The sequence below is a fragment of the Vibrio sinaloensis genome (assembly GCF_000808535.1).
GTDB lineage: Bacteria > Pseudomonadota > Gammaproteobacteria > Enterobacterales > Vibrionaceae > Vibrio > Vibrio sinaloensis_D.
In genome coordinates this window covers 288358-329588 of the sequence record NZ_JWLV01000045.1, presented here as the reverse complement: position 1 = coordinate 329588, position 41231 = coordinate 288358, and the positions used below count along the sequence as shown (strand labels likewise).

31 protein-coding genes (1 of these 31 running past the window's edge) are annotated in these 41231 nt (G+C 47.2%); 15 read left to right on the top strand and 16 right to left on the bottom strand.

The window, feature by feature from the left end; all coding sequences use genetic code 11:
- Positions 1-99 precede the first annotated feature (99 nt).
- Positions 100-765, bottom strand: coding sequence for a Crp/Fnr family transcriptional regulator (locus RJ47_RS17965; protein WP_039485854.1), 666 nt, complete (start codon positions 763-765; stop codon positions 100-102).
- Positions 766-970: 205 nt separating this feature from the next.
- On the opposite strand from RJ47_RS17965, the gene add reads away from it, so the two are divergent.
- Complete coding sequence (gene add, locus RJ47_RS17960) at positions 971-1963, top strand: adenosine deaminase (protein WP_038134810.1); 993 nt, start codon at positions 971-973, stop codon at positions 1961-1963.
- Positions 1964-2023: 60 nt separating this feature from the next.
- On the opposite strand, the gene RJ47_RS17955 is transcribed toward add, so the two are convergent.
- From RJ47_RS17955 to RJ47_RS17920, 8 genes are all read right to left on the bottom strand, one after another.
- Positions 2024-4189, bottom strand: a complete 2166-nt coding sequence (locus RJ47_RS17955; RefSeq protein WP_039485852.1) for a TonB-dependent receptor — start codon at positions 4187-4189, stop codon at positions 2024-2026.
- A 134-nt stretch (positions 4190-4323) separates the two neighbouring features.
- Positions 4324-5634: a lysine N(6)-hydroxylase/L-ornithine N(5)-oxygenase family protein gene (locus RJ47_RS17950; protein WP_039485851.1), complete on the bottom strand. Its 1311-nt coding sequence runs from the start codon at positions 5632-5634 to the stop codon at positions 4324-4326.
- 50 nt (positions 5635-5684) lie between these two features.
- Entirely contained in the window at positions 5685-7463 is a 1779-nt protein-coding gene (locus RJ47_RS17945; RefSeq protein ID WP_039485849.1) for an IucA/IucC family protein, read from the bottom strand.
- Complete coding sequence (locus RJ47_RS17940) at positions 7463-8380, bottom strand: GNAT family N-acetyltransferase (RefSeq protein WP_039485847.1); 918 nt, start codon at positions 8378-8380, stop codon at positions 7463-7465. Before RJ47_RS17940 ends, RJ47_RS17945 begins: the two co-directional genes overlap by 1 nt.
- Complete coding sequence (locus RJ47_RS17935; RefSeq protein ID WP_039485845.1) at positions 8373-10178, bottom strand: IucA/IucC family protein; 1806 nt, start codon at positions 10176-10178, stop codon at positions 8373-8375. The genes RJ47_RS17940 and RJ47_RS17935 overlap by 8 nt, the downstream gene beginning before the upstream one ends.
- Positions 10179-10344: 166 nt before the next feature.
- Positions 10345-12336: a Fe(3+)-hydroxamate ABC transporter permease FhuB gene (gene fhuB / locus RJ47_RS17930; RefSeq protein ID WP_039485842.1), complete on the bottom strand. Its 1992-nt coding sequence runs from the start codon at positions 12334-12336 to the stop codon at positions 10345-10347.
- Positions 12336-13229: an ABC transporter substrate-binding protein gene (locus RJ47_RS17925; protein WP_039485839.1), complete on the bottom strand. Its 894-nt coding sequence runs from the start codon at positions 13227-13229 to the stop codon at positions 12336-12338. Before RJ47_RS17925 ends, fhuB begins: the two co-directional genes overlap by 1 nt.
- A gap of 40 nt (positions 13230-13269) precedes the next feature.
- On the bottom strand, positions 13270-14037 hold the full coding sequence (locus RJ47_RS17920; RefSeq protein ID WP_039485836.1) for an ABC transporter ATP-binding protein: 768 nt from the start codon (positions 14035-14037) through the stop codon (positions 13270-13272).
- Between the two features lie 151 nt (positions 14038-14188).
- Here RJ47_RS17920 and RJ47_RS17915 point away from each other — a divergent pair, with 151 nt between their 5' ends.
- A complete protein-coding gene (locus tag RJ47_RS17915) occupies positions 14189-15391 on the top strand; it encodes an MFS transporter (protein WP_039485833.1) in 1203 nt (400 codons plus the stop codon).
- Here the strand turns inward: RJ47_RS17915 and RJ47_RS17910 are convergent.
- Positions 15381-16124 carry a siderophore ferric iron reductase gene (locus RJ47_RS17910; protein WP_039485832.1) on the bottom strand — a complete coding sequence of 248 codons (744 nt, stop codon included), beginning with the start codon at positions 16122-16124 and terminating at the stop codon, positions 15381-15383. The genes RJ47_RS17915 and RJ47_RS17910 overlap by 11 nt on opposite strands.
- A 485-nt stretch (positions 16125-16609) precedes the next feature.
- On the opposite strand from RJ47_RS17910, the gene betI reads away from it, so the two are divergent.
- The 6 genes from betI (at position 16610) to choV (ending at position 23468) form a co-directional block, all read left to right on the top strand.
- Positions 16610-17206 (top strand): transcriptional regulator BetI, encoded by a 597-nt coding sequence (gene betI / locus RJ47_RS17905; protein WP_038212544.1) that lies wholly within the window; start codon positions 16610-16612, stop codon positions 17204-17206.
- A gap of 20 nt (positions 17207-17226) precedes the next feature.
- A complete protein-coding gene (betB, locus tag RJ47_RS17900; protein ID WP_038187397.1) occupies positions 17227-18687 on the top strand; it encodes a betaine-aldehyde dehydrogenase in 1461 nt (486 codons plus the stop codon).
- 20 nt (positions 18688-18707) lie between these two features.
- The gene (gene betA, locus RJ47_RS17895; RefSeq protein WP_039485828.1) at positions 18708-20399 is read left to right on the top strand and encodes a choline dehydrogenase; all 1692 of its coding nucleotides are present in this window, start codon (positions 18708-18710) and stop codon (positions 20397-20399) included.
- A 32-nt stretch (positions 20400-20431) separates the two neighbouring features.
- A complete protein-coding gene (locus RJ47_RS17890; protein ID WP_039485825.1) occupies positions 20432-21370 on the top strand; it encodes a choline ABC transporter substrate-binding protein in 939 nt (312 codons plus the stop codon).
- Positions 21371-21435: 65 nt separating this feature from the next.
- Positions 21436-22278: a choline ABC transporter permease subunit gene (choW, locus tag RJ47_RS17885; protein ID WP_038134847.1), complete on the top strand. Its 843-nt coding sequence runs from the start codon at positions 21436-21438 to the stop codon at positions 22276-22278.
- 2 nt (positions 22279-22280) lie between these two features.
- Positions 22281-23468, top strand: a complete 1188-nt coding sequence (gene choV / locus RJ47_RS17880) for a choline ABC transporter ATP-binding protein (protein WP_039485822.1) — start codon at positions 22281-22283, stop codon at positions 23466-23468.
- Between the two features lie 64 nt (positions 23469-23532).
- Here choV and RJ47_RS17875 read toward each other — a convergent pair whose 3' ends face one another.
- Complete coding sequence (locus tag RJ47_RS17875; protein WP_005469650.1) at positions 23533-24453, bottom strand: DUF368 domain-containing protein; 921 nt, start codon at positions 24451-24453, stop codon at positions 23533-23535.
- Positions 24454-25127: 674 nt separating this feature from the next.
- Here RJ47_RS17875 and gltS point away from each other — a divergent pair.
- Complete coding sequence (gene gltS, locus RJ47_RS17870) at positions 25128-26354, top strand: sodium/glutamate symporter (RefSeq protein WP_039485819.1); 1227 nt, start codon at positions 25128-25130, stop codon at positions 26352-26354.
- Between the two features lie 66 nt (positions 26355-26420).
- Here gltS and RJ47_RS17865 read toward each other — a convergent pair whose 3' ends face one another.
- Complete coding sequence (locus tag RJ47_RS17865; protein ID WP_005469575.1) at positions 26421-27161, bottom strand: flagellar brake protein; 741 nt, start codon at positions 27159-27161, stop codon at positions 26421-26423.
- A gap of 157 nt (positions 27162-27318) precedes the next feature.
- Between RJ47_RS17865 and RJ47_RS17860 the strand changes: the two genes are divergently transcribed.
- From RJ47_RS17860 to RJ47_RS17840, 5 genes are all read left to right on the top strand, one after another.
- Positions 27319-27597, top strand: a complete 279-nt coding sequence (locus RJ47_RS17860; protein WP_038212558.1) for a GNAT family N-acetyltransferase — start codon at positions 27319-27321, stop codon at positions 27595-27597.
- Complete coding sequence (locus tag RJ47_RS17855) at positions 27576-28571, top strand: ecdysteroid 22-kinase family protein (RefSeq protein WP_231565970.1); 996 nt, start codon at positions 27576-27578, stop codon at positions 28569-28571. Before RJ47_RS17860 ends, RJ47_RS17855 begins: the two co-directional genes overlap by 22 nt.
- A 489-nt stretch (positions 28572-29060) precedes the next feature.
- Entirely contained in the window at positions 29061-32771 is a 3711-nt protein-coding gene (locus tag RJ47_RS17850; RefSeq protein WP_039485814.1) for a VWA domain-containing protein, read from the top strand.
- 61 nt (positions 32772-32832) lie between these two features.
- Positions 32833-33348, top strand: coding sequence for a hypothetical protein (locus tag RJ47_RS17845; RefSeq protein WP_005469777.1), 516 nt, complete (start codon positions 32833-32835; stop codon positions 33346-33348).
- 103 nt (positions 33349-33451) lie between these two features.
- Positions 33452-34111 carry a hypothetical protein gene (locus tag RJ47_RS17840; protein WP_039485811.1) on the top strand — a complete coding sequence of 220 codons (660 nt, stop codon included), beginning with the start codon at positions 33452-33454 and terminating at the stop codon, positions 34109-34111.
- Positions 34112-34159: 48 nt separating this feature from the next.
- On the opposite strand, the gene RJ47_RS17835 is transcribed toward RJ47_RS17840, so the two are convergent.
- From RJ47_RS17835 to RJ47_RS17825, 3 genes are all read right to left on the bottom strand, one after another.
- Positions 34160-34651 (bottom strand): GNAT family N-acetyltransferase, encoded by a 492-nt coding sequence (locus tag RJ47_RS17835; RefSeq protein ID WP_038187380.1) that lies wholly within the window; start codon positions 34649-34651, stop codon positions 34160-34162.
- Positions 34652-34870: 219 nt separating this feature from the next.
- Entirely contained in the window at positions 34871-35851 is a 981-nt protein-coding gene (locus RJ47_RS17830; protein WP_039485808.1) for a rhodanese-related sulfurtransferase, read from the bottom strand.
- A gap of 203 nt (positions 35852-36054) precedes the next feature.
- Positions 36055-36282: a hypothetical protein gene (locus RJ47_RS17825; RefSeq protein WP_156143343.1), complete on the bottom strand. Its 228-nt coding sequence runs from the start codon at positions 36280-36282 to the stop codon at positions 36055-36057.
- A 266-nt stretch (positions 36283-36548) separates the two neighbouring features.
- Here RJ47_RS17825 and RJ47_RS17820 point away from each other — a divergent pair, with 266 nt between their 5' ends.
- Positions 36549-39794: a S41 family peptidase gene (locus RJ47_RS17820; RefSeq protein WP_039485804.1), complete on the top strand. Its 3246-nt coding sequence runs from the start codon at positions 36549-36551 to the stop codon at positions 39792-39794.
- A 131-nt stretch (positions 39795-39925) separates the two neighbouring features.
- Here RJ47_RS17820 and RJ47_RS17815 read toward each other — a convergent pair whose 3' ends face one another.
- On the bottom strand, positions 39926-41231 hold the 3' portion of the coding sequence (locus tag RJ47_RS17815; RefSeq protein ID WP_231565974.1) for a hypothetical protein. The gene runs 233 nt beyond the window's last position; 1306 of the gene's 1539 nt are visible here — the last part of the coding sequence; its start codon lies off the right edge, out of view — the gene reads right to left on this strand; the stop codon is at positions 39926-39928.

Here is a 41231-nt window from a genome sequence, read left to right as displayed (position 1 = left end):
TTCTTGCCAAGCCGCTCTCGCATTTTGTAGTGGCGGTTGGATTAGCAATAAAATAAATAGCGGCGCTTTCTCAATTGGGAAAGCGCTTTTGTTTTTGGGCTATTGGTAATACTTTTCCAACGATTGAGTCAGAGCGTCTAGGCTCACTGGCACGACGCCCGATTTATCGCTCTCCTTTTCGACCAAACCTTCATCAATCAGCTCGCGAATGATGCGTGTGTATGCCCGTTCGGTACAGCCAAATCGTTGCGCTTCTTGATACATATAGCTGTGACCTTGAGACTTCTCGTTACAGGTATGACGATCGACCATATCTTTGATGATGTTGTATTTCAGCGGATATAAGGATCGTTCAATCGCAATGCTCATGGTGTTGAGGTAGATGTTCGACATTCTATGGTTCATCCAAAATGCGATATGCCCATCTTGAAGTAGCAGCTCAGCAAACTTGTCCATGGGAATGGCGATCAATGCAACGTCCGATGTGGCGACCACACTAAATGGGCTGGGGCCGTCTGAAAAGAATTCCATTTCACCAAAAAAATTGTCTGCGAGATGGTAGTCACCCAAGCTGAGCGTCTTACCGTTCTCTGCGGTGTGCAGCACCGAAAACTGCGCGTTGTCCGCCCAGTAGACCTCGCTTACTTGCGTATGTTGCTTGATGATGAAGTCGCCTTTGGAGACTTGAATGGTGCGATACTCTTGGTTTTTGACCCATTGACGGATTTTGCTCAACCCTTCGGCCAATATTTTGCTTTTATCCATAGTGATTTATCTACAATGCCCAAGTGAAATTTTTTGCTCTACCGGACAATTGTCGTGTTGCTAACCTTGGTCGATCATATACCATGAGTTTTATCGTTATCAAAAACAAAAGATAAAGCGTGATTAACCTGACGGTGACTATAGTTATAGTGTGACCACGATAGGCGTTTTATCGAATAAAAAGTAAAAGTTAGGACGTAAACAGATGAATTACTTTGATCTTCCAAAAATCGATCTTCACTGCCACCTAGATGGTAGCCTTCGCCCGCAAACCGTTATTGATTTGGCGGCGGAGCAAAAAATTGAGTTACCTAGCCAAGATCCTGCAGTGATCAAAGAGATGATGGTTGCGCCTGAAACTTGCCCTAATCTACAAGAGTATCTAGACCGTTTTGCTTTGCCAATTCAAGTGATGCAGACCAAAGAAAGTCTTGAACGTATTTCGTTTGAACTGTTTGAAGACGCAGCGAAAGAAAACGTTAAGTACCTAGAGGTGCGTTTTGGACCTCAGTTACATACTCAGCAAGGATTAACTTACGCGGAAATCATCGACAGTGTGGTTAAGGGCATGAAGCGTGCAGAAGCGTTGTACGACATTCATGGTAACTACATTCTGTCATTGGTCAAATTGCTGCCAATCGATTCGGTTAACGACATCATTGATGCGGGTGTGCCATTTGTAGGTAAAGGTGTTGTCGCTTTTGACTTAGCAGGTGCAGAGCTGGATAACTTCGCTCATGATTACGTTGAGTACACTCAGTATGCGCGCGAGCAGGGTTATCGCATTACCATTCACGCTGGTGAGCAAGGTTGCGGTCAAAACGTGTACGACGCGATTGAGTTGCTAGGCGCAGAGCGCATTGGCCACGGTGTTGCAATTAAAGATCACGCAGAGGCTTATCAGCGCGTTAAAGAAGATGTGGTTGGCCTAGAAGCGTGCCCAAGCAGCAACGTTCAAACCAAAGCGATTCCTGAACTGAAAGCGCACCCGTTAAACGATTTCCACAAAGATGGTCTAGCTGTGACGATCAACACGGATAACCGCACGGTATCGAACACAACCATGACGGACGAAGTGACCAAGGTGATGGAGCAGTTTGAGCTAACTGCTGAAGACTACAAGCAGATTTACACGGCGAGTGTTGAACAAGCATTTGCTTCAGACGATGTGAAGAAACACTTGATGCAGTTTGTTTAATCGTAGCTGAGCGTTATACAAAAGGAAAACCGCCCAATCAGTTGGGCGGTTTTTTATTGCTTAGAACTTAACTTGGTAGTTCAGAGTGAATGTACGGCCGCGGCTGCGGTAATCGTACGCTTCTGCTGCGTAGTGGCGCGCGTATAGAATTTGAGCGCGTTGACCCCAAATCGTCGTGTAGTCAGCATTTAGAAGGTTTTGGATACCGAAACCTAAGCTACCCACAGGCAGTTGGTAGCTACCAACAAGGTCGAATGTTGTGTAGCCTTCCAGTTTGTTGTCCGCGTCATCTTCGTAGTCAAACATGGTTTGGCTTTGCAGTTTCGCTGCTAGGTTGTCGTCGTACCAACCCAACCAAGCGCTGGCTTTTGATGTACTTGCATTGCCTGCGCTCATCTTGTCCCAGCCGCTCTCTGCTTCAACTTCAGAAATCACATAGTGACCTGAAGCGCCCAGTTGCAGGTTGCTCGTTATCCAGTAAGAGGCCATACCTTCCGCACCGTAGACGCGTTGCTTGTCGTCCAACTTCTCGATAAGTAGCGTGGTGCGGTTGTATTTGATGCTGCGGTCAGATTGTGAGTAGTAAGCTGCCGTCTGAATATTAAAGTTGTTTTGGTTGGTGCGGAAACCAAGTTCGACACTGTTGGTTTTCACCCCTTCCATTTTCGAAGAGTCAACGTTGATGCTGTTTTGCAAAGACCAGTGACCGTTAGCATCTGGCGCCGACGAGTAGCTACCTTGGCCGTAGTACTTCGCTGGATCGGCTAAGTCAAAACCTTGCGAGAAGTTTGCCCAGATCTGCGTTGCATCGCTTAAGCTGTAGATGGTCCCTAGGTTTGCAAGACCAATGTTGTAGCTTGTTTCACCGCCCGGAACCGCATCTGCTGATGCGCCATTCCCTGCCGCGATTTTCTTTTGCACACTGTAGGCAACGAAGTCGTCGATTTTGTTGTTCATGTACTGGTAACGGAAGCCACCTTGAAGTTGCCAGTCGTCAGTGATTGCCCAATCCGCTTGGATAAAGCCTGCGACGGAGCCGACTTCCACGCCAGGGTAACGACCCGTTGTCGCGTACGTCTCGTTGATTAGGTTACCAGAGTTGCCAGCAATGGTCGGATCGAACAAGGCTTGGTTGCTGTCCAGTTTGTCGCGATAAGCATCGACACCATAGATAAGGTTTACGGCACCAAACTGTTTGGAAAGTGCTGTTTTCAACGTAAGCACATCGGTAATTTGTTGCGATGCACCTTGGTAGTATGGGGTGTAGGTTTGGTCTTCTTTACGGTAAGAGGCCTCGGCGATTAACTGATGACCTAAGAAGGCTTCATTGTTGTAGACTGCGCTCAGCATAATGCGCTCTGTACCGTGTTGGCGGTCAGATTTAAAACCATCACGCACATCGACAAAGTTTCGGCCCTCAATGTACAGACCGTACGGAGAGTCTTGTTCACTGTCATAGTATTGGCCAAATAAGCTGAGGCTTTGCGTATCTGTTAGGTTGATGTTGGCGCTCGCCATCACGTCAAAAGTCTCGTTAAATTGAAGTGAACCTTGCGAGATGTCAGGGGTGATGATGTCACCATCGGCATCATAGAAACCTTGGGTCTTTGAGTACACGATCGAGGTACGAGCTTGCACTTTTTCGTTGCCGCCAGCAATGGACTGAGCAAATCGGTAGTCGAGATCTTTGCTTGAGTTAAATCCGGTTGCACCGCCAACCAGCGTTTCAAGCTCAAGGCCATCTTCTGACCCTTTTTTGGTCACAATATTGATGACGCCGCCTGAAGCACCTGCGCCGTAAATCGATGTCGCACCTGATAGCACTTCGATGCGTTCAATGTTGAACGGGTCGATGGAATCTAGGTGGCGACTGATTGGACGTGAAGATTGCAGCGAGACACCATCAATCATCACTAGCATTTTGCGTCCACGAAGGTTTTGACCATAGTTTGTACGTGCGCCGCTGCTAACATCCAGTGACGGGATGGCGGTCGCGAGGATTTCCCCTAAGGTTTTACCACCACGATATTCCTGCTCAACCTGTTCAGATTCGATGTACCAGACGGTGCCTGGAATATCGCTGATCGCTTTCGGTAGGCGACTCGATACCACGACCATTTCATCAAACGTGGTGGTGTCTTGCGCTTGTACCGCAACGGCGGCTGTTGTTGAAGCTATCGCCAATGCGATGGTTGATAGAGGAAAACTTCCTTTGTTCAGTTTCATTTTTATCTCTGTTTTTAGATGAAGAAAGCCAAACCACGTGTCGGGTTTTATGGCTTCCAATGTTGCTACAAAAAGCGGGTAATCAGCTTTGTGTGACCAAGTTGAGTACCTGCAAATAACGAAAACTTTCTGACTTACGCCACCACTTTGCTGATGGCGCTATCGGGGGAGAGCCATTCAATCATGCCTTGCCCCGAGTCGGTGTCGTAAAGAGTTTGCCCAGCGAGCTGGTTGATGATTTGCGCACTTCGCCACGCCATTAAACTGAGCTGTGGCTCGGCAATGCCGTGACTGTGCATGCCGGCATTTACGGCAAAAATCTTGTTGTTTTCAGAACCAGCCCATTTGAGCTCAAAGTTGGCGGTGAGCTGATAGCGGTTGTTCTCATCGAGATCGAGCAGCGGCAAAATCCCGTTCAGACAAGTAGGTGTTGGTGCCTCAAATCCGGTGGCGAGAATAACGATGTCCGCTTGGTGGTATTCAGTTTGTTGGCTTAGCGCATTGCCCGCGCACAGCTCGTAGCCGGTATTGATTTCACGCATATTGGTTAAGGTGCGATGCGGCAGCAATCTCACCCACTTTTCTTCTTTGAGAACATCAAAGCGGTGGTAGAGCTCTTGATAAATCATCAGTAGGGCTTTTTGTGTTATGCCATCTGAGGTGAGCTTTTGCTGAGTAATCTCGTTGCGTTTAACGTCCGGCGATAGGTTGATGAATGCATTCACATAATCCGGTGCGAAGAATTCATTAGTAAACGCGGCTTCGTCGAGCGGTTGGAAATTGGAACGACGCGAGAGCCAATCCAACGAGCGAGGTTTGCCCCATTTGCTTTGCAAGACATTAAGGAAAATGTCCGCGCCACTTTGACCTCCACCAATGATCATGACGCGTTTGTTGGTGAAATCTCGATCTCGTAGCCCAATCTCGGCTGCGTGAAATACCTTGTCGCTAATGAACTTTTTGCTGCAGTCAGGGAATGACGGCACCTTGCCTGTTCCGATACATAAGTTGTTGGCGTGGTAAGCGCCTTGATTGGTATGAAGGGTGAACTGCTCGCCGTCGTAATCAACGTGCTCTACTTTAGTTGAGAACTGAACGTTACCCATTTGGTGTGCTGCCCAAGCAAGGTAGTCTGAGAACTCATGTCGGCTGATGCAGTTCAGCTCCGCCGAGAGGAAACGGTAGAACTTTTTGTTCCTAACCAGATACGATAGGAAGGAGTAACGATTCTCCGGATCGACGGCACTGACCAAATCTTTCAAAAACATGGTCTGCATGTTGGTGTTGTCCAATAGCAAACCAGGGTGCCAAGAAAAGCGTTCACGACCTTCAAAAAATGTGGCATTGATTTGAGGCTGCGTGTCTAAAAGTGCGGCGACACTGAGGTTAAAGGGGCCGACCCCAATACCTGCAAGATCGAGTTTGACGTTGTTAGTGTTGTCCATTTGAATCATCCTTTACTATGGGCTTAAACGGGCGTTAAACGTTTTTATAGTTATTGTTTGGTCTCTGTTTTCGCTTGAGCGAGATAGAGTGGGTTGTCCAACATGTCATCCATGTCTGGAAGCATTCTTGAAGCACTTGAGTCTGTGCTGTGTCTGAACTTAGCGAGGTTAAGTCCAATTCGTAAAATCTGAGGTTTAAACAGATCGAACTTGGCAAATCGGTGTTGGTATTCTGGGTTTTCCGCCATGTAGCGTTTGATTCGATCACCCAACAATCGATAAAACTTCTGTTCGCTGAAGCCGAGCTTTGTAAGTAATGGAGAGATAAATCTCAGCGTAGTGACGAAGTGGCCCGTTTGTAGGTCGTGAATGATCAACGACTCAGGTAAGCGCACGGTCACCTGTTTTACTGGGTCAGGAAGCGACGCTTGCTCTGGATAATCTTGGTCGACCAATCTCATGTCACCCTGAAAATCTTTAAGTAGGATGCGTTTTGGCTGGTGGTTCTCCATCACTAGGGTGACATTTTGCCCGTGAGCAATCAGTGACACGCCGTATTTGCATAACAAGTGGTAGTAGGGGATAACCACACTATCGAACAGCTGCGTTAGCCATGCCTCGGTTGAGAGGCCAGATAGGGCAATATACTCGGCAATTAATGGTTGTCCTTGATTGTCAGATTCCATTAGCGCGGCCATTAAAACGGCATGCTCGTTTGGCGCCAATTTGCTTGCTGCAGACTCGCGCCAGATGACCCCAAGCAACTCGTGATAGCGGTAGGGCGCATCAGTAAGCTGTTGGTAGTCGTGCTGATGAGCGAAAGCCGCTGCCGGTTCTTGCAAGACTTGCGCACCTTTTTCAACCAACACAGGATCGCTTTTAAATACAGAATCGATCCAATCGGATGCCATCGGGCCTGCCAAAATGTACTTCCCAGGAATGCCTCGATAGCAAGAAGTATTCATGACCGTAAGCGGCAGTTTAATATCGAAACTATTGGGGCGGGTGAGGTTGCTCAAAGTGCGCAGCGATAATTGCGGTAAGAACGCATCACCAAATGAGCCGATAAACAGCATTTGTTTCAGTGCGAGCTCTCGAGTGAAGAGCATGGCGACTTTGTTCTCCCACTGCCATGGGTGGACGGGAACGTAGTGATAATCCGCGATATCGACGTTAAACGCCGCGACAATTCGATCCATTTCATTGAGCTCATCACGCGAGATGGACGCCGATAAAAGCTCTTGCCAATTGACGTGTTCATTGGTCGCCAATTGAACAATATCGCGATGTACTGCAACCCAATCGAGCTGAATGGCTTTTTCTGCTTCCGGCGCATAGTCTCGAAGAGCGTGTAAACCCCAACCTCTGCGTCCTTTGTTGAAGGCAAACTTTGGGTGGCCATCGAAGTAGCTCTGCTGTTGCTCGCCGCCAAGCAGAGCCAGATCTCTTGCCGTCATCGTCTCTTTGCGCAGCCAGATTTTGCAGTCGCCCAACAGGGTGGCATTGAGATCTTCAAGGTGCTCGGCAAATGCATCATCGGACATATTGAGCAAAGGTTGAAGATCCCGCATCAATTGCGCCGCGGTTAAATCACAGGGCGGCTCGGAGCGTGCAGTACGGACGATCGTGCTTGGGTCAATACGGACTTGTCCCCAGATGTTCGTCTCCCCGCAGAAGCTATAGCTCACGCCTTTCGCCAAATGGAGGTCAAGACGATCGCCATTAGGCTGAAACTGGAAGGCTTGTTCATACGCGAACTCAGAGAGGATTTTGCCTACCAACGCTTTGTTCGCCGTCGCCCAGTATTTTTGTAGCGCGATTTGTTCCATTACCATTGCTCCTTAAAGAATGCTTCGCGTTGAAGCATCAAGAGTGCGGAGCGTTTATGAGGGAAATCGAACTCAAAACATTTTGTGTACCCCAAAGGAAGAATGCGATTGAAGAGGCGTTCATTGTCGGAGCGGGGTTCAAGGACAATACGCTGGGTACGGCTGTCGTCGATAAACAAATAGTGACTAATTGCGCGCATCCAAGCGTTAAAGAAGCGAGGGCCACGAAATGCTTGTTCTCCGACAAGTAGGTGGATGCCACGGTCAAAATCTTGCACGTCGTAGTAAGGGCTCAATCTATCTTCACAAACCCAATAGGCTTCAACGTAGCCAAAGGGTTGGCCATTGAACTCACCAATCAAAGGCAGTATGTGCGGGTCATTGAGTCGCTCTTGTGCAAATTCGGTCAGTTTTTCTTCACTCCATGCTTGTTCCCAAAAGTGTGCGACACGAGGGTCGTTCATCCAACGTGTGAACATTGGCATGTCTTGAGTGATGTCGAGTAGACGAAAACTGACGTCGAGTTCCGCATCAAGGTCGGTGCGTTTGTACACCACTCCATGGGGTTTATTTGGTCGTAAAGGGTGAGAGCGATAGCGGCTGTCAGACTGAACCCTTTGCAGTGGGAAATTGGCAGAGGGTGTATGTTTATGCCAGTGATAGCCTGATTGGTAGAAGGCTTCACGAGTGAGTGTTTGACCAAACAGAGGCAGCTGCTGTGCAAGGTAGGACCAAGTCATAGGGTCTGAGGCACTCATTGCAACAGAGGCAAGCGATTTCTCTTGGGTAAACAGTCGATCGATTTCATCTATCAATCCAACTTGAGTCGCTTGGTTTTCAACGTCAGTGGATTGCAGCGTTAGCTTTATTGTCGGCTCAGGTTGAGATTCAAAGATAAAGGTAGTGAAATCATGCATGAGAAGACTCCTTAACTTGTACCAATGGGTTGTCGAGATCGAAGTAGATCACCGCAGGGTCAGGAATTGAGTTCTCGTTGAAATTTTGTAGATAGCAGAAGAAATTCCCTTTGCAGCACAAAACGTCGCTTTCAAGTACGTAATTCAAGCAGGCTGCATCCTCAACGCCCGAATCAAGCAGCGCTTGCAGTTGAGCTCTTAAGATGCGCACCAAATCTGCTTCTTCCACGTTGATTGCTGAGGCAATGGCAGATATGACATTGAAGGTGGAGTTAATGATCAGGTAGTACGCAAAGTAGCGTCTGACTTTTTCTTGATTCCAGTAGTTCTCAAGGCTTTCTTTGTCGTTGGATAGAGCGTCGCTGTAGCGTGTAAAGGCAAGATCTGTATACCCAGTGCCTTGGCAATCGCGGTAATACATGCCAATAGGGAAACCATCTTTGAGCTGCATGACGATGTTTTGCTGGTGGGCGAGGAACACCACACCGTGATTGGCCTGCAAATCAAACAAAGAGACGACAGCATGTTGGCAATAAGCATCAAACCACTGCTGCGCGGCAAGAGGCTCAGGAATGCGTTTAGTCGCAGCGTAGTCTTTAATGCGCCGGGCAACCAGCGAACATGTGGCATAAGGGTTTTGTTGGGTAAGCGTTGCAAGGACAACGGCCTCTTCTTGTGGTTTCGTTGCAAGAGGGTTATCTCTAAATGCCACAAGACTTTCGTTAATAATCGCACCCGCTTTGTCGATTAAGCCGATAAACGCGGGCTCTTGCATTAACTGAAAGCCGCGCTCAGAACCAAGCTGGTTGTTTAGTTCGGTTGAGTGGAACAGGTCATTTAATCGCGTCCCACGAATCACTTCTTTGAGTGAGAGATTACGAACAGAATTGGTCAGTTTTACGCTCAACGAAAACTTCAACATATAAGGCAGCGTTGGCGCGTACAGTGAACGCGTTGAAGAGGTCGGATACCAAGGAGCGCCAAGTTGGCCAAGTGGTGTTATTTCACCTTGTTCGATGAAATCTTGAATGTCTTCTCGCTCGCGCATCACCTGCCATTGCCATGGATGCACAGGCAGTAGCTGATTTCCTCGGGCTCTCGCGTTTTGGTGTGCCTCAACTAAATGCGGATGGTGGGCGACCAATTGCGCCATTCTCTCATCGAAACTTACATCGGCGGAGCTGCCAAACTGGAGGCGGTGAGAACGGACTTCCAACCAGTGTAGCGGAAAGTGAGAGCCCATTTCAGGGGAGTAACGTTTGGCATCTTGCAGAGAAAACTGCTCTCGGCTCTTGGGCGCAGGATGGAATGAGTGACCAATCAGCAGGCCTTGTTCGGCAGTCTTAAAATCTAATCGGTCTTCGAATAGCTGGCGTTGGTATGGCGAGTGTTCGATTGCTTGATAGGTATTTCGCACGCTTTCGAGCACACGTTGAACAAAAATTTGTTGCTGCTCTTGGCTGACCATGCCCACTAAGCCCTGGTCACTGACAATAAGCTGGAGCATTTCACTAAATTCAATGTCACGTGAGCCATTTGAATCAACAAGTTGTGCCGGAAGTTGGTATTCATGACTGCCCAGCGAAGAGAAATACTGCAAACCGATTTGAATGGTTCGCAGGTTACTTAGCTTGATGTTAAGTCGTGACTGGGTCTCGGTATGGACAACTTGAACGGCCTCACACTCACGAGCAAGCGCATTGAGGAAGCAGGCCATAGGAGGCGCATTTCCATTTGTCTTCTTGGGTATGTCATCGATTATCGATGAGGTGCTGAGCAGATCGTTTGTACGATTCATTATAGTTCTCGATAGTTATTAACAAAACTGACATGCGAATGCTAATTATTATCATTACTATGATCAACTAGTTTTTTATGTTTCGTGAATATTTTTAACAATTGGGAGGAATGTCAGGCACTTCGAGACGATCGGCGAGTGAAGTGCCTGATTGAGCAAGTGGGAGTTAGCGCCTCATAAGATAGAGGAAATATCCCCCACCAATAATCGAAGCGAGCAAGCCTGCGGGAAATTGCCATGGGAACCAAAGCGTTCGTCCTGCCCAATCTGCGGTGACCATAACGAGCGCACCAATCAGGGCTGCGGTTAACATTTGAGGTGCCGCGCGGTATTGGTGAAGTGAACGGGCCATATGGGGAGCCAGCAAACCGATAAAACTCAATGGACCGATAACAATGGTACAAAGCGTGGTATAGGCGGCGACAAGGAGCAAAAGCAGTAGCCTGACTTTGGTGCAGTTGACACCAATTGCACTGGCGCTAACCTCACCCAGACCCATGATTTCAATCCACCGACTGACAACAAGGGAAGCAGCACCGAGTACCGTAACGCCCACCAAAAGGAGTACGATGTCTTGGCTTGAAACCAAGTACGTTGAGCCAGAAAGCCAAGTGAGTAACGCTCGCACGTCATCGTGACCAGAGCTCATCGCAATTCTCAAAAAGGCGTCTAAGCCTGCACTCAAGGCAATGCCAGTGAGCAAGGTTTGGGTAGGCGCGAACTGGTGCTTTCGACCCATCAACCAAACCACACCAATCACACTTAACGCGCCGATGGTGCCGATGAACATTTGCTGCTCTCGACTAACGGCACCGCCTATTAAGGTACCAAGAACCAATGCCAGCGCAGCGCCAGAGCTAATACCTAGCACTTCTGGGCTTGCCATCGGGTTATTGGAAATACGTTGAATAATGGTGCCAGCAAACGCTAGCCCAATACCCGCGAGAAGGGCGACAAAAACGCGAGGCGCACGCAGTTCAAACAGTGGCCAACTCAAGCTGGTTGACCAGCCGTACTGATTCCTGCCGATAAAAATGGCGCCTGCGACAAAAAGAGACAGCAGTAACGTTAACACCGTCGCGATACGAATGGTTGGGACATGTTGGTAATGCTGAACCGTTTCTGTGCGCGCTTTTAGATCGCTTTGTAGCGAAGTTCTGCGCAGCAGCCACAATAAGAAAGGTGCGCCAATGAGTGCCGTCATTGCTCCGGTCGGAAGCATTTCGCCACCAACGCCAGAAAACGGCTGAATAAGTAGATCGACGGCTAGCAGCATTGCCGCGCCGATCAATCCACTGGTGAGAATTTGCGCGAGTAGCTTTCTAGCGCCAAGCATACGAGCGACAGCGGGGGCGACTATGCCGACAAAGCCGATAAGACCCACTTCACTGACGACGGCGGCCGTAATAAAGATCGCCAATGACAAACACACCAGTTTGATGTGCTTGATATTGACTCCGATAGAGGTCGCGACCGTGTCACCAAACTGCAGCGCCGAAAGCGGCCTTTGTAGCAACAAGAGTAAAGTGGTCGGGATAATCACGAGTGGCAGTAGAGCGTTGGCACTTGACCAGTCATTCTGATTTAGCGCGCCCGCTCCCCAGACAAACACGCTGGTCAGTTGCTGTTCATTGAGCATGATAAGTATGGTGTTCAATGAACCTAAAAATAGGCTGATGACCATGCCAGCAAGCACCATGTGTAAAGGCGCAAACCCTCGAGATGCACTGAGGAGAAAAACCAGTCCTGTCGCAAAACACCCGCCTAAAAAGGCTGGGATAAAACCAGACACGGCTATCTGAGCGGGAATAAACAACAGACCGAGTACCAACCCAAGCTCTGCTCCGGCAGCCACCCCTAAGGTTGTCGGAGACGCGATTGGGTTGCGCAGCACAAACTGCATTACGCAGCCTGCCACCGCTAGTGCAAAGCCACACAGCACCGCGACAGTCAATCTGGGAAGATAGGTCAGATGGGTGATCAAGTGTTGGTAGTTGGTGGCATCAAACTGTGTGATCGTCTCCCACACAAGACGGATACCGCCAGAGTAGGGAGCCGAAAAGTTGATCAGACCAAGTAATACAACCATGCCAACAATGGCAAAGAAAGGCACTCTCCACGAGTGCCCGGTCGGTCTATTCAAGCTTATGGTGTTCATTACTGTGCAATAAGTTGTTGGGTGATATGGTCACTAAAGCGTTGTGCAGCGATTAAACCACCAAAAGTCCAGATGGCAGGTAGCTCATAAACCGAGTTTGTACGAGTGAACTCCATCGCTTGCCACAGTGCATTGCTGTCTAACTGTTCACGCTCAGATGCTTTGAGTGGACCAAATAACATCACGTTGGCTTTTTGATGTTCAGCGAGCTTCTCGGTACCCGCGGTGGTAAAACCCCATACGTTGGTCTCTTCATTCCAGTCGTTTTTGAGTCCCATACCTTGAATGGTCGCTTGCGCCAATGAGCCATCGCTGTGAATGCGCAGTGTTTTTTCATTTAGAAAACGCGCAAACAGTAGCGGTTTATCAGTTTTGTTGGCGGCGCGAACCTTGTCACCATTTTGCTGCAAACGTTGCTCTGTTTGGGCGATGACCTGCTGAGCTTGAGCTTCTTTATCAAGTAACTTGCCTAGAGCCAGAGTAATGGATTTCGCGGATTCAATTGGCTGCTTACTTTCGCTAAAGACACTAAACACAACCACAGGGGCGATGTTTTGTAGCTGTTCATAGGCAGGGGCCATGTGCTTACTGATCAAGATGACATCCGGCTTGATTTCAGTCAGTAGCTCTAGGTTGGGCTCACGACGAGAGCCGACATCGATCACGTTAGGGGATAGCGCAGGTTCAACCACCCAAGTGTTGTAACCTTTGACGTCAGCGATCCCCTGCGGCGCAATGCCTAGGCTAAGTACGGTTTCAGTTAACGCCCAATCGAGTGCCACGACTTTTTCTGGACGTTGTTCAAAGGACGCAACGCCCATTTCGTGTTCGATTTCAATCGCATTAACATGGAAGGTAAGCAGTGCGGTGAGCGCTAGAATGATTCTTTTCACAACAGTTCCTTTTGATTTTGAGTGTATAGCGGTAGTTGACTTACGGGACATAGCTAATGGGCTGCCCTGTCGCCGGGTGTGGGAACAGAGCCAACTCCATTCCATAAATCTTGAGCAATGTTTCTGGTGTCATCATCGATTCGGGCGTGCCTTGCGCGATCACTTTTCCTGAATGGAGTGCAATGAGGTGATCGCTAAACTTTGCGGCCATGTTGACATCATGCAACACCATAATCACAGTAAGGCCAATTGATTCATTGAGTTCTCTGATGAGGGCAAGAAGCTCGTATTGGTGAGCAACATCGAGTGCAGAAGTGGGCTCATCGAGCAAAATGCATTCACTCTGCTGAGCCAGTAACATCGCGACCCACGCTCTTTGCCTTTCTCCTCCAGAGAGGGTGGCGACAAAACGGTTTGCAAATGAATTGAGGCCAACTTTGTCGATTGCTTGGTCAATCAGCCGATTATCTTCCTCTCCGTAACGTCCAAACGCTCCTTTCCAAGGATAACGACCAAAGCTGACCAACTCTCTAACGGTCACGCCGTCAGTCAGCGGCGGGTGCTGAGGTAGATAGGCCACGCGGTGGGCAAATTCCAACGGCGTTAATTGGCTGACAGGGGTGCCACTAAGTGTCACCTCGCCCGTTGAAGGGGCATTTTGGCGACTGAGTAGCTTCATTAAGGTCGACTTTCCACAGCCATTATGACCGAGTAGTGTCGTAATCTTACCTGGCGAAAACGTTAAGGATGTCGGGGATAGAATCGCTCTATCATCAATATGGAATGATGCATCGACCAACTGGAACATAGCGGTATTACAAGTTGAGTTATTGTCTACAAGGCGCTAACCTTACCATAACTTAATCTTAATGATAATGATTTTCAAAATCATAAGTGGTTATTTCTCATCGCTATCAGTGTGTCATTCCATCACATTGACGTTTCAAGAGTATCTTAGTATGTCAGGGGTAAAATCTTCTCAGTTCCAGCTCGTGGTTATTGGTTTGGTCGCAGCGCTAATGGGCGTAGGGCAAAATGGCTTATTGGTCTCACTTCCCTTTTTAGTCGAACAATCTGCGTTCAGTCTCTCGACGTGGTCACTGCTGATTGCGGTAGGAAGTTTTCTGTTTTTGCCTTCGGCACCTTTTTGGGGAAGAGTGAGCGATCGCCATGGACCCAAAAATGTTGTCCTCCAAGCACTTGCAGGAATGACGGCGAGCTTTCTGCTGCTGTGTCTTTTTGCAATGGCGAGCAGTGATGGAGAATGGGCAATGGGTTGGACGCTGACCGGCTTGGTTGTGGCAAGGGTTATTTACGGCTGCACAGTCGCCGGTATGGTGCCAGCAAGCCAGCATTGGGCAATTCTTCTTTGTGGCAAAGAGAACCGCCTGCAAGCCATTACATCGGTCAGCATTGGCTTAAGTGTTGGCCGTTTGATTGGTCCACTTGTTGCCGTGTTAGCGCTGAAGCTCTCTCCTTTTGCCCCTTTAATGCTAATGATTCTGTTACCTCTTATCGCCTTGCTTGCGGCAGCATGGTTACCCAACCCCAACTTGCTTGATTCCGATTCGCGTAAACGCACCTCTGCACCCTGGCTGCCTGATGCGGTCTTGATGCCCTTTTTAGTGAGCGGTCTGCTTTTGTGTGCGGTCATTGCCTTGTTGCAATACAGTTTTTCTCCGCTGATTGGTAGCGTCACTCAATGGTCGACCAGTGAAATCAGTGATGCAATTGGGGTATTGCTGACGGTCAGTGCGGCGGCAACATTTTTGTCGCAAGTATTTGTTATAAAAAAGAAACGTCTGACGGCAGTGAGCATGTATCGACTTGGCTCGATTGCGCTCTTGATTGGGTTTGGCTTGTTCTTGTCCGGTGACTTTGGCGTGTTCATGCTCGCGTCAGCCGTTGTTTCTGTCGGCGCCGCCTTGTTGGTGCCAGCGTACACTTCAATGGCGACAGAGAAGATGCCGGACACTCCCGGTGTGGTATCGGGCTACGTTTCTATGTCTCACACCATAGGCTATGGCTTAGCATCTTTACTCGCATTTACCGCAACCCTGTCGCCACACTATCCGATCTATTTATGTCTTGGCTTTTCTCTTGCCATCGGTATGGTCGCATTTCGCCCTTGGTCTGAACGTTTTCGCCTTGCTAAACGGTAAGCACCTTTTTGTTTTCAGGGTGTCTTGGGCAATCACTGCACAGCTCTCGTCCGTCACATTTATAGACAAGGCAGCAGCTCGTGCGTACCAGTTTTAAGTGGCCATCTTGTTGGTCGCTGTGCAAAGTCGCAACGAGTTTGTCGGGCAAGTTACAGGCTTTCAACCAAAGCAGGGCTTGTTGTCTGAGGTAATCGTGACTTAAGTCGGGAGCGAATTGGTGGAGACGAACAATGCAGCCTAAGATGCCATCTGCGATCAGGTACTTGGTAAACCCGGGTCTGATGCGCGTCCATTGATTCATCTCTTGACGATAGTGGTCAAACAACACCATGAGTTCACTCCCTGCCAGCTCGATTAATGCTTCGCTCGTTCCTGTTCTAACCTCATCCTCTTCGAACTGAAATCCACCAATAAACCGCTCTTGAACTTGCTGCGCCATCTGGGTGAGGTAAGGCAGTCCCTGGCATGCATAGATCGAGATAAACGCCACATAGACAGGTTGCCAGCAGAGTAATGTCCAAGTACGAGTGAGCCAATAGGCGCTGCCTGCCTCAGGATGTGCAGACTGCAAAGAGAGGTAAAGCTGCTCTATTTGTTCAGAGCAAGGCTGGCTGATATGGATAAGGCGCTCCGATTGCAAGTCTGCGGGGAGTGATTCGACCTTCCCTGCTAAGTAAGGGGTGACTTGCTGAGCGTGTTGAAATAAATGATCAAAAAAAGAGTTCGTGCTCATGAATGGCTAATTGGTCGTTGCTGTGAGAGTGGATAGCCTAATTAACTCATCAAGTAAATGCAATTGATTATCATTTTAATGGAGTGGGGTTGTGTAAGTGAAATGTGATTTGGCTATTTGTTGCACGAAATTTTTCTGCAAAAGCCAAAGGTTAGTGCACTAATTGTTTTTTATGGTTTTGGTTTCTCTATGGGAGTTTTGAGTTTCTGTCGCTTCTTTGGGTGGTGATGGTTGGTGGCGAACTTTTGCTTTTGTTTTACTTGTATAACATTGATATTAATCAATTTCTCGTTCATTTTAAAACTTAACTTCTGTGATTTAAGCTCTGTATTGGTTGTTGTTTATGATTTTGTACACTAACCAAAAAACGGCAACATTCCCTAATTTGAAATTGAATTTATAGAAAATTGATTTGAGTTCGAATTAATTTTCAGGCATTTTATATTTAACTAATCGTTCAATTAAAAATAACAAAGGGCTAAAACATGCCAAAAGTGGGTATGCCAGAAATACGAAAACCTCAGCTTGTTCAAGCGACAATGGCGGTGATTGATCGGGTGGGTTTACACGCCGCGAGCATTTCATTGATCAGCAAAGAAGCAGGGGTGTCGACTGGGATCATTAACCACTATTTTGGCGGCAAGCACGGTTTGCTCGAGGAGACGATGCGGGCGATTTTGCGTCAGCTCTCTTCAACCATTACCAGCCAACTAAGAGAGATTCCCAAAGACGCACATCTAGAGCGAATCAATGCCATCATTGACGGCAATTTTGTCGGTTTCCAAGCGGAAAACAAAGTGGCGAAAACCTGGTTGGCTTTCTGGTCACATTCTATGCACGACCCTCAGTTAAAGCGCCTACAGTCGGTCAATGAAAAGCGTTTGCTGTCTCATTTGAAGTTAGAACTCAAAGGGCTTTTTGACCCGCAGCAAGCCGAACTGATTGCGTTTGGCATTGCTTCTCTGATTGATGGTATCTGGCTACGTGGCACCCTGAACCCTTCAGGGATTGATGCGACGAAGGCTCGCTTCATCATCAACGATTATCTTGATAAACAGCTCACTTTTTATTCTAAAAAATAACTACTAAGTCAGATCTTTACATGGAAACGAAATCACTTTTTATCGATGGTAAAACTCACTCTGCGACGTCGGGTGAGCTATTTACGACATACAACCCAGCAACGGGAGAGGCGCTTGCCGACATTGGCCAAGCGAGCCAGCAAGACGTGGAACGCGCGATAGCATCAGCAAAACGCGGCTTTGCGATCTGGTCGAAGATGAGTGCGGTCGAGCGCAGTCGAATCTTACTTAAAGCCGTGGCGATTCTTCGCGAGCGTAACGATGAACTGGCAAAACTCGAGGTGAAAGACACCGGGAAGCCACTCCAAGAGGCAATTGAGGTTGATGTTGCTTCAGGCGCGGATGTGATCGAGTACTTTGCTGGCCTTGCGCCCGCGCTGCAAGGTGAGCAGCAACCGCTTAGCGAATCCCAGTTTTTTTACACTCGCAGAGAGCCGCTCGGTATCTGCGCTGGTATTGGTGCGTGGAATTATCCGATCCAAATCGCGATGTGGAAATCTGCCCCAGCGTTGGCCGCGGGAAATGTGATGGTGTTTAAACCTTCCGAAGAGACGCCGCTGACTGCCGTTAAACTGGCGGAAATCTTCACTGAAGCTGGTATGCCAGATGGTGTTTTCAATGTAGTACAAGGCGATTATCGCGTCGGGCAAATGCTCACAGCGCATCCTGATATTGCCAAAGTCTCGTTCACGGGTGAGTCAGGTACGGGCAAAAAGGTGATGGCAGACAGTGCCGTTTCACTCAAACAAGTGACCATGGAGCTAGGTGGCAAATCGCCAATGATCATTTTTGATGATGCCAAGCTTGATGATGCTGTGTCGGCGGCAATGGTTGCGAATTTCTATACTCAAGGCGAAGTGTGTACTCACGGCACACGCGTATTTGTTCACGAATCTATTTACCCAGAGTTCATTGAACAGTTGAAAGTGCGCACAGAAAAATTGCGTGTTGGCGACCCAATGTCGATGGAAACACAAATCGGCGCACTGATTTCCAAACCTCACTTGGAAAAAGTACTTGGCGCGATTGAAGCAGCAAAACAGAGCGGTGCAGAGCTGATTACGGGTGGCTACCAAGTCACAGAGGGCGACCTAAAACACGGTAATTTTGTCGCACCGACAGTGTTTGCTCAATGCTCTGACGATATGGCGCATGTACAGCAAGAAATTTTTGGCCCTGTCATGTCAGTGATGACGTTCAAAGATGAATCAGAAGTGATTCAACGCGCCAACAATACTGACTATGGATTGGCCGCAGGTGTCTTCACCCAAAACTTAGCGCGTGCACATCGCGTGATTCATCAAATGCAAGCGGGTATTTGTTGGGTTAACACTTGGGGTGACTCTCCTGCTGAAATGCCTGTGGGTGGCTATAAATCCTCGGGAATTGGCCGCGAAAATGGGGTCGAAACCCTGCATCACTACACCCAAACGAAGAGTATTTTGATCGAGTTGGGTGATTACCCAAGCCCATACGCTTAACCCAATCACGGAGAGATAACATGGAACAACGCTACGATTATATTATCGTCGGCGCGGGTTCGGCCGGCTGTATTTTGGCAGATCGCCTAACAGAGAGTGGTGAACATCGCGTTCTCTTGCTTGAAGCTGGTGGAACAGACAAGAGTATTTTTATTCAAATGCCGACGGCGCTGTCCTACCCAATGAATAGCGAACGTTACGCGTGGCAATTTGAAACTCAAGCGGAAGCGGGACTTGATGGGCGCAAACTCCATTGCCCGCGAGGTAAAGTGCTTGGGGGAAGCTCTTCGATCAATGGCATGGTGTATGTGCGTGGACATGCGTGCGATTTTGATGAGTGGGAACAGCAGGGTGCTAAAGGTTGGCGTTATTCTGCGTGTTTACCTTACTTCCGCCGGACGGAGACTTGGTCTGGTGGCGAAGACGAGTACCGGGGTGGACAAGGTCCTGTCGGAACCTGTAATGGGAACGATATGGCGCTCAATCCTTTGTACCAAGCCTTTATTGATGCAGGGAAAGAGGCCGGCTACCCAGAAACCAAGGACTACAATGGTTATCAGCAAGAAGGCTTTGGCCCAATGCACATGACCGTTGACAAAGGCGTTCGCGCTTCGACATCGAACTCGTATTTACGACGCGCTCTGAAGCGCTCAAACCTCACGTTGATTAAAGGCGTTGTCGCTCGAAAAGTGATTCTGGAAGGTAAAACCGCGGTCGGTGTTGAGTTTCAAAAGTCGGGCAAAGTGGTGCAATGCTTTGCCGAAAAAGAAGTGATTTCTAGCGCAGGCTCCATTGGTTCACCTCAACTGCTGCAGCTTTCGGGCATTGGTCCTAAAGATGTGCTTAATAAAGCGGGTGTTGACCTTGTTCATGATCTTCCGGGTGTGGGACAAAATCTTCAAGATCATCTAGAGATTTACTTCCAGTATCATTGCTCTCAGCCTATTACTCTCAACAGCAAATTAGGGTTAGTCAGCAAAGGTATGATCGGCGCTCAGTGGATCTTAACCCGCACTGGATTGGGGGCAACCAATCACTTTGAATCTTGCGCCTTTATTCGTTCTCGTGAAGGTCTGAAGTGGCCTAACATTCAGTATCATTTTTTGCCTGCAGCAATGCGATATGACGGTCGCGCCGCCTTCGATGGGCACGGCTTCCAAGTGCATGTTGGACCAAACAAACCTGAGAGTCGCGGTCATGTGGCGATCACATCCGCAGACCCTTTGGTGAAACCACATATTGAATTCAACTACATCTCTACCGAGCAAGATCGCCAAGACTGGCGTGATTGTATTCGCCTGACTCGAGAGATCTTAATGCAGCCCGCTATGGACTCATACCGAGGTGAGGAGATTCAGCCAGGCATCGCGATCACCAGCGACCAAGCGATTGATGAGTGGGTGAAAGCCAATGTCGAGAGCGCATACCACCCGTCGTGTAGTTGCAAAATGGGCGCAGATGACGACCCGATGGCGGTACTGGATGAACAGTGCCGGGTACGAGGAATCGATGGCTTGCGCGTGGTGGACTCTTCTGTCTTTCCCACTATCCCTAATGGCAACCTCAATGCTCCGACCATGATGGTCGCTGAACGAGCGTCCGACATGATCCTCGGCAAGCCTATGTTAGCTGAGCAAGACGTGCCAGTTTGGATAGCGCCGCAGTGGCAAAACAAACAACGAATGAACTCTCCGAGAAGAGCATTCAAATAACTAAAGTCAGTAATCATTACAAGGAAAACACTATGTCTATGATGACAAAAACACTCTCAACACTCGCTCTGAGTACTATGGCTATGAATGCCTACGCGAATCAGTGTGAAACGGTTCGTTTTGCCGATGTGGGCTGGACTGACATTACGGCGACAACGGCGGTCACCTCAGAGCTGCTGAAAGGTTTAGGTTACAAAACCAAAACGGATTTGCTCTCTGTACCGGTCACATACTCGTCAATGGCGAACGGTGATATCGATATCTTCCTTGGCAACTGGATGCCAACCATGGAGGGAGATATCGCTAAATACCGTGAAGCGGGAACGGTTGAAACCGTGCGTGCCAACTTAGAAGGGGCGAAGTACACGTTAGCTGTGCCGAAATATGTGTACGACGCTGGCGTAAAGAGCTTTGCTGATCTTGCCACTCACGCCGATAAGTTTCGCGACCGCATTTATGGCATTGAACCTGGGAACGATGGTAACCGCCTGATTCAATCGATGATTGACAGCAATGCTTTTGGTCTAAAGGACTTTAACTTAGTGGAGTCGAGTGAGGCGGGCATGGTTTCACAGGTGTCCCGTGCAGTACGCCGTAATCAATGGATTGTTTATTTAGGTTGGGCTCCGCACCCAATGAACAGCAATGTTGAGATGGAGTACCTAGCAGGCGGTGACGACTTCTTTGGCCCAAACTATGGTGGTGCTAACGTCTACACCAATGTGCGCGCTAATTACCTGAATGAGTGTCAAAACGTTGGTCAGCTACTTAAGAACCTTGAGTTTAGCTTAGAAATGGAAAACCAATTGATGGAAGCCATTTTGAACCAGAACGTCAAGCCTTCGAAAGCGGCACAGCAGTGGCTACAAGCCAACCCTGAGCAAGTGAAAAATTGGCTAGAGGGCGTGAAGACGCTAGATGGCAAAGACGCGGTATCACAGGTTCAAAATTACATTGGTTCTAAGGCGTAAGCCAGCTCGGTGGGTATTTGCCCACCGACACTTTCAGCAAACACAAATAACACAAAGGTTGTAATGTGAATTTTATTACTGACAACAAAATCCCGCTGGGTCAATGGATGGAAGCCGGTGTTGATTGGTTGACGGACAACGCTGCTGGCTTGTTTGATGCGATTTCTATCTTCCTCGAAACCATCATTCTTTTTGTTGTAGATGGTTTTAAATGGATGCCACCGGCAATGCCAATCTTGATGACCGCAGCGATCGCTTGGTATCTCCACCGAAGCGTTCCGTTAGTCCTCTTTATTGTGGCAGCACTGTTGACCATTCTGAATCTTGGCTACTGGGAAGAGATGCTTGAAACCTTCGTTTTAGTCTTCGCCGCGACGACGATTTCGGTGTTGGTTGGCGTGCCACTTGGCATTATGGCGGCGCACCGGCCTTGGCTCTATACCCTATTGCGACCCATTCTAGATCTAATGCAGACGGTGCCAACGTTTGTCTATTTAATTCCAACGCTTGTTTTGTTTGGCTTGGGCATTGTCCCAGGATTAATCTCAACCATCATTTTTGCTATCGCTGCGCCGATTCGACTGACGTATCTTGGTATTACAAAAGTACCAGAGGAACTGGTGGAAGCGGGTAAAGCATTCGGTGCGACCAGAATGAAGCTTCTATTCAAAGTGGAACTGCCCGCTGCGATGCCGTCCATTATGGCGGGGGTGACTCAGTGCATCATGTTGTCGTTGTCTATGGTTGTGATTGCAGCATTAGTCGGGGCGGATGGGCTCGGCAAGCCAGTGGTTCGCGCACTCAATACCGTGAATATCTCACAGGGCTTTGAAGCAGGTCTTGCGATTGTACTGGTTGCGATCATCTTGGATCGCTTGTGTAAATCACCGAATCAAAAGGAAGCATAACAATGGATGCAATCACAATTACCGAGCTTGATGTTGTCTTTGGTGATAAGCCACAACTGGCATTACAGCAATTGGACCAAGGCCACACTCGCCAAGAGATCATTGACCAGACAGGGCAAGTTGTTGGTGTGGATAAGGTTTCACTGACCGTCAAAGAAGGGGAAATCTGTGTCCTGATGGGGCTGTCTGGTTCGGGGAAGTCGAGTTTACTCCGCGCGGTGAATGGTCTGAACCCAATCTCACGCGGTCACCTAGAAATCAAAGATGGAGAGCAAGCGGTCGATTTGGCAAATTGTGACGAAGAGACGCTGCGCCACCTTCGCACGCATCGAGTGTCTATGGTGTTTCAAAAATTCGCCCTAATGCCTTGGCTGACGGTTCTCGACAACGTCGCGTTTGGCCTTGAGCTCCAAGGTATGGGAAAAGCTGAGCGCCGTAAAAAAGCGCGCGAGCAACTGGAGATGGTTGATCTGGCAGAATGGGAAGAGAAATACCCCCATGAGCTTTCTGGCGGAATGCAGCAACGAGTTGGGCTCGCCCGTGCATTTGCTATGGACACCGACATCTTGCTGATGGACGAGCCTTTCTCTGCGTTAGACCCATTGATACGTGCTCAACTTCAAGATGAGTTATTGGTACTGCAAGAGAAGCTCAACAAGACGATTTTGTTTGTTAGTCATGATCTCGACGAAGCGTTAAAAATCGGCAATAACATCGCGATTATGGAATCTGGTCGTTTGATTCAACATGGAAAACCAGAAGAGATCATATTGGCGCCTAAAAATGATTATGTGCGCGATTTCGTTGCTCACACCAATCCATTAAATGTCTTAAAAGGTCGCTCGCTCATGCAGCCAGTCAGTGAACTGAACAGCCAAGATACCCAGTTGCAAGTGTGCACCTCTCAGCCGATTTGGGTCGAGCAAAATCAGCAAAAGCTCAGTTTGATCAAAACTGACGAGTCGTTAAAGCTACTGCATTGGGATTTAAATAGCAGCCAAATTGAGGAAGTGGATAGCTCGACGGTGATTGTGACCAGTCCAGACATTGGCATGCGCGAAGCGATTGAACTGAAACAGCGCAGTGGTCAACCAATCCTGTTGATAGAAGATGGAGAGTTGGTGGGGGTACTTAATGACAGCGAGTTTTATGAGGCGCTGCTAGGGAACTATCAATCTGTTGCTGCGTAACCAGCTCAACGATATCCGATCAAAAAAGGCGACTTTCGAGTCGCCTTTTTCCATTTCGTGACAATTAGATGTCTCGATTCTCCGCGAATTTTTCTAAACCTAAAACCAAGGCAATTGCACAGATCATCATGACAATCGCAATACCTAGCTGCGCAGGCTGAGATGTCACCGATTCGAAGTCAAATGGTGAAAGGTTTTGTTGAATCAATGGCACTTGCTCGCCTTTAGAGTTTGTACGCCATGTGAGCGTTTCTTTCCAAGGCCAAATCTTAGGTAGCGTACCGATCATCAGGCCAGTCAAAAAGACAAGAGTAAAATCACGGAAGCGCTTTAGTAGCCAAGAGAGAACGTGGGAGAAGCTCAGTAAGCCAAGCACACAGCCACTCATAAATAGTGCAATGACAGCTAAATCGAAGGATTTTACAGCGCCAAGAACAGGCGTGTACATGCCTATCAAAAGTAGGATAAAGCTGCCTGAAATGCCCGGAAGAATCATGGCGCAAATCGCGATTGCTCCCGCAATAACGATGTTGACGCTGGTCGGATCCATTTGTAGCGGTTGCAGCACAGTAATGCTGTAGGCGAATGCCACACCCAGTAACAAAAAGACAAATCGGCTAGCGGAGCGCTGCTCAATTTGTTTTAAGATATGGAACACTGACACCAAAATCAGACCAAAGAAAAACGACCAGATTGGCACAGGGTGTTCTACCAATAGCCATGAAATCAGCTTCGCTAATGTGGCAATGCTGGTAAGGACACCACCAAATAAGGCGATCAGGAAAAAGCCATTGATATGGTCAAATGCGGCTTTAAATCCATCACGTTTCCAAATTCCCAATACTTTTGGGTTAATGCGACGGATGCTTTCTAGCAAAGTGTCGTAAATGCCAGTGATGAACGCGATAGTACCACCCGATACACCAGGTACAACATCGGCTGCACCCATCGCCATGCCTTTTAGAAATGTCGAAAAATAGTTCATGCTACTCAGTAAATAAATTTAGGTGCACGGAGTATATCGATTCTGGATAAAAAAAAGTATGAAAAAATAAACTGATAGAACTGTTTATAAGAATCTAGTTTAATATTAATTTGCAAAGGTTTGCATTTTGCAATTTTCATATTGCATTTTGATAATCAAAAATTAGCCAAAAATGCGGCTGGATCATCAAATATCGCGGTTTTAAAGTTGGCACGCATTCTGCATTAATTAAATCGACCCTTTTTAAGCCGAGGGTCACCTAGCCAACTGACGTTGTTAGTGAATAACATTTGTTCACACTATATATAAGCCAATCGCCCTTTTTGCGATTGGCTATTTTTTTGCCTGAAACTCCCCAAATAACAGCTCATTAGCGTCGTTTTTCTTCACACTTTACATCTAGCCTAGGCACGTTTTTGGAGTCAATACTCGACAAATTGCTCCATTTTTATTAATAATGGCGGCTTTCTTTCGCAACTCTACCGATTTTTGTAGGGTTTTTACTGTTGAAATAGAGTGGGTATCCCACTGTTTAGAGGATTTTTTTCAATAGAGAAATGTGATTAATCGCGTTTAGGTCAGCCGCCGGGAGGCGACGACTCAGAACTTAAACGTTGAGCCAAAGGGCTCTTAACTCGTTAAGGAAGATGGGTGACACACAATGAAGAGGTTATATGAATCAGATAATTTCAATTGGACCACTAGAATCTTTCTTAATCGCCATCAGCGTTCTATTCTTAGGTCATTTTGTTAGTTCCAAACTACCCGTATTGAAAAAGTTCAACATCCCCGAGCCGATCGTAGGTGGCTTAATTGTGGCTGTTGTCATCACTTTTTTGCATTTTAACGGGGTCGATCTTCAGTTTTCACTTCCGCTGCAGAACACCTTTATGTTGATGTTCTTTAGCACCGTTGGTCTTGCTGCAAACTACACTCAGCTGATGAAAGGTGGCGCAAAGGTCTTTGTCTTTTTGGCGGTCGCATCTTTTTACATCATCATTCAAAATGGTGTTGGCGTGTCGTTGGCCACCGCGTTAGGGCTTGATCCTTTAATGGGGCTCATCGCCGGCTCTATCACTCTATCAGGTGGACATGGGACCGGTGCGGCGTGGTCGCAGACGTTTTCAGAAAACTACGGCATCAGCAACACGCTTGAAATTGCCATGGCTTCCGCGACTTTTGGTCTGATTATCGGCGGCATCATCGGTAGTCCGGTGGCTCAAAAGCTTATCGATAAAAATGGGATTGAATCCGAGTATGGTCGTGGCACTCAAACCCACGAAAGATTCCCTGAGCTCGTGACCTATAACGAGTACGAGGAAGATAAAGTCACCGCCAAGAAAGTGATTGAAGTGCTGTTTATCCTGCTTATCTGCGTGACTGGCGCGAAATATCTAGAGCAGTGGGTAAGCAGTTTTAATATCAGTTGGCTGATGATCCCTGACTTTGTCTATGCGTTGTTTATTGGTGTGTTCATTACCAATTTGCTTGAGGTGACGAAAATCCACAAGGTGGATGCAGAGACGGTTGATATTTTAGGTACGGTCTCTTTGTCATTGTTTTTAGCAATGGCGTTGATGAGCTTAAAGCTGTGGAATATTTTCGATCTGGCGGTACCATTCTTGGTGATTTTGGCCGTTCAGTCACTCGTGCTGGGTATCTTTGCGTACTTCGTAACGTTCAAAGTTATGGGGGCAAACTATGATGCTGCGGTCATTGCTGGTGGACACTGTGGCTTTGGTTTGGGAGCCACTCCGACGGCAGTGATGAACATGGGTTCTTTAGTGAACAAATTTGGCCCTTCCCCACAGGCGTTTATGGTTGTGCCTATTGTTGGGGCGTTTTTTATCGACATCGTTAACTTGATTATTTTACAGGGCTACATTTCCTTCATCGGTTAGACAGGTTTGAAGGTCAGACTGGCTTAAAAACAAAAATCCCCGCACCGTGCGGGGATTTTTCGTTTGCTAGGTTCGTAACGCGAGCTTGGTACCATCGAACTTTAGATGGCTAAGTAGCGTCTTGGCGTTGTTTCTGCCCATCTCATTGAACTGGACGCCATATCTGGCGTAGTGCATTGAGCGTTGCAAGTTACACACAGTACCAAATAGAGGTTCGAACTGAATCTGCTTGCCGTTTCGTACCTGAACGATAAGCTCAATCTCGTCACCGACTTGGAAAGGCCGACTCAAAGGCGGCGCGAAGAATCGACACCCACTTTTCGATAAATCACGGATCTCGCAATCCATCTTTCTATTTTCAGTGCTGGCTTTGGCTTCAAGGTTTACATCAAAGCGTGGCTCTTTACGTAGCTGCGATACCTGCATGTCTTTTGGCACAGACATCATCACCAATGGCATCGGCTCTTTAAGGATATGCTGGAGTTGGCTTCTAAAATGAATAATGGCGCCTTCCCCTCGTGGAGAAATAGCGCGCACTGTGGTCCAAAAACCTTCTTGAAAGTAGAAATTCAAATCTTCATCGGAGACTTTCGGAAGTTCGGCAAGAATCATGCTGTCTGAGTGAGTGCCAATAAACGCCGTTTTACAGCGAAAAGTACGGCCGACAGGTGTCGTGATACTCATGGTAAGTTCACCACCATGTTCAACCATGGCTAGGGCATCGACACTATTGACTGTGACGACATTTCTCTGTTTGTTATAAGGACTTGAAGACTGTTCCTTCATTGCCACCGCCTGAGTACTCATCTAGCCTCCATTAGCTCTGCGTGCTATGTTTGCCGCAGGTTATTATCTTTTCACGTCTAAATGCTCAGACTGATATAAATTCTATTTATGCTTGAGCGTTTGTTCAAACATCAATGTGATGATTTTTTTGAGCTATGTATCAATTTAGGAGTTTACTATGCAGCATTCCGTACTTTTCGAGCCTGAATTAGGCCAGTTTCGCGTGCATTTAGAGTCTGAACACTATGCGACCGTTAAATTCAAAATTGAGGACGGGGTGTACCAGATTACCTCAACGCGCGTGCCTGATGCTTTGCAAGGGAAAGGGTATGGCAAGGTGATGATGGAAGCGGTACTGCCCAAACTAGAAGAGTTGGATGTGAAGATTGTGCCTGTCTGCAGTTACGTGGTGCACTATTTAGATCGCCACCCTGAATGGGCGCATTTAAAAGCATGATGGAAAAAGGCCGCTATCAGGCGATTGTTAAACAGCTAGGTTTTAACACTCTTCATTGTATCGACGTATTGCAATCACTCTGGGGTGGGTATGGCGAGTTGGTTCGGTTATGGGGTGACTCGACCAGTGTTGTGGTCAAACACATCACGCTACCCAAGCCTGAACATCACCCCAGAGGTTGGAACACCGAGCTTTCCCACAAACGCAAGTTGTACTCCTATCAAGTCGAAATGAACTTCTACCAACACGTCGCTAGCCGATGCGAAGGCTATGCCACGGTGCCTCAAACCTTATTGGTGGAGCAGGGAGATAATGAGCTCCTTTTGGTGATGGAAGATCTTAGCCAAATCGGCTTTTCCCAAGTGATTCAGGAAGCCTCCAAGACCCATTTGCGTGCTGCGCTGCGGTGGTTCGCTCATTTTCATGCCCAACACATGTCGAGCAGTGTCGACGGATTGTGGCCTACAGGAACATATTGGCATCTAGACACTCGACCAGATGAGTTCGCCGCCCTGACCGATCTTCGGTTGAAACATGCGGCTGAAAAGATTGATCAGACACTGAAGCTTGCCCCTTATTCGACGCTCGTCCACGGCGATGGAAAGTTGGCCAATTTCTGTTTTGATCCAAGCGGCGAGCGAGCGGCTGCCGTTGACTTCCAATACGTTGGTAACGGTTGCGCCATGAAAGATATCGCCCTTTTTATGAGCAGCGCGGTACCGCCGGATGAGTGTGAGGCGATGGAAGAGTGGATTTTGGACGAATACTTCACGCAGCTTAGAATAGCGTTAAGTCAATATCGCCCCGAACTGGATAGTAAGGATGTGGAACAAAAGCTTCGACCTATGTTTATGGTCGCTTGGGCAGATTTTCAACGATTTGTAAAAGGGTGGAGCCCCAACCACTGGAAGATTAATGCTTATACTGAAAACCTCACTTTACGAGCACTTAAGTTTATTGAACAGTCTAGTTAAATAGTAGGAAGTTGACTAGACTTCTGTTTAATTAATCTAACACCACCTAATCTCTATTATTAAAATTAATATTATATCTAATTGAAAATGATGTTTTTTCGTCCTTGTTATTGTGGTTTACTTTCTTTTAAACTGTATTTTATGTCAGCTTTGTTATTGTTATAAAAGCACATTTTTATTCACGCTTGATTTTTATTGACCTATCTGAAAATAACTAATCTTCTGTTGTGTTTTATATTCCTAATTTTGATACATGAGGGAATATTTATAATTATCGTAAGTTTTAGATCTCAAATTATATAATCCATAAAGAAGCCTAATATATTAATTGGCATACTCCCATTCTGATTTTTTATCGAAGCAAAGCGATGACATGATGTGAATGGTGGTCTGGTAAGTCCATTTCTCTCATCCACTTTCTTCGACAAGTTCCCCCTAAATCACAGGATCTATTACTTTGGCGAGTATAGATGACACATGGAGAGTTTTATGGAGCTTAAAGGCCATTACGTCATGCGGAAAGCATTTTCGGCACTTAAGATTGCTGGAGTCGTAACTTGTTCACTGACCTTTGTTTCTCAGTCTGTTTTTGCGGCTGATGAACAGCAAGGTGGTGTTTCCGATGGGTATTATGAAGCGGTAGAAGCGAGTATTGATGAGCTTTTGACACAAAGAAAACGTTCGGCGTATTCAAGTGTCGATGGTGAGGTTAAAACAGTCCGTTCAATTGAGGTGAGTTCGACAGACGTAACCGATTTTGAACAGGTAAAACTGTTTGTTCAAATTAAAGATGGCGAAGGAGAGCATGTTGAAGGGTTAACGACTTCGGATCTCAAACTTTCGGTGAAACACCCATACGATGGAACATCGGTAGGTACGGCCGTTACTCCGACTTCCGTTGAAGAGTTAGGTGCCGTTGAAAGTCGTGCTGATATCGTATTTATCCTCGATAGCACAGGTTCTATGGGCAGTGAAATAGGTGTTGTTATCAATAACATTATTGCCTTTGTAAACCAATTAGAGAGCGACAAAGTCGATTATCGATTAGCTGGCTTCCACTATGGTGATGAAACCCCTTATCGCGGAAGAATCGCCTTTACCTCTGACTCGAATGCGTTTAAGTCATGGGTTTCAGGGCTAAGTGCTTCTGGTGGTAATGATTGGCCAGAAAACCCTCTAGATTCAGTGATCGCAAGTGGTGCGATGGACTACCGTGATGATGCGCAAAACATCGTGGTGCTCATCACTGACGCGCCAGCACACGTTGCCGGAGATGGCGGTGATAGTAATACGTCCGCGACATTTTCTGCAGCAGACCGCGCGCTCAATGGCTTGAGTTTTTTCTATTCGTCTCCTGAATCACAGTACGCCGCCCTTGGTAGCAGTTTGGGGTGGCCATTTCAGTCCTCCACGTTGCTCAGTAAACTTGGAGAAAGTATCACAGGTAAATACATTGTTGCCTTTGACGACCCAAGTGGTAAGCGCGACGGTTTGACGAGAAATTTAGTTCTTAAATCATCAACAAGTTCAGACGTGCAAGACTCGGCAAGCTATACGCCAAGCGAAGTGACTGGCACGCTGACAGGTAAAATCACCAATAACGACCCCGTTCCTCTCGAGTTGGCTGATGCGCAAATTTCGGCGGTCAACGATGAAACGGATGAGCGTGTTATCGCTTCAACTAAATCGGACGGCACATTTGAGATCGAGCTAGGCGAAGGGGATTGGACGCTAACCATAACCAAAGAACCTGATTACGCACCAATGAGTGAAACCGTTGCTGTCTCTGTGGAAGATGAGTCAGCTTCGCTAGCACCGACTACATTGGACGTTCAGCTTGCGCTCTCTACCGTCGAAGACGAAAAAGCAAGAATGCGCAAACTCGCCAATGAAGCCTCAGAATTTGGTACATGGGTTCAAAAGCCTTTTGCAGACGAAGCCTCGGACGTACTTAGCTGGCTTGACGAGATCCCTGATACCGCTGACGGCGATTCAGGACCGAGCGCAGCACAGCGTGAAGGTTTGAAACGTCTTATTGCCGCTCACCTCGTTCTTAATGAATCCAATCAACAAGTCATTCAAGATGCTCAAACAATTTCTTCAAGTGTCGTTGATGTGACCGTCGCTGTCCTCGACTTATCCGGCGTATTCAACAAACTTTCCAACTCAATGGTCTCTCTGGCGAGTAAGCTAGATACAGATGGCGCTGGTTGGTTTAAAGCAAAAACTCTTGGGTTAGTTAAGAAAATTCTAACTGGGACCGCTGCGAAACTGGACAAATGGAAAGTCAAACTGATCAACACGGTGTTAGATACCGTCGATTGGGCATTGAGCGATTACTCCTCTGCTGGACCTATCATTACGATTATCAAAGATACGATTTCAGCATCTTCAGGTGATGACAACAGCTACAAAGGTGTTGTGAGTGAAATCGTAAAGAATATGGTTGCGGCGCCATTGTCGCGTAACGTAGTTGTACCTGTTTATGCGAATGCGGTTGAACCGACAATCGATACTGTACTCTCCCGTTCGCGTTCCATCTCTACCGCCGATGTTGATGCTATGAACGCTGCCTTGTTGGCCGCGAATACTCAGCTTAAAGCGATTCAAGCGGAGTTTGCCAATCTAGAGCGAAATCTTGATACCGTGGACTCGGTAAAGCGAACCATTGGCTTGGTTAAGGGTGTAATTGAAACACTTGGTGAGCTAGATAAGGCGATGGCTGTAGTAGAGAAAGTGCCGGTTGCGACTCCTTACGTAGCTCCAATTCGACGAGCGATCATTGTCGCCCCGAGTGTCCTAACTGGCTTGGAAGGTGTGACTGGTGTGGCCAAAGGTGGTTTAGCGGGTGTCCACTTGTACGGATTATCCGATGATACTGCTTTGGGAATGATGTATGCGTATGGCGGCAGTTCGAAAAAGGCCAGCGCAATAAGAAGAGCATCGGCTGCAAAGTATGCGGTTGTACCTTATGCGATCGATACTTCGGCGTATGATTTGCTCAACAACTCAATCCAGTCGATGTTAACGGCTTTGGACAACAAGCAACTGGAGACCTTTGTTGATCTTTATGATTCAGAGTTGCTTGGTGCCATCGACAGCTATCTAGAACAGCAGGAAGTCGAGAAAGCGAAAGTAACAGCAGGTGACAAACTCGCTACTTCGACCAAACCAATCAACTATGACTTGTTGGCAACTCAAGCGCGTGATGATTATCAATCGTTACTTGAAACTTCAATGAGCGTATCGACAGGGTTGTCTGGTTTGATGTTAAGTGAGCTTATTGTACGCGAAGAGTTTGATGACTCCGCAGAGTCACTGGCGAATCGCGAACAGTTGGCACAATTGCTTTACGTTCTTCAAGATGTTGTCGCAGCAAGTTATACCAGTATGGATAATGCGTTGAGCACCGTAGAGTCAAGCCTAGGACCTGTGGTGAACATTTCGTCACTCACAAGTAATGTCAGCTCATTATCTGACGACAGTGAAAGCTTTGAAGTGATCGCGACTTTGAGCAACTCTGGCGCCAGCGATTCAGGACAAGTAACGTTGAAGCTTATCCCGCCAAAAGAGATTGTTTCAGGTGGTGACAGTGAGTTTGAAACCGCTGACCTTGTGACGGTTGTGACTCCAGAGCAAAGTCTTGCGTCAGTGCCGGCTGATAGTTCCCAGACGCTTTCTTGGACTGTGTCACTGGCGGATGGCAAATCTATTCGTTCACAAAACTATATGTTCCAAGTTGAGTCGGTTGAAGCCGAAGCCGGTACACATCTTGTTGGTAGTTCTGCATTAATACTTCCTGCGGCACCGCTAGACAGTGATGGTGATGGTCTACCCAATGAATGGGAAATCAAGCACGGCTTGAACATCGATGATGCGACTGACGCCACGAGCGATAAAGATGGAGACAAACTGAGTAACTTGGTGGAATACGAAGTTGGTTTGAACCCAAGCCTAACGGATTCAAATGGTGATGGTATCGAAGATTTAGTCACATATTTGAAGTTATTCTCGAAAGACGGCGCGATGGCGGGCGATCTCAACGAAGATAATCTAATCAACCAGGCGGATCTCGATCTTGCAGTTTTAGCGTGGGGCAAGGAGTACAGTTCTGCAGAATTTGATTCGCGAGCGGATATTAATGGTGATGGTCAGATTGATATTCGAGACCTGATGCAGATCGATCTTTACAGCAAATAGTAGTTGAGTCGTATTGCTGAAAATCAGTTCTCGACATGGAATTAGAATAAGGATTACTTAGATGAAACCGTTTTTAATTAAAAATATTGTTTCTCCCATCATTCTTACTGTGCTGCTTGCCGCGTGTGGAGGCGGCGGTGGTGGAAGTGATAGCGGAAGCGATGGCTCAGCGGCAACACCGACACCAAGCACTCCGGGAGCTTCTCCAACTAAAGCAATTAGCAGTTTTGGGCCTAAAGTTGATGGAAGTTATGCGACGGTTGCGGCGGCAACGTTTGAGGCGTCAGCGACAGAAGATGGAGCGCCATCACCATTGGCTAAAGTGAGTTTTGACGTAAGCACGGGTCAAGTGGACATCCGTGACGGAAAAAGTGTCAGAGGTTATGAGATTAGCTTTCTTCTTGCTGATGGTGTCTCTATCTCTTCCGTGAAAGATGGAGGCTTTATAGGGCTCGACGCGGGAGCAACAGAAGGAATATTGACCACAATAAGTACGACAGGTTCCGGCAATGTTGCTTTGGCAGGTGTTAAGCTTGTCGCATCAGACGGAAGTTTAGTGCCAGTGTCAATTAACTAGCCTCGGACATAACGCCTAGGCAGTGATGACTAGCTGATTGGTCGGATATACTCAGTTATGCTGGGTGTATCCGATTTTCTTTATTCAACAGGAAGCGCCAACTATGAAGAGTACGATCGCCGTTGTGGCATTTTTCGCTTTGGTGGCGACCATTGTGTACGCCATATTCGCGATTCTAGCGTTTTCCGGTGCTCCGGTTAATATATTAGAGCGGTTTGAGAAGGAAGAGTTTGATGGTTCGTTTTCGCTGCATAATTTAAGCAACAAAGAGGTATCAATTGCTGACTTAACGCTTTTGCCTGAAGCGCATATTGATTTACGCTCATTGGGAGATCGTCTCTTTGTTCGTTGGAGCGATGGTGTCTTTAAGGCGGGTAAGCCAGCTAAAGCATCAGGGGTACTTAGGCTCGAAAACTCCATTTATGGTAAGTACAGTATTGAAGTCGGACGTACACAATGGAATACGTTATTTTCTGCGCCAATTTCTGAGCAGAAATGCCACCGATACGCAGTAAAATGGCTCCACCCTATGCCAACTTCTGGGGTTATTCTGTCAATGCGAGACGAAGATAACGCGAGTTTTTATCAAAACATTCACTACGCGGAAGGTAGGGCAAATATGTATGAGCTAGAAGTTGAAGAAAATTATAAGCGTTATTCTGCCAAAGGAAGTCACTATTACTATCGATACCATTGCGCTTCTAGCGGCCAAGGTGACAGATTAACCGCTTTTGTTGATATCGCTACTCAGCTTATAAACTAATCGCGAACACCAACCTAAACCGTTATCGTCTAGGTTGGTGTTTTGTATTTAAAAGCGTAAACGCGCCATGTAGTAAGTGTCGATGTACTCCCCATCGCGGAATGAGCGTGCTTTTGCTTCTCCTTCTATCTCAAAGCCAAACTTCTTATAGCAGGCAATCGCTTTTTCATTGTCTGTGTTGACTTCAATTTGGATTCGCTTTACTTGTAACCAGTTGTCGGCAAGGTCGAGTACCGTTTCGATAAGTTTACTGCCAACCCCAATGCCTTGATACTCATCGTGAACCCCCAGACCAAAAGTGGCACAGTGGCTAATTCTAGGGCGTTGATTGTGTTCAAAACCAATGTTTCCTACCACTTTTCCATCGACTTCAGCAACAAAGCTGTATACGCCAGCGGGGATGTTTTCCAGTCGTTGGGTCCACATGGCAACCGATGGTTTTGGCAGTTGCAGCGTCTCTCTTTGAGCGCTCGGTTGCGAGTAAATGTCACAAATTGCCGCAGCATCACTGACAAGCGTAGGACGGATCAATATTTCCATAATGTTATCTCACGACGGGTTAAACATCGCTCAACCATAACTGGAAAAATTGAATTGTTAAAGTATTGTTTAAAAATAAATTTTCACTGAATAATTGTTATTTATAACGATAAGGTATCTGTGGGAGGGAGAGCGCATTGGATAATGAGGTTTTCATAAGGAAATTAAGGGAGCGAGGCTCCCTTTTACACTAAATAGTGATGTTGTTTGGGTACAACGTTATTTCGATTTACGTTGTGCGGCTTTGCGCTCAAGTTTCTCTTTGCGTCTCTGAGCGATCACTTGATCCGCTTCACCGCCAACATGCACTTCGCCACGGGCTTTCGCTAACTGAACTTGGCGCTCGCGCTCGCGAAAACGTGCTTTTTGTTCATCAGTGTGTTTATCGACACATTTCGGGCAGCTTACGCCTTTTTCGTAGGCTTCAGAGGCCATGTCTTCTAGCGTTATCGGTAAGCGACACGCGTTGCACATCTCGTAACCACTTTTCTCTAGTTTGTGGTCTACCGCGACCCGTCCGTCAAAGACGTAACAATCACCTTCCCACAAGCTCTCTTCTTCTGGCACTTCCTCAAGGTATTTGAGTATCCCACCTTCAAGATGGTAAACCTCTTCAAAGCCTTGCTCTTTCATATAGGCCGTGGACTTCTCACAACGGATGCCGCCCGTACAGAACATCGCCACTTTTTTGTGTTTTGCTGGGTCCATGTTTTGAGCAACGTAGTCAGGGAACTCTCGGAAGGTGTCTGTTTTTGGGTTTACCGCATGCTTGAATGTGCCAATCTCAATTTCGTAGTCGTTGCGAGTATCGACAACAAACACCTCAGGATCGGAGATCAAGTCGTTCCATTCGCTCGGCTTTACGTACGTGCCAACCACATGGCGAGGATCGATACCTTCGACACCTAACGTCACAATTTCTTTTTTCAGCTTTACTTTGCTGCGATTGAACGGCTGATTGGCTTCAAATGATTCTTTGTAAACAATATCCGCCAAGCGAGGATCTTGCTTAAACCAAGCAAGCAGAGCGTCGATCCCCTCTCGAGTGGAGGCCACAGTGCCATTGATGCCCTCATTTGCTAAAAGTAACGTCCCACGGATGTCGTTTTCATCCATTAACGTTTTTAGAGTGGGGCGAAGGTCAACATAATCTTCAAGTCGCACAAATTTGTACAGTGCGCACACTACGTAGTTCGTCATATTCATTCCTGTAAGCGAGCTGAATCGTAAATCCAGAGCTTTTTGTTTAATTTCGGGCTGAGTATAACCAAGTACGTGCCCCACAAATACGGACAGTTATTGGGGGTAAAGCAGCGAAAAATAGAACGCTAGTTTTTGTTTTCCAAATTATGAAAAACGTTTAGCTGGAGGAGAGTAAACGCATTAAGCCTTGCGTTTATTACTTATTGCTCCGGCGTCGATTCCATTTCAGCATAATAAGCTTCAAGCTCGTTACAGGTTTTTTCATCCAGAACATACTGACATTGAAGCATCGCGTACTCCTCTCGATCGAAGACGTAAACTTCACCATCATGCTTTAAGTGGAGTATCTTTTTGTTCGTCGTGGTTGATGAGTTAGCCATGCTACCCAACACCGCCACTGCAATACACACAACAATTATTCTTTTCATAGAGCCACCGACGTTTTTATAAGGAAGAATTCTATACGTTTTATATGTTTTTGTACGGATACCTTACATAGCGTTACAGAACGAATGCTCTAATTGAGACGGGCTTCTCAAGGTGCTCAGATATGCACTCTTTTGACTTATGTCGTACATTAAGAGGGCTTATTTGTATTAATTAATCCATGCGATTTTTCAATTAATCGTTGTCATTAAAAACTTATCGTAATACGATAAGTAATTATCTTTTAAAAATAACAATAAGGAACATTATGTTACGCTTCAGTCGTAGGAAGGGCCTGCTTGCGCTCTCTTTGTTACTTGCATTACCCAATGTTGCCACTGCTTCAGACATTCAAAATACGAGCCCTAAATGGTTAAGAGATATCGCGATGTCTCCAGACGGCGAAAAGATCGCGTTTACCTATGCTGGGCAGATATGGCTTATCAGCTCGAATGGGGGAGAAGCGACGCCATTGACCGGGAGTGATGTGTATAGTGATCACCCGGTTTGGTCTCCTGATGGTCAGTCGATTGCGTTTCAATCGAAACGGTTTGGTTCTGGTGATGTGTTCATCGTGCCCGTTACTGGTGGACAAGCGAAAAGGTTGACCTACCACTCAAGCGCCGACGTGCCATACGCATTTAGTTCTGATGGTTCAGAGGTGTTGTTCAGTTCAAGACGACTTGGTGACAGTGACGCAACGCTAAATAACGGCTTTATGGGCAATAGCAGCAAGCGCTTGTATTCCGTATCAAGCGAAGGTGGACGTGAGAAGCTGCTGTTATCAAATCCAGTGAGTGCGTTGTCAATGAAGCAGGATGGCACCGCATATCTCTACACTGATGAGCCTTCATTTGAGCAAGAGTGGCGAAAGCGAGCAGTTTCCGACGCCACTCGTGACATTTGGCGTTATGACACGCAAACGAAGCTGCATCGTAAACTCACTTCGTTTCGCGGCGAAGACAGAAATGCCGTTTGGGCGAGTGATGACTCAAGCTTTTACTATTTGTCTGAACGTTCTGGGTCATTCAATGTGTGGAAAAAGCGCATGGAGGATGGCGCTGAGCCAGAGCAAATCACCAACCATGACACCTTACCAGTTCGTTTCCTTAGTGCGAGTTTAAGCGGTGATCTCGCCTACGGTTATAACGGCCAAATTTGGCTTAAAAAAGCAGAGCAGGAAGACGCAAAACCTGTTGATGTGTTTATTCGTCAAACCTCGCTAAATCAGGGGCGACGCTTTGTGACTTTGAATCATGAAGCGACGGAAATTGCGGTCTCACCATACGCGCCTGAAGTGGCGATTGTTGCCCGTGGGGATGTGTACGTTGTGTCGCTATTATCTGGCATGACGAAACGAATTACCGACACGCCAGCGGCAGAGAGAGACATCTCATTTTCAAACGACGGCTACTCCATCATGTATGCGTCGGAGCGAAACGGTAACTGGGATGTATTCCAAAGTTATGTAAATGACACGGGGAAAAGCTTCTCGACATCGTATGATATTGTCGAAGAGCAATTGTCTGATAAACCAGTCGATGAGTTCCAGCCGCTCTATTCACCGAACGGTAAGCGCGTGTTGTATCGAGAAGATCGCAATACGCTGAAAGTGTACGATCTTGAGCAAGATGCAACGTATACATTGTTGGATAATCAAGCGCTCTATTCCTACATGGATGGGGATTTGTCGTACAGCTGGTCCCCAGATAGTGAATATGTGGCGACGCGCAACAACTCTGAGTTAGACAGTGACGTTGTTCTGATCAAAGCCGATGGTAGTGAAGCGCCGATCAATATCACTAAGAGCGGGTTTACCCAAAATCGCCCGAAATTCTCTCAAGATGGCCAAGCGGTGTATTGGTTGAGTAACGCCAATTCTACTTATGGCATTGATGGCTTCGCCCAGCAGCAAGATATCTACATCACTTACTTAAACCAGCAAGCGCAGTTTAATGCCAATAAGACCGATGAACAGCGTTGGCTTGATGAAGAGATCGCGGCAAACCAAGAGAGTGATGCTGAAAATTCGCCACCTGAGCCAACCATCATTGAAGAGAAGGGATTGAAATATCGAACTGAGCGCGTCACCGATTACTCGACGTCACCGATGTTCACTCACTTATCGGCAAACAATCAGTATATGGTGGTCATCAGTGCTGAAGGGGATAATGCGGAAATCTTTGAGATTGACCTTACAACCGGAGAGCGCACACCTCTGTTCACGCGCAGTTACTACGACGTTCGCGCTGCTGCTATGGCGCCCGATGATGAAACCTTGGTGATCATTGGTGACCAAGGCATCGAGAAGCTCAATGTTGTGGCAGCCGAGAGCGAATACATTGACTACGCAGCGCAGGCCAATTACGACTTTTCAGCCGAAGTTGGCGCCATGTTTGACCATGTGTGGCAGTTGACCAAAGTGAAGTTCTACGATCCGAACATGCACGGCGTTGATTGGGATAAGTATGGTGAGTTGTACAAACAGCAGCTTCCGGGTATTCACAACTACATTGATTTTGCTGAGCTGCTGAGCGAGCTTGCCGGTGAATTGAATGCCTCTCATACGGGCTCCCAGTTTGATGATTCGCTAAGTACTTGGGAAGAGCCGTCTTCACTCGGTCTGTTTTATGATCACAATTACCGAGGCAAAGGCGTGCGAGTAAAAGCGGTATTGGCAGGCGGACCTGCGGATACCTACCAGTCTCCAATCAAAGCGGGTAGTATCATTTACGCGGTAGATGGGGTAGAGATCGCGCCAAATCAAGACATTTACTCCCACCTCAACTTTAAGCAGGGGCGTGTCACCAAACTCAATGTATTGAAGCCGGGTGATGAATCAGCACAAGACTTTAAGCTTGTTCCAATTAGCGTTTGGCAAGAAGGGCAACTGGCTTATGATGCGTGGGTTGAGGAGCGTCAAGCGCTGACGGAAAAACTGTCGAATGGTCGACTTGGCTATGTCCACTTAGCTGAAATGGGGCCAGATAGCTTTGAGCAAATGCAGAATGATCTGTTTGGCAAGTACCGCGACAAGGAAGCGGTGGTTGTGGATGTGCGCTTCAATATGGGCGGTAACCTGACTAGTCAATTGATGGAGGTGCTTTCTGGTGTACGTCACAGCTCGATTGAAACTCGTGATGGGTATAAATTGACGTCATTCCCAGAAAGACGCTGGGCAAAACCAAGCATTATGATTGCCGATGCGAACAGCTACTCTGATGGTTCGATCACGCCTTTCTTTTATAAGCGAGAGGGGCTAGGAATGCTCGTCGGCGAACGCGTACCAGGGACGGGGACGGCGGTTATTTGGCCAAGCCTTCAAGAGTCTCGGATCAACTATGGTGTTCCGCAGTTGGGCTTCAAAGATGACAACGGTAATTGGTTTGAAAACCAAGAGATTGTCCCTGACATCTTGGTCTACAAATCGCCAGAAGATGTTGCCAAGAATAAAGACCGTCAACTTGAAGTTGCAGTGGAGGCCATGTTAGAGCAGCTCGATCAAAAACAGTGATACGCGTTGTTCGTTAAAGCTGCGAGCAAGCCATTTGTATTATCTCCCGCTTGGTGTTCCTACCAAGCGGGAGTTTGTTTTACTGAGGGATTGATTTGGACATCGAGCGATAAGTGTAGAAGGCGACAACGTCAAAAACGGTAGCCCAAATTTAGAGTTAAGGCATCACGAGTTTCGCCTTTGTTGTACATAAACGTCAGGTTGTAGTTTCGACCGATTTGCTTGTTAAATCCAACAATGTAAGCCCACTTATTCAAGTCAACGCCAATATCGTAATCAAACTCTATGTCTCCGGTTTTGACGTGCCCCTCCATTCTCGGTTCAAGCCCTTGGTATTCGGCGCCGACAAAAAGTTGCGTGCGATAATCAACCAGCTGATAGCCAATCATAGGTTGAATGGTGGTAATTGGATCCCCCCATTCTGTCGCGCCTTTAAGTCGGGTTTGAGAAATCGTGCCTGTAACGGAGGCAAAAAACTCTCGATAGCCAACAGAAAGTGTCGTACCAACACCGCGTAAATCATACTCTAGGTGTAAGGGTACGTTGACTCTTGCGCTGTGGCATAACGCGCCTACGCTTTCGCTATCACAGAATCGGTCACCTAAGCCTGGGAGTTTGTCGTTCAATCTGTCTTGGATGAACTCACCTGCAGCGCCAGTATATTGGGCATCGACATTTGCATCGACGTTAATTTTGCCGATGTATCCAAACACATTCCAAAAAGGCAGGATGTTCACATCTCCACGGATGTTCAGGCTCTCGGCGTTGACCGAGCCAATGGAATCTTCGGGATCAAAGAGATCATTGAGCCTGACCCCATCGATAGTAAAATCATTAAAGGGAATATTCATGTTTTGGTTTCGATACGCCACTGATACCCCGTAAGGAAGGGGGAGGTCAATTCCCTTTCGTCTTATCATGTCGCCCATTAGCGGAAAGACGCGGTCCAGTTTAACGCTCACTTCCCGAATACGTGGATCGGACACTTCGCTGAGCCTTGCTTGATTGATGATGTCTACGCCGCGCTCTTCACTATACAGGGCGATAGGCTCAGCAACAGAAGTAACATGAATCGGTTGATTCTTCTTGGTGCCGTTAATGTCGATCGCCTTTTTGCTTAGAATTAGCTTACCGCTGTCTAATGTGGCAAAAGTGATGGTTTGGCGATAGCTTTCAACTCGATAGTTGTCAAAGTCAAATGGCTTCGAGTTGGTTATGGTCATGCTTTGAGGAACGCCATCCTTTACAGTGATATTGACGCGCATGAAGCGAAAATAAGCGATGTCTTGCGGTAAACCATATTTGGAGTAATTGAAGCTCACTACGTTGCTGCCATCCGGCATGTCTGTGGCTGTGATGCTATTTGGGTCATAGCTTTGCGCGTAATCACGCAATCGGTATTCTGTGCGAGTGTTACGTTCAATTTCGCTGATCGCG

Bases quoted from the DNA above. Each gene is read 5' to 3' on its own strand.
- RJ47_RS17845 (WP_005469777.1), top strand. From the start codon at position 32,833: ATGAAACCGTTTTTAATTAAAAATATTGTTTCTCCCATCATTCTTACT.
- RJ47_RS17840 (WP_039485811.1), top strand. From the start codon at position 33,452: ATGAAGAGTACGATCGCCGTTGTGGCATTTTTCGCTTTGGTGGCGACC.
- RJ47_RS17860 (WP_038212558.1), top strand. From the start codon at position 27,319: ATGCAGCATTCCGTACTTTTCGAGCCTGAATTAGGCCAGTTTCGCGTG.
- RJ47_RS17965 (WP_039485854.1), bottom strand. From the start codon at position 765: ATGGATAAAAGCAAAATATTGGCCGAAGGGTTGAGCAAAATCCGTCAA.
- betI (WP_038212544.1), top strand. From the start codon at position 16,610: ATGCCAAAAGTGGGTATGCCAGAAATACGAAAACCTCAGCTTGTTCAA.
- RJ47_RS17875 (WP_005469650.1), bottom strand. From the start codon at position 24,453: ATGAACTATTTTTCGACATTTCTAAAAGGCATGGCGATGGGTGCAGCC.
- choV (WP_039485822.1), top strand. From the start codon at position 22,281: ATGGATGCAATCACAATTACCGAGCTTGATGTTGTCTTTGGTGATAAG.
- RJ47_RS17955 (WP_039485852.1), bottom strand. From the start codon at position 4,189: ATGAAACTGAACAAAGGAAGTTTTCCTCTATCAACCATCGCATTGGCG.
- RJ47_RS17920 (WP_039485836.1), bottom strand. From the start codon at position 14,037: ATGTTCCAGTTGGTCGATGCATCATTCCATATTGATGATAGAGCGATT.
- fhuB (WP_039485842.1), bottom strand. From the start codon at position 12,336: ATGAACACCATAAGCTTGAATAGACCGACCGGGCACTCGTGGAGAGTG.
- RJ47_RS17950 (WP_039485851.1), bottom strand. From the start codon at position 5,634: ATGGACAACACTAACAACGTCAAACTCGATCTTGCAGGTATTGGGGTC.
- betB (WP_038187397.1), top strand. From the start codon at position 17,227: ATGGAAACGAAATCACTTTTTATCGATGGTAAAACTCACTCTGCGACG.
- RJ47_RS17825 (WP_156143343.1), bottom strand. From the start codon at position 36,282: ATGAAAAGAATAATTGTTGTGTGTATTGCAGTGGCGGTGTTGGGTAGC.
- RJ47_RS17940 (WP_039485847.1), bottom strand. From the start codon at position 8,380: ATGCATGATTTCACTACCTTTATCTTTGAATCTCAACCTGAGCCGACA.
- RJ47_RS17855 (WP_231565970.1), top strand. From the start codon at position 27,576: ATGGGCGCATTTAAAAGCATGATGGAAAAAGGCCGCTATCAGGCGATT.
- RJ47_RS17820 (WP_039485804.1), top strand. From the start codon at position 36,549: ATGTTACGCTTCAGTCGTAGGAAGGGCCTGCTTGCGCTCTCTTTGTTA.
- gltS (WP_039485819.1), top strand. From the start codon at position 25,128: ATGAATCAGATAATTTCAATTGGACCACTAGAATCTTTCTTAATCGCC.
- add (WP_038134810.1), top strand. From the start codon at position 971: ATGAATTACTTTGATCTTCCAAAAATCGATCTTCACTGCCACCTAGAT.
- RJ47_RS17890 (WP_039485825.1), top strand. From the start codon at position 20,432: ATGTCTATGATGACAAAAACACTCTCAACACTCGCTCTGAGTACTATG.
- RJ47_RS17915 (WP_039485833.1), top strand. From the start codon at position 14,189: ATGTCAGGGGTAAAATCTTCTCAGTTCCAGCTCGTGGTTATTGGTTTG.
- RJ47_RS17935 (WP_039485845.1), bottom strand. From the start codon at position 10,178: ATGAATCGTACAAACGATCTGCTCAGCACCTCATCGATAATCGATGAC.
- RJ47_RS17835 (WP_038187380.1), bottom strand. From the start codon at position 34,651: ATGGAAATATTGATCCGTCCTACGCTTGTCAGTGATGCTGCGGCAATT.
- RJ47_RS17865 (WP_005469575.1), bottom strand. From the start codon at position 27,161: ATGAGTACTCAGGCGGTGGCAATGAAGGAACAGTCTTCAAGTCCTTAT.
- RJ47_RS17945 (WP_039485849.1), bottom strand. From the start codon at position 7,463: ATGGAACAAATCGCGCTACAAAAATACTGGGCGACGGCGAACAAAGCG.
- RJ47_RS17830 (WP_039485808.1), bottom strand. From the start codon at position 35,851: ATGACGAACTACGTAGTGTGCGCACTGTACAAATTTGTGCGACTTGAA.
- RJ47_RS17910 (WP_039485832.1), bottom strand. From the start codon at position 16,124: ATGAGCACGAACTCTTTTTTTGATCATTTATTTCAACACGCTCAGCAA.
- betA (WP_039485828.1), top strand. From the start codon at position 18,708: ATGGAACAACGCTACGATTATATTATCGTCGGCGCGGGTTCGGCCGGC.
- RJ47_RS17850 (WP_039485814.1), top strand. From the start codon at position 29,061: ATGGAGCTTAAAGGCCATTACGTCATGCGGAAAGCATTTTCGGCACTT.